At 54.9% G+C, this 52935-nt stretch carries 68 protein-coding genes, 3 tRNA genes, 1 other RNA gene and 2 pseudogenes; 55 read left to right on the top strand and 19 right to left on the bottom strand.

Annotation, left to right across the window (positions count from 1 at the left end):
• The 10 genes and pseudogenes from F7C11_RS02895 to F7C11_RS02940 form a co-directional block, all read right to left on the bottom strand.
• A pseudogene (locus F7C11_RS02895) lies at positions 1–360 on the bottom strand (metal-dependent hydrolase); the annotation flags it as partial.
• An 87-nt stretch (positions 361–447) separates the two neighbouring features.
• Entirely contained in the window at positions 448–1767 is a 1320-nt protein-coding gene (locus F7C11_RS02900) for an NAD(P)/FAD-dependent oxidoreductase (RefSeq protein ID WP_297090930.1), read from the bottom strand.
• A 111-nt stretch (positions 1768–1878) separates the two neighbouring features.
• Positions 1879–2961, bottom strand: coding sequence for a pentapeptide repeat-containing protein (locus F7C11_RS02905; protein ID WP_297090785.1), 1083 nt, complete (start codon positions 2959–2961; stop codon positions 1879–1881).
• Between the two features lie 18 nt (positions 2962–2979).
• Positions 2980–3447, bottom strand: coding sequence for a putative toxin-antitoxin system toxin component, PIN family (locus F7C11_RS02910; protein WP_297090786.1), 468 nt, complete (start codon positions 3445–3447; stop codon positions 2980–2982).
• Complete coding sequence (locus F7C11_RS02915) at positions 3423–3689, bottom strand: ribbon-helix-helix domain-containing protein (RefSeq protein WP_297090788.1); 267 nt, start codon at positions 3687–3689, stop codon at positions 3423–3425. Before F7C11_RS02915 ends, F7C11_RS02910 begins: the two co-directional genes overlap by 25 nt.
• Positions 3690–3751: 62 nt before the next feature.
• Positions 3752–4429: a UMP kinase gene (gene pyrH / locus F7C11_RS02920; protein WP_297090931.1), complete on the bottom strand. Its 678-nt coding sequence runs from the start codon at positions 4427–4429 to the stop codon at positions 3752–3754.
• A gap of 89 nt (positions 4430–4518) precedes the next feature.
• On the bottom strand, positions 4519–5685 hold the full coding sequence (locus F7C11_RS02925; RefSeq protein ID WP_297090933.1) for an FAD-binding oxidoreductase: 1167 nt from the start codon (positions 5683–5685) through the stop codon (positions 4519–4521).
• A complete protein-coding gene (locus F7C11_RS02930; protein ID WP_297090790.1) occupies positions 5678–5953 on the bottom strand; it encodes a (2Fe-2S)-binding protein in 276 nt (91 codons plus the stop codon). Before F7C11_RS02930 ends, F7C11_RS02925 begins: the two co-directional genes overlap by 8 nt.
• The gene (locus F7C11_RS02935) at positions 5950–6456 is read right to left on the bottom strand and encodes a 4Fe-4S dicluster domain-containing protein (RefSeq protein ID WP_297090792.1); all 507 of its coding nucleotides are present in this window, start codon (positions 6454–6456) and stop codon (positions 5950–5952) included. The genes F7C11_RS02930 and F7C11_RS02935 overlap by 4 nt, the downstream gene beginning before the upstream one ends.
• Positions 6453–7889 carry an FAD-dependent oxidoreductase gene (locus F7C11_RS02940; protein WP_297090795.1) on the bottom strand — a complete coding sequence of 479 codons (1437 nt, stop codon included), beginning with the start codon at positions 7887–7889 and terminating at the stop codon, positions 6453–6455. The genes F7C11_RS02935 and F7C11_RS02940 overlap by 4 nt, the downstream gene beginning before the upstream one ends.
• A 124-nt stretch (positions 7890–8013) precedes the next feature.
• On the opposite strand from F7C11_RS02940, the gene ffs reads away from it, so the two are divergent.
• The 11 genes from ffs to F7C11_RS02995 all read left to right on the top strand — a co-directional run bounded on the left by ffs (position 8014) and on the right by F7C11_RS02995 (position 18248).
• An RNA gene (ffs, locus tag F7C11_RS02945) (signal recognition particle sRNA) lies at positions 8014–8327 on the top strand.
• A 65-nt stretch (positions 8328–8392) separates the two neighbouring features.
• Entirely contained in the window at positions 8393–9292 is a 900-nt protein-coding gene (locus F7C11_RS02950) for a dihydroorotate dehydrogenase (protein ID WP_297090935.1), read from the top strand.
• A 49-nt stretch (positions 9293–9341) separates the two neighbouring features.
• Entirely contained in the window at positions 9342–9578 is a 237-nt protein-coding gene (locus F7C11_RS02955; protein ID WP_297090797.1) for an AbrB/MazE/SpoVT family DNA-binding domain-containing protein, read from the top strand.
• A complete protein-coding gene (locus F7C11_RS02960; RefSeq protein WP_297090799.1) occupies positions 9566–9976 on the top strand; it encodes a PIN domain-containing protein in 411 nt (136 codons plus the stop codon). The genes F7C11_RS02955 and F7C11_RS02960 overlap by 13 nt, the downstream gene beginning before the upstream one ends.
• Entirely contained in the window at positions 9973–10692 is a 720-nt protein-coding gene (queC, locus tag F7C11_RS02965; protein WP_297090801.1) for a 7-cyano-7-deazaguanine synthase QueC, read from the top strand. The genes F7C11_RS02960 and queC overlap by 4 nt, the downstream gene beginning before the upstream one ends.
• 89 nt (positions 10693–10781) lie before the next feature.
• Positions 10782–10858: transfer RNA gene (locus F7C11_RS02970), tRNA-Phe, on the top strand.
• A gap of 10 nt (positions 10859–10868) precedes the next feature.
• A tRNA-Gly gene (locus F7C11_RS02975) sits at positions 10869–10946 on the top strand.
• A 107-nt stretch (positions 10947–11053) separates the two neighbouring features.
• A complete protein-coding gene (locus tag F7C11_RS02980) occupies positions 11054–12181 on the top strand; it encodes a tungsten cofactor oxidoreductase radical SAM maturase (protein ID WP_297090803.1) in 1128 nt (375 codons plus the stop codon).
• Positions 12182–12371: 190 nt separating this feature from the next.
• Positions 12372–14189 (top strand): aldehyde ferredoxin oxidoreductase family protein, encoded by a 1818-nt coding sequence (locus F7C11_RS02985; protein ID WP_297090804.1) that lies wholly within the window; start codon positions 12372–12374, stop codon positions 14187–14189.
• A gap of 294 nt (positions 14190–14483) precedes the next feature.
• Positions 14484–16457, top strand: a complete 1974-nt coding sequence (locus F7C11_RS02990; RefSeq protein ID WP_297090806.1) for a S8 family serine peptidase — start codon at positions 14484–14486, stop codon at positions 16455–16457.
• A 42-nt stretch (positions 16458–16499) separates the two neighbouring features.
• A complete protein-coding gene (locus tag F7C11_RS02995) occupies positions 16500–18248 on the top strand; it encodes a prenyltransferase/squalene oxidase repeat-containing protein (RefSeq protein ID WP_297090937.1) in 1749 nt (582 codons plus the stop codon).
• Here the strand turns inward: F7C11_RS02995 and F7C11_RS03000 are convergent.
• From F7C11_RS03000 to bpsA, 3 genes are read right to left on the bottom strand one after another with little or no spacing between them, the layout of a single operon-like run.
• Positions 18237–18752 (bottom strand): nucleotidyltransferase domain-containing protein, encoded by a 516-nt coding sequence (locus F7C11_RS03000; protein ID WP_297090808.1) that lies wholly within the window; start codon positions 18750–18752, stop codon positions 18237–18239. The genes F7C11_RS02995 and F7C11_RS03000 overlap by 12 nt on opposite strands.
• Entirely contained in the window at positions 18737–18910 is a 174-nt protein-coding gene (locus F7C11_RS03005; protein ID WP_297090810.1) for a nucleotidyltransferase domain-containing protein, read from the bottom strand. The genes F7C11_RS03000 and F7C11_RS03005 overlap by 16 nt, the downstream gene beginning before the upstream one ends.
• Entirely contained in the window at positions 18907–19962 is a 1056-nt protein-coding gene (gene bpsA / locus F7C11_RS03010; RefSeq protein ID WP_297090812.1) for a N(4)-bis(aminopropyl)spermidine synthase, read from the bottom strand. The genes F7C11_RS03005 and bpsA overlap by 4 nt, the downstream gene beginning before the upstream one ends.
• A gap of 109 nt (positions 19963–20071) precedes the next feature.
• Here bpsA and F7C11_RS03015 point away from each other — a divergent pair, with 109 nt between their 5' ends.
• The 3 genes from F7C11_RS03015 (at position 20072) to F7C11_RS03025 (ending at position 21740) form a co-directional block, all read left to right on the top strand.
• Complete coding sequence (locus F7C11_RS03015) at positions 20072–20812, top strand: ATPase (protein WP_297090814.1); 741 nt, start codon at positions 20072–20074, stop codon at positions 20810–20812.
• Between the two features lie 62 nt (positions 20813–20874).
• Positions 20875–21405: a metal-sulfur cluster assembly factor gene (locus tag F7C11_RS03020; protein ID WP_297090939.1), complete on the top strand. Its 531-nt coding sequence runs from the start codon at positions 20875–20877 to the stop codon at positions 21403–21405.
• Between the two features lie 131 nt (positions 21406–21536).
• The gene (locus tag F7C11_RS03025) at positions 21537–21740 is read left to right on the top strand and encodes a ferredoxin (RefSeq protein WP_088865231.1); all 204 of its coding nucleotides are present in this window, start codon (positions 21537–21539) and stop codon (positions 21738–21740) included.
• Positions 21741–21862: 122 nt separating this feature from the next.
• On the opposite strand, the gene F7C11_RS03030 is transcribed toward F7C11_RS03025, so the two are convergent.
• Positions 21863–23035: a nicotinate phosphoribosyltransferase gene (locus F7C11_RS03030; RefSeq protein ID WP_297090818.1), complete on the bottom strand. Its 1173-nt coding sequence runs from the start codon at positions 23033–23035 to the stop codon at positions 21863–21865.
• Positions 23036–23127: 92 nt separating this feature from the next.
• Here F7C11_RS03030 and F7C11_RS03035 point away from each other — a divergent pair, with 92 nt between their 5' ends.
• Genes F7C11_RS03035 through F7C11_RS03050 form a run of 4 tightly spaced genes read left to right on the top strand, consistent with a single transcriptional unit; the run spans position 23128 to position 25714 of the window.
• Positions 23128–23613, top strand: coding sequence for a flavodoxin family protein (locus F7C11_RS03035; RefSeq protein ID WP_297090821.1), 486 nt, complete (start codon positions 23128–23130; stop codon positions 23611–23613).
• The gene (locus tag F7C11_RS03040) at positions 23610–24158 is read left to right on the top strand and encodes a TetR/AcrR family transcriptional regulator (RefSeq protein ID WP_297090823.1); all 549 of its coding nucleotides are present in this window, start codon (positions 23610–23612) and stop codon (positions 24156–24158) included. Before F7C11_RS03035 ends, F7C11_RS03040 begins: the two co-directional genes overlap by 4 nt.
• Positions 24159–24161: 3 nt before the next feature.
• Positions 24162–24953, top strand: coding sequence for an SDR family NAD(P)-dependent oxidoreductase (locus tag F7C11_RS03045; RefSeq protein ID WP_297090824.1), 792 nt, complete (start codon positions 24162–24164; stop codon positions 24951–24953).
• A gap of 56 nt (positions 24954–25009) precedes the next feature.
• The gene (locus tag F7C11_RS03050) at positions 25010–25714 is read left to right on the top strand and encodes a hypothetical protein (RefSeq protein WP_297090826.1); all 705 of its coding nucleotides are present in this window, start codon (positions 25010–25012) and stop codon (positions 25712–25714) included.
• A 1-nt stretch (position 25715) separates the two neighbouring features.
• Here F7C11_RS03050 and F7C11_RS03055 read toward each other — a convergent pair whose 3' ends face one another.
• A complete protein-coding gene (locus F7C11_RS03055; protein ID WP_297090827.1) occupies positions 25716–26612 on the bottom strand; it encodes an MBL fold metallo-hydrolase in 897 nt (298 codons plus the stop codon).
• A 125-nt stretch (positions 26613–26737) separates the two neighbouring features.
• On the opposite strand from F7C11_RS03055, the gene F7C11_RS03060 reads away from it, so the two are divergent.
• Positions 26738–27202, top strand: coding sequence for a hypothetical protein (locus F7C11_RS03060; protein ID WP_297090829.1), 465 nt, complete (start codon positions 26738–26740; stop codon positions 27200–27202).
• 10 nt (positions 27203–27212) lie between these two features.
• Here the strand turns inward: F7C11_RS03060 and gltA are convergent, their stop codons facing one another.
• The gene (gene gltA, locus F7C11_RS03065; protein WP_297090831.1) at positions 27213–28652 is read right to left on the bottom strand and encodes an NADPH-dependent glutamate synthase; all 1440 of its coding nucleotides are present in this window, start codon (positions 28650–28652) and stop codon (positions 27213–27215) included.
• Positions 28653–29495 (bottom strand): sulfide/dihydroorotate dehydrogenase-like FAD/NAD-binding protein, encoded by an 843-nt coding sequence (locus tag F7C11_RS03070; RefSeq protein ID WP_297090833.1) that lies wholly within the window; start codon positions 29493–29495, stop codon positions 28653–28655. It abuts the gene before it with no gap.
• 179 nt (positions 29496–29674) lie between these two features.
• On the opposite strand from F7C11_RS03070, the gene F7C11_RS03075 reads away from it, so the two are divergent.
• Positions 29675–30460, top strand: a complete 786-nt coding sequence (locus F7C11_RS03075) for a 4-phosphopantoate--beta-alanine ligase (protein WP_297090835.1) — start codon at positions 29675–29677, stop codon at positions 30458–30460.
• 2 nt (positions 30461–30462) lie between these two features.
• On the opposite strand, the gene F7C11_RS03080 is transcribed toward F7C11_RS03075, so the two are convergent.
• The gene (locus F7C11_RS03080; RefSeq protein ID WP_297090837.1) at positions 30463–31194 is read right to left on the bottom strand and encodes a helix-turn-helix domain-containing protein; all 732 of its coding nucleotides are present in this window, start codon (positions 31192–31194) and stop codon (positions 30463–30465) included.
• A 103-nt stretch (positions 31195–31297) separates the two neighbouring features.
• Between F7C11_RS03080 and dph5 the strand changes: the two genes are divergently transcribed.
• The 23 genes and pseudogenes from dph5 to F7C11_RS03190 all read left to right on the top strand — a co-directional run bounded on the left by dph5 (position 31298) and on the right by F7C11_RS03190 (position 47281).
• Positions 31298–32092 carry a diphthine synthase gene (gene dph5, locus F7C11_RS03085; protein ID WP_297090941.1) on the top strand — a complete coding sequence of 265 codons (795 nt, stop codon included), beginning with the start codon at positions 31298–31300 and terminating at the stop codon, positions 32090–32092.
• A 42-nt stretch (positions 32093–32134) separates the two neighbouring features.
• Positions 32135–32212, top strand: a tRNA-Val gene (locus F7C11_RS03090).
• Between the two features lie 422 nt (positions 32213–32634).
• The gene (locus F7C11_RS03095; RefSeq protein WP_297090839.1) at positions 32635–33516 is read left to right on the top strand and encodes an integrase; all 882 of its coding nucleotides are present in this window, start codon (positions 32635–32637) and stop codon (positions 33514–33516) included.
• Positions 33517–33522: 6 nt separating this feature from the next.
• Positions 33523–33690 carry a hypothetical protein gene (locus F7C11_RS03100; RefSeq protein ID WP_297090841.1) on the top strand — a complete coding sequence of 56 codons (168 nt, stop codon included), beginning with the start codon at positions 33523–33525 and terminating at the stop codon, positions 33688–33690.
• A gap of 4 nt (positions 33691–33694) precedes the next feature.
• The gene (locus F7C11_RS03105; RefSeq protein WP_297090843.1) at positions 33695–33895 is read left to right on the top strand and encodes a hypothetical protein; all 201 of its coding nucleotides are present in this window, start codon (positions 33695–33697) and stop codon (positions 33893–33895) included.
• A 370-nt stretch (positions 33896–34265) separates the two neighbouring features.
• Positions 34266–34841, top strand: a pseudogene (locus F7C11_RS11425) (LamG domain-containing protein); the annotation flags it as partial.
• 78 nt (positions 34842–34919) lie between these two features.
• Positions 34920–35867 (top strand): hypothetical protein, encoded by a 948-nt coding sequence (locus tag F7C11_RS03110; RefSeq protein WP_297090844.1) that lies wholly within the window; start codon positions 34920–34922, stop codon positions 35865–35867.
• A 48-nt stretch (positions 35868–35915) separates the two neighbouring features.
• Entirely contained in the window at positions 35916–37241 is a 1326-nt protein-coding gene (locus F7C11_RS03115) for a hypothetical protein (protein ID WP_297090847.1), read from the top strand.
• A 16-nt stretch (positions 37242–37257) separates the two neighbouring features.
• A complete protein-coding gene (locus F7C11_RS03120; protein WP_297090849.1) occupies positions 37258–38820 on the top strand; it encodes a S8 family peptidase in 1563 nt (520 codons plus the stop codon).
• Positions 38817–38963 (top strand): hypothetical protein, encoded by a 147-nt coding sequence (locus F7C11_RS03125; RefSeq protein WP_297090851.1) that lies wholly within the window; start codon positions 38817–38819, stop codon positions 38961–38963. The genes F7C11_RS03120 and F7C11_RS03125 overlap by 4 nt, the downstream gene beginning before the upstream one ends.
• A 2-nt stretch (positions 38964–38965) precedes the next feature.
• The gene (locus tag F7C11_RS03130; RefSeq protein ID WP_297090853.1) at positions 38966–39223 is read left to right on the top strand and encodes a hypothetical protein; all 258 of its coding nucleotides are present in this window, start codon (positions 38966–38968) and stop codon (positions 39221–39223) included.
• A 40-nt stretch (positions 39224–39263) separates the two neighbouring features.
• Positions 39264–39635 carry a hypothetical protein gene (locus F7C11_RS03135; RefSeq protein WP_297090855.1) on the top strand — a complete coding sequence of 124 codons (372 nt, stop codon included), beginning with the start codon at positions 39264–39266 and terminating at the stop codon, positions 39633–39635.
• Positions 39636–39640: 5 nt separating this feature from the next.
• Positions 39641–40357 carry a hypothetical protein gene (locus F7C11_RS03140; RefSeq protein WP_297090857.1) on the top strand — a complete coding sequence of 239 codons (717 nt, stop codon included), beginning with the start codon at positions 39641–39643 and terminating at the stop codon, positions 40355–40357.
• 1 nt (position 40358) lies between these two features.
• A complete protein-coding gene (locus F7C11_RS03145; RefSeq protein WP_297090859.1) occupies positions 40359–41009 on the top strand; it encodes a hypothetical protein in 651 nt (216 codons plus the stop codon).
• Positions 41010–41013: 4 nt separating this feature from the next.
• A complete protein-coding gene (locus tag F7C11_RS03150) occupies positions 41014–41139 on the top strand; it encodes a hypothetical protein (RefSeq protein ID WP_297090861.1) in 126 nt (41 codons plus the stop codon).
• Positions 41136–41453, top strand: a complete 318-nt coding sequence (locus tag F7C11_RS03155; protein ID WP_297090863.1) for a hypothetical protein — start codon at positions 41136–41138, stop codon at positions 41451–41453. The genes F7C11_RS03150 and F7C11_RS03155 overlap by 4 nt, the downstream gene beginning before the upstream one ends.
• Positions 41454–41455: 2 nt before the next feature.
• Complete coding sequence (locus F7C11_RS03160; protein WP_297090865.1) at positions 41456–41596, top strand: hypothetical protein; 141 nt, start codon at positions 41456–41458, stop codon at positions 41594–41596.
• On the top strand, positions 41580–42491 hold the full coding sequence (locus F7C11_RS03165) for a hypothetical protein (RefSeq protein WP_297090867.1): 912 nt from the start codon (positions 41580–41582) through the stop codon (positions 42489–42491). Before F7C11_RS03160 ends, F7C11_RS03165 begins: the two co-directional genes overlap by 17 nt.
• 191 nt (positions 42492–42682) lie before the next feature.
• Positions 42683–43228, top strand: coding sequence for an HTH domain-containing protein (locus F7C11_RS03170; protein WP_297090869.1), 546 nt, complete (start codon positions 42683–42685; stop codon positions 43226–43228).
• Positions 43225–44478 (top strand): hypothetical protein, encoded by a 1254-nt coding sequence (locus tag F7C11_RS03175; RefSeq protein ID WP_297090871.1) that lies wholly within the window; start codon positions 43225–43227, stop codon positions 44476–44478. The genes F7C11_RS03170 and F7C11_RS03175 overlap by 4 nt, the downstream gene beginning before the upstream one ends.
• Positions 44459–45658: a hypothetical protein gene (locus F7C11_RS03180; RefSeq protein ID WP_297090873.1), complete on the top strand. Its 1200-nt coding sequence runs from the start codon at positions 44459–44461 to the stop codon at positions 45656–45658. The genes F7C11_RS03175 and F7C11_RS03180 overlap by 20 nt, the downstream gene beginning before the upstream one ends.
• Positions 45651–45923, top strand: a complete 273-nt coding sequence (locus F7C11_RS03185) for a hypothetical protein (protein WP_297090875.1) — start codon at positions 45651–45653, stop codon at positions 45921–45923. The genes F7C11_RS03180 and F7C11_RS03185 overlap by 8 nt, the downstream gene beginning before the upstream one ends.
• Complete coding sequence (locus F7C11_RS03190; protein ID WP_297090877.1) at positions 45920–47281, top strand: hypothetical protein; 1362 nt, start codon at positions 45920–45922, stop codon at positions 47279–47281. The genes F7C11_RS03185 and F7C11_RS03190 overlap by 4 nt, the downstream gene beginning before the upstream one ends.
• A gap of 19 nt (positions 47282–47300) precedes the next feature.
• Here F7C11_RS03190 and F7C11_RS03195 read toward each other — a convergent pair whose 3' ends face one another.
• On the bottom strand, positions 47301–47654 hold the full coding sequence (locus F7C11_RS03195; RefSeq protein ID WP_297090878.1) for a hypothetical protein: 354 nt from the start codon (positions 47652–47654) through the stop codon (positions 47301–47303).
• A 318-nt stretch (positions 47655–47972) separates the two neighbouring features.
• On the opposite strand from F7C11_RS03195, the gene F7C11_RS03200 reads away from it, so the two are divergent.
• The 12 genes from F7C11_RS03200 to F7C11_RS03255 all read left to right on the top strand — a co-directional run bounded on the left by F7C11_RS03200 (position 47973) and on the right by F7C11_RS03255 (position 52860).
• Positions 47973–48422 carry an AbrB/MazE/SpoVT family DNA-binding domain-containing protein gene (locus F7C11_RS03200; protein ID WP_297090880.1) on the top strand — a complete coding sequence of 150 codons (450 nt, stop codon included), beginning with the start codon at positions 47973–47975 and terminating at the stop codon, positions 48420–48422.
• A 283-nt stretch (positions 48423–48705) separates the two neighbouring features.
• Positions 48706–48891: a hypothetical protein gene (locus F7C11_RS03205; RefSeq protein WP_297090882.1), complete on the top strand. Its 186-nt coding sequence runs from the start codon at positions 48706–48708 to the stop codon at positions 48889–48891.
• Positions 48892–49064: 173 nt separating this feature from the next.
• On the top strand, positions 49065–49883 hold the full coding sequence (locus F7C11_RS03210) for a hypothetical protein (protein WP_297090884.1): 819 nt from the start codon (positions 49065–49067) through the stop codon (positions 49881–49883).
• A complete protein-coding gene (locus tag F7C11_RS03215) occupies positions 49876–50133 on the top strand; it encodes a hypothetical protein (protein ID WP_297090885.1) in 258 nt (85 codons plus the stop codon). Before F7C11_RS03210 ends, F7C11_RS03215 begins: the two co-directional genes overlap by 8 nt.
• Positions 50130–50285, top strand: coding sequence for a hypothetical protein (locus F7C11_RS03220; RefSeq protein ID WP_297090887.1), 156 nt, complete (start codon positions 50130–50132; stop codon positions 50283–50285). Before F7C11_RS03215 ends, F7C11_RS03220 begins: the two co-directional genes overlap by 4 nt.
• A complete protein-coding gene (locus F7C11_RS03225) occupies positions 50282–50620 on the top strand; it encodes a hypothetical protein (protein WP_297090889.1) in 339 nt (112 codons plus the stop codon). The genes F7C11_RS03220 and F7C11_RS03225 overlap by 4 nt, the downstream gene beginning before the upstream one ends.
• 94 nt (positions 50621–50714) lie before the next feature.
• Positions 50715–50867, top strand: coding sequence for a hypothetical protein (locus F7C11_RS03230; RefSeq protein WP_297090891.1), 153 nt, complete (start codon positions 50715–50717; stop codon positions 50865–50867).
• Complete coding sequence (locus F7C11_RS03235) at positions 50864–51265, top strand: hypothetical protein (protein ID WP_297090893.1); 402 nt, start codon at positions 50864–50866, stop codon at positions 51263–51265. The genes F7C11_RS03230 and F7C11_RS03235 overlap by 4 nt, the downstream gene beginning before the upstream one ends.
• Positions 51265–51792, top strand: coding sequence for a hypothetical protein (locus F7C11_RS03240; RefSeq protein ID WP_297090895.1), 528 nt, complete (start codon positions 51265–51267; stop codon positions 51790–51792). Before F7C11_RS03235 ends, F7C11_RS03240 begins: the two co-directional genes overlap by 1 nt.
• Positions 51792–52049 carry a hypothetical protein gene (locus F7C11_RS03245; protein WP_297090897.1) on the top strand — a complete coding sequence of 86 codons (258 nt, stop codon included), beginning with the start codon at positions 51792–51794 and terminating at the stop codon, positions 52047–52049. The genes F7C11_RS03240 and F7C11_RS03245 overlap by 1 nt, the downstream gene beginning before the upstream one ends.
• On the top strand, positions 52030–52587 hold the full coding sequence (locus F7C11_RS03250; protein ID WP_297090899.1) for a hypothetical protein: 558 nt from the start codon (positions 52030–52032) through the stop codon (positions 52585–52587). Before F7C11_RS03245 ends, F7C11_RS03250 begins: the two co-directional genes overlap by 20 nt.
• A 6-nt stretch (positions 52588–52593) precedes the next feature.
• Positions 52594–52860 (top strand): hypothetical protein, encoded by a 267-nt coding sequence (locus tag F7C11_RS03255; RefSeq protein ID WP_297090901.1) that lies wholly within the window; start codon positions 52594–52596, stop codon positions 52858–52860.
• The last annotated feature ends 75 nt before the right edge of the window (positions 52861–52935 follow it).

A 52935-nucleotide genomic window follows, 5' to 3' on the forward strand; every position in this document is an offset into this window, starting at 1 on the left:
GCCCAGGTCGGCGACGAGTCCCATCGTGAGGTACTTTACATCGAGCTCCTTGACGAGGGAAAGCGCGACCGGCAGTGCAAAGGCCGCTAGGAGGTGTGTGTATTCGGTTGCGTCCGTGATGAGCACCGCCACAGCGTAGGCGGCCACTATGAGCGCGCCGGCCTTCCTGCTCATCCGCCCGACGAGGAAGGCCGCCAGCAGGAGCAGTAGAATTCCCAGTCCGGACGGGAAGTTCATACCGTAGAAGAACGTCTTTTCGAGGCTTGAGTACGCCCCGGCCACGAAGATTCTGAGAGAGGAAGCCAGCAGGACACCGGTTCCAAGCCCGAGCAGGATTCTATCCCTATCTTTGACCCTCATGTCATCACCTAAACCCCAAGTTGTCGGGAGGGCACTTAAACTTTGTTGATGTTTCAACGGTCTGAAGGAAGAAGAGAAGAGAAAGACTCACCGGAGCCTCCTCAGCGCCATCTCGGCGGCTATGCTTATCGGGTCGATGGTCGGGCTCACCGGCGGGGCGTAGGCGGTCTCAAGGTAGACGACGTCCTCAACCGTTGCCCCCTTCTGCGCCAGGGCCGAGAGTGTCATTATCCTGCCCCAGACGCGCTCGCCACCGACTATCTGGGCTCCTATAAGCCCCCTGTCTGACTTCCTGAAGATAACCTTGACGGTTATCGGCTTGCCGCCGGGATAGTATTCGGGCTTGGTCGAGCCCTTGAACCTGCCGACGGCTATCTCAACCCCCTCCTTCTTGGCCCTCTCCTCTGTGATTCCGAAGGTGCCTATCTCGAGGCCGAAGAGCTCCGTTATTGCCGTGTTAAAGACGGGCCTGAATGAAACCTCTTTGCCCGCTATGTGCTCCGCCGCAACTTTCGCCATCCTGACCGCACTCGTCCCGAGCTGGCTGAGAGTTCTCTGCCCGGTAACTGCATCGACCACCTCGGCGCAGTCGCCTATCGCGTAGATGTCCGGGTCGCTCGTCTGGAGGTATTCGTTGACGACTATTCCCCTGTTGACTTCAAGGCCAGCATTTTTAGCGAGATCAACGTTGGCCCTGACGCCGGTGGCGACGAGAACGAGATCTGCAGGCACTTCCTCATCTCCAATTTTGACGGCCTCAACCGGACTGCCGATTATCTCACTTACACCAACGCCGAAGCGGAAGGAAACGCCGTGTTTCTCCATCTCGGTCTGGACAATCTTTGCTAGGTCTTTGTCCAGCATCGTGGGCATGAGCCTGTCCATCAGCTCGACGACAAGAACCTCCATGCCGAGCTTGGCAAATGCTTCAGCCCCTTCGAGGCCTATTAAGCCGGCGCCGATTACGACGGCCTTTTTCGGCTTCCTCTCGGCGATGTAGGATTTAATTCTCCTCACGTCGTCGAGGCTCTTGAGGGTGAAAACTCCTTCGTTCTCGACGCCCCTTATCGGCGGGACGAAGGCCTTCGAGCCGACGGCCAAGACAAGCTTGTCGTAGGGGACTTCGCCTTTATCGGTGATTACGACCTTCCTCTCGCGGTCTATCTCCCTAACCTCCGTGCCGAGCATGAGGTTTATCTTCTGCTTCTCGTAGAACTCGTTCGGGAAGACGATGACATCCTCCGGCTTCTCGATCGTGCCGCTTATCACGTGCGGCAGGGCGCACGGAGAGTACTGCATGGTCTCCTCCTTTCCGATGACAACTATTTCGGCCTTCCTATCGAGCTTGCGCATGAAGAGGGCGAAGTTGCTTCCCGCTGTTCCAGAACCGACGACCACGATTTTCATGGACACCACCGGAGAGAGAAGGGGGAGGAGGTATAAAAAGGTGGCTTTTGTTGAGTTGAACCAACTTCCAAAACTCTGCGGAAAAACCTGGATAAAGGTCAAGTCTCAAAGTCAGCGCATCCACTTCCTCGCTATGACGGCGACGATAAGCGCCATGAAGACCGCTCCGGTCAATGCTTCAAGGGCGCTCAGGGCTTTCAGCCAGCCTGTCGGGTGCATGTCCCCGTAGCCGAGGGTTGTGAAGGTGACGAGGGAGTAGTAGAGGGCGTTGGCAAAGCGAAGGAGGTAATTCGAGCTTTGCGGAAAGCCTTCAATGTAGGCGCTCCAGAGAGTATATGGAACCGCATTGCCAATAATAACAAGCAGGGAAAACAGAAAGAGCCGAACCCAGTTCGTACCATATTCCGAGGGTAGATCCGCTAAGAGCCATTCAATAAAGTTGTGAGTGTGAGCCTTAAGTTTTTCCAACTTAGTCCGTGCGTTCTTTATGCGTGCCCTTCTTTTGGCGCGCATTTCGAGGACAAATGCATAATCCGCAGATTCCCTATCTCCCTCAGACTCGTGGTACTTTCTTAGTATTCCATAAGCAGACTTTTCCCCTCTAGGATCAGTAAATTTAGCGTTATCGAATCGTATACCTCTTATTATGTTTCCTTCAAAATGAAGAATTCCACCGAAGGAAGCATCAGTAAAATCTGCATATCGTTTAAATTCTGCATGCCAAAATGTTACATCTTTTTGAAATTCTGTCCGCACGAAGTCACAGTAATTCCAAAATACCACCTCCCAGAAATATGCCCTATCTAAAAATCTCGCTCCACTAAAATCAGCGTATTTCCTGAATACTGCTCCACCAAAATTTGCAGTTTTCTTGAAGACTGCACCTGAAAAATTCGCATATTTCTCAAAAATTGAAAATCTGAAATCTGAGTTTCCATTAAAGATGGATAATCCAAACAAAAGTTCCAGTTTCGGGAACACAAAACCTCTCGCATCCACAGGCTTTTCAAAAACCAGCCTCTTTATCTTCTGTCCCTCAACCTCAATCTCCTCAACCCTCGGCTTAAACCTCTCCAGAAACTTCCTGTAAAATTCGACGGCCTCTTCCTCGCTCTTGTTCGGTTTATGGAAAATACAGTACTCCCGATCGGCAGTCTCAGGATCGCAGTTCCCAAAGTGCGCCATCTTGCACATGAATGCTCACTAACCTAACTACGCTTCGGAGTTTTTATCCCTTTCGACGACCTCAAGGAACTCGGCTGGAGTTAAAATCAGAAACTCGTGCCCTTTAAGGGAAAACCTCCTCTTCCCGTCCCTCAGCTTCAGCACGTGCCTCTTGTCGAGGCTTATCAGGAAGTCAGCTTTAGCCGAATACACCACATCGAAGAACTTATTGTCATCGGGATCGGGTGAGACCTCAAAGCGCTCAGCCGGCTCAACGAGGACTGACGAAGCCCGAAAAATCCTGTAAACCCAAAGGGCGTAAACCCTGCTCTCAAGGTATTTGAGAACCTTCTCGCTCGTGAGCTTGAAGCGGAGCTCCTCAAGTATCGCCTCCGAAGTGTAGGACAGAACTCTTCTCCCGACAACTAAGTCCATGACCTTTCCAGAACTGCCGAAGGGATTTATGGCGGCCGCTATAACGACGTTCGCATCTAAGACGACCTTGAGTGCTTCCATTCCTCATCCACTTCCTCAAGGAGCTTTTCGATTTCCTTCTCGGATGGGATCCTCCTCTCCCTCGCGAGGAGCTTGTAGGTTTCCCAGAGCTCTTCAGGGGATTCATAATGCATCAGGAAGAACCTCACGGCTTCCTTGATAAGTTCGCTCCGGCTTGAGAACTCACCGCTCTCCACGAGCTCATCAATTTCACGGATTAGGCCCTGAGGAAAACGGACCGAAATCTTCTCCGCAGTGGACATTCCATCACCGTAGGACAATAGTCGGACAAAATATATAAGCGTTTTGAGGAGGAAAGAAAACCTCAAGGCTCCACAACAGTCCCGTTGTGCCTGCCCCTCACGACGTCAAAGAGGTGGTAGGCGTCCTTCTTGCCGACGATGTATGTCCTTATCCTTCCGCGCTGGATGAACTTGGCCGCCAAAGCGTCAACGACGCCGCTTCCGCCGGCCTTGCTCTCGGCCTGCATTGCGATCTCGACGAGCTGGTCGACGGTTATCCTGTCGAGCTTCTTCGCCTCCGGGTTCTTCCTCGGATCGCTGTCATAGACGCCGTCAACGTTCGTTACGACGACCAGAAGGTCAGCCTGCAGGTACTCCGCGAGGAGCGCCGCTACCGCGTCCGTCGTGTGGCCCGGATGAGTTCCGCCCATTATCGGTATCTTCTTGAGCTGGATGACCTCCCAGGCCTTGCGGAAGTCCTGGATTACGAAGGGATAGGCCTTCTCGCCGAGCGCCGCTATGAGGAGCATGGCGTTGGCGCGGGTAATGTGTATGCCGATGTAGTCCTTGAAGGTCTCGTTGGGTGTGAAGGTCTTCGCGGCTCTGATATACTTGCGCGCCACCTTTCCGCCGCCCACCACCACGGCAACCTCGTGATCCTCGCTTATCTTGATGAGCTCGTAAGCCATCTTCCCGATAAAATCAACGTCCGGGTCGTCAGGAACGAGAACCGAACCGCCTATATCGAAGACTATCCTCATGATGACCCTCACGATGCTAATAGGGGCTCCTTTATAACCTTTTTCTTGCCGCGGGGGTGTTAAAAGAAGGTAGGGGAGAGTGAGGAGACTCACCCTATCTGGAAGGCGCTCGTGCGGAGCTCGCCGCGCTCGAAGCGATACGGATCGTACCACTCCCAGTCGAGCGGAACCCTTGAGCGGCCCTTTGAAATCAGCTCAGCCATCGCTTGAGCCACCGCTGGGGCCATCATGAAGCCGTGACCGCTGAAGCCCGCCGCTATGTAGAAGTTGTCGAGGAGCTTTCCGATGGCGGGATTGCTGTCCGGGGTCTTCGCGTAGAAGCCGGCCCACTGGCGGACGATGTGAGCATGGCGGAGCGGGGGCGCTATCATCGTCGCGTAGCGGAGAACGCCCCTGAGGAAGTCGTAAGTAGGCTCGTAGTCGTCGAGGCTCCTGGCTCTGTGCTCTATCCCGGCGCCGCAGATTATTCCGCCGTCCTCTCCGTCCTGGATTATGTAGGCGTCGTTCCAGCTCGGCGGACATACCAGAGGTTCAGCCTGGCCAGGTTCGAGCGGTTCCGTCTTGACGAGCTGGTGCTTGTAGGCGGTTATAGGCACGAGGTCGCGCTTCAAACCGGCCATCTCGTTGATAAGGGGTGCCCAGGCGTTGGCGGCATTGAGGACGGCGTCGACCTTAACGCTCTCGACCTTCCCGTTGCTTCTGTACTTAACCGCCGTTATAACATCCCCCTTGCGCTCGAAGCCGACAACTTCAGTGTGCTCCCTCGCATCAACGCCGAGTTCTTTTGCCCGGAAGAGGTAGGCGAAGAGAGTCTTGAAGGGGTTTGCCTTGCCGTCCTTGGGGTTCCACGCTCCAGCTAAGAAGGGCTCGGTGTTGAGGATCGGCACTATCTCCCTTGCCTCGTCCATATCGATGAGCCTCGTCGGGACGCCGAACTTGTTCTGGAGCGCTATGTTCGCCTTGAACCCCTCGACCTCCTCCTCGCTCGTCGCAAGGAACAGATAGCCGGTCTGTTTGAAGTTTATATCGAAGCCGAGCTCCTCCTCAAGCTTTTCCCAGCGCTCGACCGAGTGCTTCATGAGCCTTATGTTGGCCTCGTCCGTGAACTGGGCGCGGATGCCGGTGGCGCAGCGGAAGGTGGAGCCCGAGCCGAAGTAGCTCTTCTCGAAAAGGATGACCTCCTCTCCCAGCTTCGCCAGCTCGTAGGCGGTGGCGACCCCTATTATCCCGCCGCCAATGATGGCTATTTTACTCATCGGCACCACCCACTATGACCTCTACGCGGACGGGCCGAATCGGGACCCTGGCCTTCGGGAGCGGTATCTCCTCCTGCCTTCTTCCGGTCTTTCTGGCCAGTATGCCAAGGACTATGGGGATGCACGTCCTTCCCTGACAGGGACCCATCCCTATGCGGAGGAGGCGCTTGAGCTCCTCGATGTCCGTGACGCCGGAATCGATGAGCGCCTCAACCTCCTCGACGGTGACGTCGTTACAGCGGCAGACGATTATCTTTCCGTCACTCATTCTCTCACCACCCTAACCGCCCTGACGTCCCACGCGAGCTCAAGCGGCACCTCGACGATTATTATCGGCGTGTCACCCTTCGTCTTCTCCCTCGGGACGACGGTGAGCACCTTGCCTTTTCCTACGGGCTCTCCAATACGGTTGAGGAGAACGACTTCCTCCCCCTTCTCGGGAACCGGGAGGAGCTCGTGGGGCATCGTTATCCTCGCTTTATCCCCGACGTAGTGCACCATGAAGAAGGCCAGTCCGGGGCAGATCTGGACGCAGAGGGAGCAGCCAATGCACTTATCGTAGTCGACTATCGGCAGGTCGTTCGGAGTGGGCATGCTTATCGCTCCGGTGGGGCATATCTCCCTGCAGGGCGCGCAGGGTATCTCCTGCGGACACTCCGGAACGGCAACTGGCCTCTTCCTGAGCCTCTCCTCGCTCGGCAGAGGGATGAACTGTTGGAGCTCCTCCGGGGTGATGTAACCCTTTCTAAGGTACTCCGGAATCTCACTCATTCTCTCACCACCAGCGCCTTCTTTATGCCCTCGAGCACGTGCCTGCCGAAGGGCCCGGAGCGGAACTCCAGGAGGTCTTTCTGGGCCTTCTCCATCTCCCCGAGCCAGCCCTCGTCCGCTATGCCCAGCCTCAGGGCCGCCGCGATGCCCGCTATCTTTCCTTCGAGCATCGCCGTCGTGGCTTCCTCTATTCCGGCCGAGTCACCGGCAACGAATATTCCCCGGACGGTGGTCTCCATCCACTCGTCGCGAACGGCAACGTGACCGCTGAGCTCGCGGACGTACCTTATCTGGCAGCCGGCCTGGTGGAGGAGCTCGATGCTGGGCCTCAGGCCAACCGCGAGGGCTATGACGTCGACCTCAAAGACCTTCTCCGTTCCGGGAATAGGCCTCCAGTTCTCGTCGAGCTGGGCTATTACTGCCCTCTCGACCTTCCCCCTCCCCTCGGCGCGCAGGATTGTGTGTCTCGTGAGTATCGGAACGCCCAAGCGTCTGACCTTGGCGGCGTGGACGAAGTAGCCCCCAACTTTAGGCATGGCCTCGACTATCGCCTTCACCTCGACGCCGGCCTGTATGAGCTGGTACGCCAGGATAAGCCCCACGTTCCCGGCTCCAACGATTAGAACCCTGTCCCCTGGCTTGACGCCGTAGGTGTTCATGAGGGTCTGTATCGCCCCGGCGCCGTAGATTCCGGGTAAATCGTTGTTCTCGAAGGGTATCATCTTCTCCATCGCACCGGTGGCGACTATCACCGCTCTCCCACGGAACTCTATCAGCTCGCGGTTGTTCCTGACGGCCAGGACGAGCTTCTCGTCGCCCTCCTGAAAGATGCCGACGGCTGAGGTTTCGAGGAATATCTCGACCTTCTCCCTCTTCTTGACCTCATCCTCAAGGATTTTTGCTATCTCCACGCCCCTGACTCCCGCGAACTGTTCCCGCTTGCCGAAGAACTTGTGGGTCTGTTTGACGAGCTGGCCGCCGAGCATCGGGTTTTCGTCCAGGAGAACGACGCTCGCCCCGGCATCGGCCGCGTGGATGGCCGCCATCAAACCAGCGGGCCCGCCGCCGATTATCACGATGTCAGCCCTCACGACTTTCGCGTCCCTGAACTCCGGGGGCTTTGCCTCCTTGGGGAGCTTCGCCTTCCCGCGCTGGGGCTCGATCCTCATGCCGTCCTCAACTAGGGTTATGCACGTCCTGACGTTGGGAATTCCGTTCACGACCATCAGACAGGAGGAGCACTTGCCTATTGCGCAGAAGAGACCCCTCGGACGTTTTTCGTTGGCGGAATAGTTGAGAACCCTGATTCCAGAGGCGTGTAAGGCCGTTGCAATGGTTTCCCCTTCGTACGCCTTGATTGGTTGGCCCTTAAAATATATTGTAACCTCCCTGCCGCGCTCAAAACGTAGAACAGGATGCTCAGTTAAGCGCACGGTGTATCACCCATGCACCTATTCGTGCACCCATTTATGAAAATTTTTCAACCCGATGGTGGGCAACCTTTGGTTTCAGGCACTACCAAAGCTTTATATATCGGGCGGCGGATAAGTTAGCTGGCGGCGGGCTAGGCCGGGGGGTTCGGCGTCCCCTGTAACCGGAAACCGTCGATATGCCGGGGCCGAAGCCCGGGGGGCGGTTCCTGAAGCCGTCCCCGGAAGCCGGGGCACAACGGTGATCCCTCGTCCCACGGGGCCGGCGGTGGGAGGGGCGGAGCTGGAGGGCTCCGCTAACTCCCTTTGCCCGCCGAACCCCGCCAGGCCCGGAAGGGAGCAGCGGTAGGCGGGACGTGCGGCGCTCGTGGGGTAGCGGGGGTGAGCGAGCCCCGGTGGAAGGGGACGGTGGAGGGTTCCCACCCCCGGGCGCGCCCGCCGCCACTAAAATTCCGGCAAAAACCTTAATAGGAAACCGCTTCTTTTGCCTTTGAGGTGTCAAAATGGTGAGCCTTGAGGTCGAGCTTTTCGGGATAAGGTTCGAAAACCCCCTCATTCTCGCATCCGGAATCAACGACAAGACTCCGGAGCAGTGGATAAGGGCGCACGAGGAAGGGGCGGGCGGAGTGGTCACCAAATCGATCGGAATCGAGCCGAGGGATGGTTACAACAATCCGACCATCGTAGAGCTCCCCTACGGGCTGATAAATGCAATGGGGTTGCCAAACCCGGGCTGGAAGGGCTTCCTTGAGATGGTTGAAGGTTACACCTTTGATTTTCCGCTGATAGTCTCGATATTCGGTGGAACGCCGGAGGAATTTGCATTTCTCGCTGAAAAGCTGAGTGATGTGGCGGATGCCTTCGAGCTCAATCTCAGCTGTCCGCACGCCAAGGGCTACGGCATGGAGATCGGCCAGAGGCCCGAGAACGTGTATGAAGTCGTCAAGGCCGTCAAAGACGCCACCGATAAGCCCGTGATAGCGAAGCTCACACCCAACACGGATGATATAACAAAGCTCGGCCTTGCGGCTGAGAAGGCTGGAGCGGATGCCGTCTCGGCCATAAACACGCTGAAGGCGATAGCGATAGACGTCTACGCGAGGAGGCCGATACTGAGCAATAGAGTCGGCGGCTACTCCGGGCCGGGGGTTAAGCCCGTGGCATTAAGAGCAGTCTACGACCTCGCGAAGACCCTTGACATCCCTGTCATCGGGATTGGTGGTATAACGACGTGGCAAGATGCGGTCGAGTTCCTCCTCGCCGGAGCTTCAGCTTTGCAGATAGGAACAGCAGTTTCGCTCCGCGGCTGGAAGGTCTTCAGGGAGATAAACGAGGGGATTGAGCGCTATCTTAAGGAGGAGGGCTTTTCGAGCGTGAAAGACATCGTTGGCCTCGCCCTCGAGTGAGCGAAAGGGTTATCTAGTAGGAAGTCCTACTATACTGCGGTGATATACTATGCCACTCACAAAGGTCACGCGCAACTACCAGATAACCATTCCCGCAGAGATAAGGAAGGCCCTTGGCATAAGGGAGGGCGAATATCTGAGCGTGGAGCTGAGGGGGGACGAGATAGTCATTAAAAAAGCCGAAATGGAGTGGCCGAGCCTTGACCTTGGAAGGGACTTTACGCCAGAAGAAATCGAGGAGAACACCAGAAAGGCACTTACGGAGGCTTCTAAATGGGAAGAGTAGCGGTCGTTGATACAAACGTGCTCCTTTACTCTATCAACCGCAGCTCAGGGAGATATGGGGAAGCAAGGAAACTGATAGACTCCCTTGATAAGGTAGTGCTGCCGGCAATCGTTGTTTATGAGCTCGTCTGGAACTTGGCAGCGGCTGGGGTTGCACCCAAGGAAGCAGAGAAAACCCTGACAAAGATTCTTCTAAACGAAAGGGTTAGCCTCATCGATGACAGAAGGTACTTAATTCCAGCCTTTGGCCTCTTCGGAAACCTCGGCTTGAAACACTACAACGACTCCGTGATCCTCGCGATAGCCAAAGATGTCGGTGCCCTCGCGACCTACGACAAAAAGCTTAGAAACCGGGCTGGGAAACTTAACGTCAAACTGCTTCCGGAGGTGGTTGAATGAAGCGCGCGGTCGTTCTCTTCAGCGGCGGGTTGGACTCAACGGCCTGCCTCTACTGGGCCAAGGAGAACTACGACGAGGTGATAATGCTCACCGTCAACTACGGGAGCAACGAGGAAAGGGTTACCAACAGGGTGGCAGAGTTCTTCTCGAAAGAGCTCGACATCCCGCTGAGGATCGTGAGGCTGGACTTCCTCGAAGAGTTCTCAAAGCTCCGCGGGACAACTCTCGTCGGCGGTGAAACGCCAAAGGTCAGCGCGGAGGAGCTGGAGGACATGAACGTTGCTCAGGAGACCGCGAAGAGCGTCTGGGTTCCCGCTCGTAACGTCGTCCTCATAAGCGTCGCCGCCTCGCTCCTCGATGCGCTCGGCGGCGGGGACATAATAGTGGGCTTCAACGCGGAAGAGGGAGCAACCTTCCCGGATAACACGCCGGAGTTCGTCGAGAAAATGAACGAAATGCTGAAGTACGGGACAATGGCCGAAGTAAAAGTCGTTGCCCCCCTCATCGACCTCGACAAGAAGGGCATAGCGAGGCTTCTGAAAGAACTGGACGCCAAGTACGAGTACTCCAGCTCCTGCTATATGCCGAAGGGCTTCACGGAAGATGGAAAGCCGATACACTGCGGCGAGTGCGAGAGCTGCGTCAGGAGACACCGCGGCCTTATGGAGGTACTCGGGGAGGACAGGACGGTCTACGCTGTTGAGCCGAGGATCTGACTCTTCCCCCCGAATTTCCTCCTCCCAGGGTTGCCTTTCAGCCCACCGCAAGATTTATAAATTCGCCCTCTACCCTATCCATTGGGCGTGGGGCGGTAGCTCAGCCTGGGAGAGCGCCGGACTGAAGATCCGGGTGTCGGGGGTTCAAATCCCCCTCGCCCCACCATTTCTCGCGTGCGGTGGTAGTCTAGCCTGGTCTAGGACACCGGCCTTCCAAGCCGGTGACCCGGGTTCAAATCCCGGCCACCGCACCACAACCTGTTCTTGAAGTGCCGTCAAAAGTCACCGCCTCACAGTGCCCATATCTGTCCACTAAACGTTATAAAGGCTGCTGTTTTACTTCGCCTTTAGGTGGTTTACGTTGGAGAACAACGCTCATAAGTTCGAGCTTAACGGCACTTTCGTTCTAATTCCCAAAAAGCCTGATCTGAAGTACCTCTACATCGAAATAACCAATAGGTGTAACCTCCGCTGTGAAATGTGTTTCAAACAGTACTGGGAAGACCCGGAGGGCGACATGGACTGGGAGCTCTTCTTGAAAATACTCGATGACGCGGAGGAGCTTCCCGATCTGGAGATGATATACTTTGGAGGAATCGGGGAACCTACGGTTCACCCGAGGTTCATGGACATGGTGAGGGAAGTCAAAAGGCGCGGTTTCGCCCTTGGAATAAGTACCAACGGATTCCTTCTGACGGACAAGAGGATAAGGGAGCTCGTGGAGCTCGGCGTTGACCTCATGTACTTCTCGGTCGACTCCGTTCCAACCCAGCCGGTCGACATCGGGCACATAAAGCCTGACTACACTGGGTCAAGGATACGGAAGATACAGGAGGTAAAGAAGGAGCTCGGGAAGGACGTGCCCCACATAGGGGTTGAGGTCGTTGTCACAAAGGAGAACTACAACGAGCTGGTTGATGTTGCACACTACGTCGGCTCGCTCGGTGCCGATACACTACTGATATCAAACCTCCTGCCAATAACCAAGGAGCACGCCGAAATGATAGTCTACGACGGTTCTATTGACATGACGCCAATCGTGAACAAGCTCCAGTCAATATACCACGGCTACCTCCACAGGATAGCGGAGTTCTCCCTGAGAACTGAGAGGCACTGCGAGTTCATAGAGAAGAAAGTTGCGGTGATCCGGTGGGACGGGGAAGTAGCACCCTGCTACCGCTTCCTCCACACGTACCCCGAGATAGTCTTCGGCAGGGAAAAGAAGGTTTACGCTTACTCATTCGGCAACGTTCGAGAGAAAAGCCTGGCAGAGATATGGACGAGCAGGGACTACAGCTGGTTCAGGTTTACGGTTCAGAACGCCCTGTACCCAAGCTGCACCGACTGTCCGCTGAACGAATCATGTTCCTTTGTGCAGGATACAGAATCGGACTGCTGGGGCAACAGGCCAAGCTGTGCGGACTGCCTCTGGGCGAGGCGCATAGTGCTCTGCCCGATACCGGAGAAGGGTATGAAAGGATTTTGGTGAATCTAAATTCATATTTTTTAATAATGTTTTTTACATCGACCGCGAACTTTTAAGTTCGAAAATGACCGCATCTACGTTTGTTAAACTAATGTGCTTATCATAACATCAATGTTTCATTTTTTTGCTTTCGTCAAATTTATTAGCATCAATGTACAAAAATGCTTCCGAGAACTGCTGGAGGCATCGAAACATGTTCGCGTATTGGGGAAGGATTTTAAGAGTTAACCTTAGTACGGGCAAGATAAGCGAAGAGAAGTTCGATGAGAACTTCGCCAAGAAGTGGCTGGGAACCAGGGGATTCGGTATCTATTATCTTCTGAAGGAGATGGACGCAACCGTGGACCCATTCAGCCCGGAGAACAAGCTGATATTCGCCACCGGCCCACTGACCGGAACAACCGCCCCTACCGGCGGCAGATACATGGTGATCACCAAGAGCCCGCTGACGGGCTATATAGCGATGGCCAACTCGGGCGGTTTCTTCGGTGCAGAGCTGAAGTTTGCGGGCTGGGACGCCATAGTGGTCGAGGGCAAAGCGGACCACCCGGTTTATCTCTACATCAACGACGACCAGGTCGAGATAAGGGACGCGAGCCACATATGGGGCAAGGTTGTCAGTGAGACGGAGAAGACCCTCAAGGAGGAGGTTGGAGACAGCAAGGTCCACATAGCCTCCATCGGCCCCGCTGGAGAGAACCTTTCAAGGATAGCCGCGGTCATGAACGACGAGCACCGTGCCGCTGGAAGGGGCGGCGTTGGTGCGGTAATGGGAAGCAAGAAGCTCAAGGCCATCGTCGTCCGCGGCCACAAGCGCGTTGAAGTCGCCGACAGGGCAAAGTTTACCAGCGTCGTGAAGGAGAAGATTGAAAAGCTCAAGAACGACCCCGTCGCGGGAGGTGGACTTCCCAAGTTCGGTACCGCCGTTCTCGTCAACATCATCAACCAGAACGGTCTGTACCCAACCAGGAACTTCCAGGACAGCCAGTTTGAGTACGCGGAGGAGCAGAGCGGCGAGGCAATGGCGTCCAAGTACCTGATAAGAAACAAGCCGTGCTACGCCTGTCCGATCGGCTGTGGAAGGGTCAACAAGCTTCCGACCCTCGGAGTTACGGAGGGACCGGAGTACGAGAGCACCTGGGCGCTCGGAGCGCACCTCGGCATAAACGACCTGGCCAGCATCATAGAGGCCAACCACCTCGCGGACGAGTACGGATTCGACACCATAAGCCTGGGCGGAACTCTAGCAACCGCCATGGAACTCTACGAGAAGGGCCTGCTGAAGCAGGAAGACCTCGGGGATGACGCTCCGCCGTTCAGGTGGGGCAACACTGAGGTTCTCCACTACTACATTGAGAAGATGGCTTACAGGAAGGGCTTTGGAGACGTTCTCGCCGAAGGCGGCTACCGGTTGGCCGAGAAGTACAACGGCGTCGAGTACTTCATGGGAGTCAAAAAGCAGGAGCTTCCGGCGTATGACCCGCGTGGAGCTGAGGGACACGGTCTCGGTTACGCCACCAACAACCGCGGTGGCTGTCACATCAAGCAGTACATGATCAGCCCAGAGATACTCGGCTATCCCTACAAGATGGACCCGCACGACATAAGCGACGAGAAGGTCAAGATGGTCATACTCTTCCAGGACCTAACTGCACTCATCGATGCCGCCGGACTCTGTGTCTTCACGACATTCGGTCTCGGTGCCGACGACTACCGCGACATGCTCAACGCGGCCCTAGGCTGGGACCTCTCGACCGAGGAGTACCTCAGGATAGGCGAGCGCATCTGGAACGCCGAGAGGCTCTTCAGCCTCCGTGCCGGACTCGACCCGCTCAAGGAGGACACTCTGCCCAAGAGACTCCTGGAGGAGCCCGTCAGGCAGGGCCCCAACAAGGGTCACGTCGTCAGGCTTGCCGAGATGCTCCCGCGCTACTACCGCTTCCGCGGCTGGACCGAGGACGGAAGGATTCCGGAGGAGAAGCTCAAGGAGCTTGGAATGGAGGAGTTCTGAATCCTCTCTCGTTTTCCTTTATTGTACCGTTTAGTTCTGAAATCCGGCGTGCATCCCGTGTCGTAACGTCCCAAAATATGCTCTTTTGTTTTAGTTTTTCCCGTTCTCAACTTACGATTTGTTGTGTTTAACCTTTACGAATAAATCAAAAAAAATTTCTTCATCAATAGCATATGCAATAATACGTTTTAAAATCGAAAGGTTTATATTGCCAATGCCCAAGATGGTGCTTCGATGACGGGCATAGTGCCCTGATGTGATAATAAATCAGACCGTGAATCGAGGTGTTCAGGAATGAAGGGATGGAAGGCTGTTGTGTTGGCCCTTTTCCTGATAGGCATTATAGCCGGAATGGCAGCCGCAGCACCAACGAAGCCCGTCGTTCGGAATAACGGCATCCAGCAGAAGAACTACGGACTGATGACTCCAGGGCTGTTCAAGAAGGTTCAGGGGATGGACTGGAACCAGCAGGTCAGTACCGTCATAATGTTTGACAGCCCGCGGAGCAGGGACTCCGCCCTCAGGATACTGAAGCTTATGGGCGCTGAAATCAAGTACAGTTACAAGATAATCCCCGCCGTTGCGGTCAAGATGAAGGTCAGGGACCTTCTGCTTATCGCCGGCATGATCGACACCGGCTTCTTCGGCAACACCAAGGTCTCGGGAATAAAGTTCATCCAGGAGGATTATAAGGTCCAGGTTTCAGATGCTACTTCCGTTGCCCAGATAGGGGCTGACACCGTCTGGAACTCCCTCGGTTACGATGGCAGCGGTATCGTTGTTGCGGTTATCGACACCGGTATAGACGCGAGCCACCCCGACCTCCAGGGCAAGGTCGTGGCATGGTACGATGTAGTCAACGGCAAGACCACCCCCTACGATGACAACGGCCATGGAACCCACGTCGCAGGAATCATCGCCGGAACCGGCGCTGTCAACTCACAGTACATCGGCGTCGCCCCCGGAGCGAAGCTCGTTGGCGTCAAGGTTCTCGCCGCAGACGGTTCGGGAAGCATATCCGACATCATAGCCGGCGTCGACTGGGTCGTCCAGAACAGGGACAAGTACGGGATCAAGGTCATCAACCTCTCCCTCGGCTCAAGCCAGAGCTCCGACGGTACCGACTCCCTGAGCCAGGCCGTCAACAACGCCTGGGCGGCTGGCCTCGTCGTCTGTGTCGCCGCCGGAAACAGCGGGCCCAACACCTACACCGTCGGCTCTCCGGCCGCCGCCGACAAGGTCATAACGGTCGGTGCCGTTGACAGCACGGACACCATAGCCAGCTTCTCCAGCCGGGGACCGACCGCCGACGGCAGGCTCAAGCCCGAGGTCGTCGCCCCGGGTGTTGACATCATCGCCCCGAGGGCCAGCGGAACCAGCATGGGCACCCCGATCGACGATTACTACACCAAGGCCTCCGGCACGAGCATGGCCACCCCGCACGTTGCCGGCGCCGCGGCCCTCATACTCCAGGCCCACCCGACATGGACTCCGGACAAGATAAAGACCGCCTTCATCGAGACCGCCGATATAGTGGCCCCGACCGAGATAGCGGACATCGCCTACGGTGCCGGTAGGATAAACGTCTACAAGGCCATAAACTACGACAACTACGCCAAGCTCGTCTTCACCGGTTCGGTCGCCGACAAGGGAAGCGCCACCCACTCCTTCGACGTCAGCGGCGCCACCTTTGTCACGGCCACGCTCTACTGGGACAACAGCGCCAGTGACATCGACCTCTACCTCTACGACCCCAACGGCAACCAGGTGGACTACTCATACACCCAGTACTACGGCTTCGAGAAGGTCGGCTACTACAACCCGACTGCCGGAACCTGGACGGTCAAGGTCGTCAGCTACAGCGGTGCGGCAAACTACCAGGTCGACGTCGTCAGTGACGGCACCCTCAGCCAGTCGAGCGGAACCACCCCCGCCCCGAGCCCAAGCCCGACTCCGACCACCGACAGCCAGACCTTCACCGGCTATGTCCATGACTGGTACGACACCAGCGACAGCTTCACCATGACCGTCAACAGCGGCGCCACCAAGATAACCGGAGACCTGACCTTCGACACCAGCCTCCACGACCTCGACCTCTACCTCTACGACCCCAACGGTAACATCGTGGACCGCTCCACAACGAGCAACAGCTACGAGCACGTCGAATACCTCAACCCGGCACCGGGAACCTGGAAGTTCCTCGTCTACGCCTACAGCACATACGGCTGGGCCAGCTACCAGCTCGATGTCGTTGTCTACTACGGCTGAAGGTTTTTAACATCCTTTTCTTTTCTCTTTGAGGTGGTTGAAATGAGGAGAATTCTCGGGGCAGCGCTCATACTGATGATCATCGGATTATCCCTCCCGGTAGGGAGCGCTAAAATCGAGCCTTACGTTTACAGGCCCACCGTTCCCGAAACTGCCTTTGCTGTTCTCGCCCTCTACCAGACCGGAGACTATGATAAGGTTCTTGAGGGGTGCGAATGGCTCGTGGCGTTGAAGACGCCCTTCGATTCATGGGGGATGGTCTACGGGGAAGAGCACATGGCGAAGTACACCGCGATGGCCATGCTGGCCCTCATGCGCGGTGAAGACATCGCCAGGGGCCGTTACCGCGATGTTCTCAACGGCGCCGCATACTGGCTGATATACAAGCAGAACCCCGACGGCTCGTGGGAGGACTACACCGGGACGGCGCTTGCAGTCATTGCTCTCAGGGAATTCCTGAACGGCTACATCAACGAAAACCTCACGGGATTCGAAAAGCAGGTGAGGGAGGCCATAAATCGTGGAGAGGGCTGGCTGATGGGGACCGAGCCAAAGACAGATGCAGAGAGGATATTCGGCTACCTGGCCCTTGGAAAAAAGGATGAACTTGAAAAGATGGGCGTCGAGGGTGAACTGGAAGCCTACCGCGCCTTTGCCCTTGCATATCTGGGGGAGAAGGTTGAGCTCAGCGGCGATTTTGAATCCACCGTGGCCACGGCCATGGCACTCTACGCGACGGGAGAGGAGAAGTACCGCAAGGAACTGATTGAAAAGGAGCACTTCGGGTTCTGGGGCGTTCTCCGCTACCGCGTTCTCGACCTGCTGAGCGTCTCCAAGGTCGGGAGCTTCGAAGGCCTGAGGGACGTCGCGTGCCCGTACCTCGGGAAGATAACCCCTGGGGACGACTGGGAACGGGTAATACTGGCCGATTACTACCTGCTCTGCAACATGACCCCAGAGCTCCCCTCCAGCTATTCCGGGCTGTTTCCGTGGCAGGTCGCCGAAATCGCCCGAGTGAAAGCCCTCCTCGGGGAAGACTACTCGGACGAGGTGGACTATCTACTAAGCACCGCCAGGAACGGCGTCTGGAAGGACTTCTACAACACCGAGTACGTGGTGTGGGTGCTCAGGGAACTGAACGTCAGCCATGACTACGGCGCCTCTCTCAGCTACCTCTCAAACAACCTCACCTGGATGCTCAAAACGAAGGACCCAAAAACTGGAAACCCCGTTTACTACACCATCCCAACGTACTACTTCGCCTATGCCATCATAGTCTTCAGCGAGTTTGGAATGGAAAAGGAGCTCAACGAAACCCTGAACCTGCTCGCGGAAAGGCAGTATCCCAACGGCGCGTTTCCATACACCCAGGGCTCGGTGGCGGGCATAACATCGACGGCGAAGGCAGTGTGGGCACTCCAGGAGGCCGGACTTACTGACACAGAGCTTTACGAGAAAGGCGTTTCCTTCCTCAGGAACCTCCTCTACGCCAATATACCGGAGCTTGAAGTGAAAGACGGAACCGTCAGGCTGACCAACGCCACCTTCCTGCTCGTGAGGGATTCCAGATACATAGGCAACAGCACGGGGAGCGTTGAAACCAGCGGCCTCGACGGCTACGTGGTTGTCTATCCCTCAAAGAACCCTCTGTCGATAGGGGCCTACGAAGTCCGGGGATTCACAGCGGTAAAATCCGGGGAAAATGAGGAGGGGACAGCATACGTCTACATCGGAATCGGAGCCCTGCTGGTAGCCCTCACGGTCGTCATCGTGTGGAGATCACGGAAGTGAGCTTCGTTTTTTCATCTTTTCAACCCTTGATGCTACGAACTCCCTCAAAAACTCCCCCCGGAACCCCATTTTTCTCCCCGCTAAGTACGAACGGTAGATTTTAACCGCTTCCTCGTCCCCAAGCTCTTCGAGCTTCCTCAAAACGTCCTCCTTTCTGAGGCTTGAGCCGTTGAGAAAGGCCATCAGCCTGGCGGTTTCACCGGCCAGGATGTGGAGCATCTTCGGATTTTCGGAGAAGCGCTCAAGGTTCTTCAGAATTCCCTCCAGCCTTCCGGGGAGTACTTCCTCGACCCGGTATTTGGGCAGGAGTCCAGTTATCCCCTCGCCAGTGACCACGATGTGGTTCTCCCTGAAGTCTCGCTGATAGATTGTCAGGAACTTGTAGGGGTAGCCGAGGTTGAGAGGGTCGCGGAGGTTGGAGAGCCACTCCCACGCTATGTCGACCTCAACGGGTTTGAGGTGTTCGGTGCACTCATCTAGAACAGGCCTTATTTTTGAAAGCACATCCTCCGGTTGACACCGTCTTCAATGATAGCAAAGAAATCGACATCGCTCGTTCCGGGCAGGTAATCTCCCCTGGCGAGAGAGCCGTAGAGAATTAGAGAATAAAGGCCGGGAACCCGGCCGAGGTTTCGCCTGATGCAGTCGATGACCTCAATCATGTGGTCGATGCCTCTTCGTCGTTGTAGAGCTCGTCGCCTATCTCTATCTTCTCCTCGAAGCCCTTCGAGCCTTCGAGCGTCTGAATCCTGAACATGTAGCTCTTGTACCAGTTGTACGACGGCTTGACCTTGACCGGGAGGAGCTTCCAGGCCCTCGTCTCCTCCTCGTAGCCCCAGTTCACGTACTCGTTGAAGTTCCTGATGATGTCGGTTATAACAACGCCGAACTCGTTGAGGAGCAACCTCTGAATCTCGCGCCACTTGTCGAGCGAGCTCTCGCGCCTCGTTATGCCGAAGTAGCCGGCGCAGCCGGGACCCTTGAGCGTTGCTATGCCCCTGCCGACGAAGGCCCTTATGGCATCAACAGTCTCGGGCGGGTCGGTGATGAAGGTGTCGAACTTGTGGAGCGCGTAGTCGGGAAGCGGCTCGCGGAGATCGAAGGTGAACATCTCGATGTCCTCGTATCCGAGCTCGTCGGCGGTCTTCTCGATGAACTTAACGAGCCTCTCGTCGATGTCGAGGACAGCTATCCTCTTCGGCAGGCCGCTGAGCATCAGCGCTATACTGGTCAGGTCGTCGTCGCCAAGAACGAAGACCTCCTTGTTCTCAAGGTCTCCGCGGGTGTGCATCAGGGCGATCCTGGCGACGGTCGTCTCGGGGGTAACGTAGGCCTGGTCGAAGTCGTGCTTCGGCTGAGGGCGGTTCTTGACGATTTCCTTGAACTGCTCAAGGAGGTCGCTGAAAGCCGAAAGCTCAACGGTCTTGCCCTCGCAGTGGGCGCAGGTGTAGTCCTTCCTGGCGCCTATTCCATACTTCTCCACCAGCTTCCTGCCGCTCTGGGTGAGAACGACGCTCGGGCCGTCAAAAGTCACGTATCCGAGCTCGTGGAGGGCGGCAATAACGGCAACCACAAGCGGAAGCGGTTCCTCACTGAGGTCAACTATTCTCCAGACGTCTCCACTCGCCTGTATCGCGCTCAGAACGTTCTCAACGGTTCTCTCGTAAACGGGGATGCTCGTCTTCTCCCTGACCTTTTCCACTATCTCCCTCATCGCAAGCACCTCCAGAAGCATTTTTTGTTCGCGGACGGGGTTAAGGTGGGCCTCTTTTAAGGTTTTCCCAGCGGCAAGTTTAATAAACCATTCCCCGATTGGGTGTTCGATGATAGGCTCCGTGGGAGATGACTTCGTCAAAAGGTACCGGCTCGAATACAACCTGGACGCCCTTGAAAGGGTTAGGGAAGAAATCGGCGAAGAAGCCTACTCCCGCCTGAAAGCCTTGATAGAGTACCGCCTTTACGGGAAGGAGTTTGACCGCTCACCCATCGACGTGAGGGTAGCCCTCGCCTTTTCTGCAGGTTCCGACAGCACGGCGTCCCTCAGAATCCTGCGCTGGGCAGGCTTCCACGTCGTCCCCGTGATGGCAAAGCTCCCACAGATGAGGGAACCGGTTCTCCTCAACGCCATGACGCAGGGTGCGGTTTTCGTCGAGATACCGGAGTACATGGACGAGATGAAGGAGCAGATAAGGAAGGGAGCACCCGTCTGCGGCCGCTGTCATACGATGGTAATGCATGCCATCGAGGACTATGCCAGAGAGAACGGGATAAAGATTGTAGCGAGCGGTGACCTGCTGAGCTCTGGCCTCATATCGATATACAAAAAGGACGACCTCGTGATGCTCAACTTTCCGGCGTTTCTCGCCCTCGACAAGGGCGAGGCGATAGCGACCCTCGGGAGAAAGTACGCCCTGGGCTTCGGCTGCACCCTGTGGAAGTCCGCGGCGAAGAGCTCACCGGTTCTGAAGAGATACGGCATCCAGAGGGTTCTGAGGGAGCTGAGGGCAAGGGCACTCACTCCAGAGATGGCGGAGAGGCTGATATTCGACATCCTATCCCAGTAATTACTCATTTCTGACCCAAAAGGTTTAAATGTGTCTCTCTGAACTTCACCCAGGTGGTGAATATGGTAACAAAAGAGGAAGTTGAGAGTATCATCAGGGGAATAGTCGATGAGAAGTTCGTAAAATCCATCGAGGTTGATGAAAAGGGCAATGTGACGGTCACCCTGTCAAAGGACACGCCGGACATTGACGGGGTGCTCATAAAGCTTAACACGGAGCTCGGAAAGATCGAAGGAGTCGGAACCATAACGATAAACCGTGAGAGGGAAAAGAAGGCCGAAGAAAACGTCGAGCTGAGCAAGGACATGATACTGGAAAAGCTCAAGGAGGTCATAGACCCCGAGATAGGAGTTGACGTCGTCAACCTCGGTCTTATCTACGAGCTTGAGATAAGACCCGACAACACCGTCTACGTCAAGATGACAATGACCACCCCCGGCTGTCCGCTCACCATGTGGATTCTCCGCGCCGTTGAAGACAAGATACTTGAAGTCCCGGGCGTCAAGGACGCCGAAATCGAGCTTACCTTCGACCCGCCCTGGAATCCCGAGATGATAAGCGAGGAGTACAAAAAGAGGCTGGGGCTTTTCTGACCCATCTTGTCGACTTTTGTTCATCAAAGAGCCTGTTTCCTCTTTTTTCCACGAATCTTCGCCATCCGACGTCCATTTTTCCGACGAAAAGTTTATATTCCTCGGAGTTCATCTAACTCCGGTGATGTTCCATGGCGTGGAAGGTTAGGGTTGACCAGGACGTTTGTATCGGAGATGCCATCTGTGCCAGCCTCTGCCCGGACGTCTTCGAGATGAACGACGAGGGCAAGAGCGTTCCTATCGTCGAGGTTATCGAGGACGAGAACCTCTACAACTGCGCCGTTGAGGCCGCCGAGGCCTGTCCGGTCAGCTGTATCTACATCGAGGAGGCTTGAAGCCTCTTCTTTTTCCTTCTCATTGAAGGTGTGCGTTTCTAAAGTGTTCGTGTTATCCCTGCAGGCTGCGCTGACTTCGCCTTTTGCCGCCTTGAGGAGAAAAGGAGAACCCAAGAGGGAGATCAATCGAGCGTCAGGTTAAACTTCTTCGCCTGCTCCAGCACGTACTCCCGTATCTCCCGCGCCTTGGGAAGTTCAGCGACGATTTCGCCGTTCTCGATAAGCGGCCTGAGGAGGGGTTCGACCTTCGCCCCGCAGACCGGACAGCGTTCGAGCTTTTTGTCGGCCGGAACGCGGTGGTAGTGGCCGTTCTCACAGCGGTATATCTGCTTCCTCCCGCTGAGCTTTCCGCGCTTTGTAACTGGCTTCCCCTCGATCTCCACTATGTCGAGCGAGAAGTCAACCGGCTTGGCGCTCGCTATTGAGCCACCAACGCCGAAGGCATCGGCAACGTCCGCGAGCTCCCCGAGGCTTTCCTCGTCCAGACCTCCGCTGACGAAGATTTTAACGTTCTCGTGGCCCCTCAGGTCGAGCTCCCAGCGAACCTCCTCGATTATCCTCCTGAAGTTGCCCCTCCTGGAGCTCGGGGTATCGAGCCTAACCGCCGTCAGCCTCTCGCCGAGGGCCTCGGCCGCCATCAACGCCTCGAACTTTTCATCGCAGAGTGTATCGACCAGAGCGGTTCTGGGAACCTCCGGTTCAACGACCTCGTCGAAGTACTTCCAGGCCTTCACCTGGTCGCCAACGACGAGGATGAGAGCGTGGGGCATCGTACCGACGGGCTTCTCCCCCATCATCTCCGCCCCGAGGACGCCGCTGACACCGTCGCAGCCGCCTATGAACGCCGAGCGGTCTATCATCGGGGCTATCGCCGGGTGCATGTGCCTTATCCCGAAGGAATAGACGGGCTTGAACTTGGCCGCTATCTTTGTCCTGAGTGCGGCAGTGGCTATGCCACTCGCCTGGCTGAGCATTCCGAGCAGAGCCGTCTCGTAGATCCCGAACTCCTCATAAAACCCCTCTATCTGGAGGACAGGCTCGTAGGGGTGGAAGATTGTGCCTTCAGGCATGGCGTAGACGTTCACCGGAAGGCCTTCGAGGAGCTTGGCCACCTCTTCTATCCCAGCCAAGACTCCCCACTTCCAGCCCTTTGGAAGGCTGGTGGTGGTGACGTCGACGAAAACCCTCCTGTGAATGCCCTTCTCCACGAGTATCTTCTTCGTCCTGATGAAGTAAACGTCAGTCGTCCTTCCGGCTTTGATATCGTCCTCGTGGGCTATGTAGAAGTCCTTCATTTCTCCTCACCTGATGGGAAGTTCTCGCCATCCGATTTAAGGCTTTCCTGGAAAGGGTTATAAGGTTGAAAACCGACCAGTCGGTAGGTGAAATGATGAAAGTCTGCATCGTCTATGAGTCCCGGAGGGGTTCCACGGAGAAGGTAGCAAGGGAGATGGCCAAAGCCGTCAGTGAGAGGGCAGAGGTCAGAGTCCTCAGAGCCTCTGACAATCCCGATGTTGAGGAGTGCGACCTTGTAATCGTCGGGACACCCATCTACTACGAGCGTCCCCTTCCGGAAGTCAAAGAATTCCTGCTCTCAAAGAAGGGTCTGGAGGGAAAGCCTGTAGCCGTTTTCATCCTCTGCATAGCGGACAGATTTGGGAAGCTCGGGAAAAGGTACACCGAAAGGCGGTACCTGAGGATGATTACGGAGAACATCAAGGGCAGGATAATAGCTATCAAGGTTCTCGACGGCTGGATACTCGATGAAAATCCGAAGACAGTGGCGGAGGCACGGAATTGGATAAAGCGGGTTCTAGATGCCTTTGAAGCGGGAAGGGAGCTTGGAATAGAGCATCCGGAGGGTGAACGATGAGAAAACTTGGGACCAAAAAACGAATAATAGAGGCCGCCCTTGAACTGTTCAGTGAGAAGTCCTATCACGACGTTTCTATGGAGGAGATAGCAAGGAAAGCTGGGATCTCAAAGGGAGGCCTTTTCCACCACTTTCCGAGCAAATATGATCTCGCGAGGGCGGTTCTGTTTACGCTCCTTGACGAATGGCTGGAGAACCTCAACGGCCGGCTGGAAGGACTTTCGGGCGAAGAGAAGATTAGAACCCTGATCGATGCGGCTTTCGAACTGATAACGGCTAGCCCAAAGCTTTCACGCTTCTTCCTTGAGCTGTACGAGGAGAGCCTCAAACTCAACAGAACCGGCGACTGGGATGAGTTCTACGAGAGGTACACAGGCTCGGTTTCTGATGTGCTCAGAGAAGCCGGGGTGGATGAGCCGGAAAAGAAAGCACTTCTCCTTGGAGCGTTGGTTGACGGTTTGGCCCTGCATCACCTTCTATCGGGCGGCAAACTGTTCAACGTCGATGAGATGAAGAGGGAGGTTCTGAGGATTATGGGGGTATGAGCTATGGAGAAATCGCTGGGTGAGCTCCTCTCCCTGAGGGGAAGGCGTGCCTTGATTACCGGCGCGGCTTCGGGAATAGGCCGCGCGGCGGCGTTGAGGTTTGCCGAGGCGGGGGCAGACCTGGAGCTCGTGGACATAGACGAGTTTGGCCTGAGAGAGACAGAGACGCTCGTCGAAGAGTTCGGGATAGAGGCCAACCTTCACCGGGTCGATCTCTCGCGGAAGGTCGAGATAGATGCCCTCTGGGAGGCCCTGAAGGGCAGAGAGCCCGATATACTCGTGAACAACGCCGGCGTCTACTGGTTCAAGGACTTCACTGAGGTCGACGGGAGATTCTACGAAAAAGTCATGGCCATCAACCTCCACTCCGTCTTCTGGATGTGTCAGAATTTCGTGAGGGCAAGGAAGGACAAAGGAGGCGTTATAATCAACGTGAGCTCGATAGAGGCGTTCCTCCCCTTTGCCAGAGGGCTCGCCCACTACGACGCTGCCAAGATGGGCGTGGTTGCCCTGACCAGGGCGATAGCACGGGATTACGGAAAGAAAATCAGGGCAAACGTCGTAGTGCCCGGAGGCATCGAGACGGAAGGGGTGAAGAAGCTCAAGAAGGAGGCTATAATGAAGCTCGACATGGAGAAGATAAGCATCTCATTCAACTTCAACGCGCGCCTTCCGATGGGCCGCTTTGGGGAGCCTGACGAGGTCGCGAGGGTGATGCTTTTCCTTGCCAGCGACATGGCCAGCTACGTTAATGGGGCGGTAATCCCCGTGGACGGAGGTTTTCTCTCCACATGACCCAGTTAGAGCATTGTACCAGTACATTATTAACGCACGTTTCCAAATTTTCTCCGGTGGGGCGAATGCGCAGAGATGTTGATATCGGTGAGATAATCCCCGGTGGGGTTCTTCTGGTCTCCTACGGCCAGTACAGCATGGGATGGAAAATCGGTGTGGAGTACCTCAAGCAAGAGATAGAAAAGGGGGCTTTTGGCATCGTTCTAAATGCCACGGTTCCTGTGAGGAAGCTCTTTGAGAGGGCGAAGTCCGTTGGATTCGATATACTCAATGCCGGAAAAAACGGACGGCTGGCCGTCATCGATATGTTCAACGAGCAGACTGGACTTGACTTCGTGTACTCAATCGAGACCGTGGACAGAACCCTTATAATACCCCGAATCGAGAAGGTAATGGATGAGATATGCGAGAAATACAGCCTGCAGGACAGAACCGTCATCGGGGCAATAGCAACACTCGACGGCCTTTATGAGCTGTTCGGGGGAAAGTTTCTGAAGAGCATGATGCTCCAGTACCTGATCCGGTCAGAAAGGCTCCTGAAGGAGGGCTACGACCACTGGGCAATTCTCATAGTCAACAGGGACACCATACCTAAAGAGCTTCACTCATGGATAATCAGTGTCAGCGACTACGTGATTCTGACCGAGGGCATAATGGACAGAACGAGCTTGATAGAAAACACGGTTCTTCTGAAGAGCCTAGCCCCGGGGTTTTCTCAGAGAATGTTCCAGACGACAGTACCGGCCGAAAGGCTGAGGTAACTCATGGTTTAAAGGGAATCTCCACCTCCTCACCCCTTTCTTTTTTATGGAGCTCCCTCCGGTAGGCCTCAAGAGGTTTATCTTCAACTTTCAAGTAGCCCGCAAAGGTTTTAGGCCTCGTCTCCAGCTCATCGAAGAACTCGGGGTAGCGCTTGTCCCTGACTATGTGATGGTCGAGTATTACTTCTGCCCCAGTCTCCCGGATTATCTTGTTGAGGTTTTTAACGCCCGTCTCCCAGCTCCCCTCGGCGCGCTTTCCGAGGTACGTCGGCGGCCCCCCGGTTATGAGCAAATCTGGAACCTTCTCGATTATCCACTCAACGGCTTTTCTGTTGAGGAGCTGGATGTCGCTGGCGTGGATTAAGCGGAAGCCATCGTCGATGAGCGTCATCACCACAAAGCCGAGCTTCGAGCCCTCGCTGCCGTGTGGAACCGGCGGGGAGAACTCCAGAGTAACTCCACCGAGGTCAAAGGCTCTTCCATCGGCAAACTCTATCTTCTTTGCAATCGGCTCGGCGTTCTTCATGAATGCCCAGGCGCGCTTCCTCTGGCTGAAGTTAATGTTCTCCCGGGGGTGTTTGATGAAGAGGAGCTTACCTTCGTAGATTTCCCTCGCGTATTCCTCACTGGAGCTTTCATAGAGGCCCTCAAAGAAAGGGGTGTGGTGGTCGTAGTGGTAGTGGGAGATGGTGATCACGTCCGCTCTCCGGGCGTAGCCCTGGAGCTTCCTCCTCATCCGGTGGAGCGTCTCTATCTCAACCTTTGAGGGCGGAAGGCCGTAGCGCTTCGGCCCAAGGGCTACGCCCGGGTCTATGAGGATCTTTACTCCCCCCGATTCCACGAAGGTCGCTAAACTCCTTACGCCGAGGCTCTCGGAGGCAAGGGGGATGACGCGCATTTTATCACCGGAATATGTTCGGCCTAAACCTTAATAAGTCCTGCCCGTTAGTGAAGTTGACCGATGAGGAGTGTCATCCCTCCTGATGCCAAGATGATGACATTATCCCCACCTGAGGTGGTCTCATGCTTGGGTTCTTCAGAAAAAAGAAGAAGGAAACCTACGGGCCGCTCGTCTACCTGAGCGAGCCCACGATACTCTACCACACCCATACCGAGAAGGTCATCCTTGAACTACTTGAGGAAAAGCTCGGCTCCAACAACTTTGTAATCCCCTCCGACTACGGCCTCAGAACCACCGACCATCTGATTCCTGACGCGGAGATATTCGTGGCGATAGCCATAGTCGGCAAGTTCACCTCCCTCGTCGTCAGGGAGATCGAGATAGCCAGGAAGCACGGGAAGAAAATTTACACCCTCGACGTGGCCAGAAAGGGCGACGAGATACTCTACCTCTTCGAGGAGGGAATTCCAGAGAGGATCGAGTGGCTGACACCCGAGGAAACCCAGAGCCTCTATGCGGCCTTCCGCGGCGAGGACTTCTCGGGCTTCATGAAGTTCTTCATGGGGGACAGAAAAAGACAGTGGTGAAAAAGAAAACTCATGCGTTGGCCTTTTTGCCCCTTATGTATTCGTCTATCGCTTTAGCCGCCTTCTTTCCGTCTCCCATGGCGAGGATGACGGTTGCCTCCCCCCTTATTGCGTCGCCACCCGCGAAAACTCCCGGGATGCTGGTCATGAGGTTCCCATCGACGATCAGCGTTCCGTCCGGGTTGGCCTTAAAGCCGCTCTCCTCAAGGAGTATCCTGTTCGGCTCAAGGCCTATGGCTATGATGACGGTGTCGGCTTCGAGGGTCACGTATTCCCCGGTTCCTACGATTTTCCTCTTTCCGCGCTTGTCCCTCTCCTCAAGCGGGCGCATCTTCTCGAACTTAACGGCCCTGACCTTGCCGTTCTCGTCGCCTATGAATTCGACCGGTGTGAGGAAGAACTCGAACTTCACACCCTCCTCCTCTGCGTGGTGGATTTCCTCGATACGGGCCGTCATGTCCTCCCTTCCGCGGCGGTAGGCGATTGTAACCTCCGCGCCGAGCCTGAGCGCGGAGCGCGCCGCGTCCATTGCCGTGTTTCCGGCACCTATGACAATGACCCTATTTCCAACGGCTATTGGCGTATCATACTCGGGGAACTTGTAGGCCTTCATGAGGTTGACCCTCGTCAGGAACTCGTTGGCGCTGTAAATCCTGTCGAGGAGGATTCCGGGTATATTGAGTAGCTTGGGAGTCCCGGCGCCCGTCCCTATGAAGACCGCATCGTACTCCTCCAGGAGTTCCTCGACGGTGACGGTCTTGCCCACGATGTAGTTGGTCTTGACCTCGACCCCGAGCTTTTCCAGCTTGTCAAGCTCGGTCTTGAGGATGTCCTTCGGCAGCCTGAACTCGGGGATTCCGTACATGAGCACTCCGCCCGCCTCGTGGAGAGCCTCGAAGATGGTGACCCTGTAGCCCATCTTTGCAAGCTCAAGGGCGCAGGTGAGTCCGGCAGGACCGGCGCCAACGACCGCAACCTTACCTTTTCCGTTTGTTTCGGTTATGAATTCACCGAGGAGCTCCTCGTCTATGCCCCTCTCGCGCGCGTAGTCTGCCACGAAGCGCTCAAGCTTTCCGATGTTTATCGGGTCTCCGACCTTCCCCATAACGCACGGCGCCTCACACTGCTCCTCCTGAGGACAGACGCGCCCTGTGACTGCGGGGAGAGTGTTGTCGTTCCATATGACACGCAGGGCGTTCTTGACAGCTTCGTCCGGATTGTCCGCATCCTCGCGGAGGGCCTTAAGGAAGCCGGGGATGTTGATGTGGACGGGACAGCCCTTTATGCACGGTGCATACTCCGGTGGGCACTGTATGCAACGCTCGGCCTCCTTCACGGCGGAGGCAAAGTCGTAGCCGAGGTTCACTTCAACGAAGCTCTTAACGCGCTCTTCAACCGGCCTCTCCGGCGTCGGAACGCGCTCCTTGATGAGCTTAGGTTTGACCGCCACTCAGACCACCCCCCTGGACTGAAGGTAGTGCTTTTTGGCCATCTCCTGCTCGCGGACGAAGCGGGAGTCGCGCCTTATGACGTCGTCCCAGTCCACCTTGTGGGCGTCGAACATCGGGCCGTCGCGGCAGGCGAACTTTATCTCGCCGTTGTAGAGTATCCTGCAGGAGCCGCACATTCCCGTTCCGTCCACCATTATCTGCCTGACGGTAACGATGGTCGGGATCCCGTACTCCCTGGTCAGTTCCGCCAGCTTTTTGAGGTTGCCGAGCTTCCCACCGCCGAAAACCATGTCCACCTTGTCCTTCTCTATGAGCTCCCTGAGAACGTCGAGGTAGTGTCCCTTGATTCCGCGAGAGCCGTCCTCGGTGGTGAGGTAGTGCTCGTCGGCGACAGGCTTTGCCAGGAACTTCTCGGGGTAGGAGTGGGCTTTGTCTTCAAAGGTCTGAATCGATATCGTGTAGTTGCCGGCCTCCTTCATAGCCTTAAGGGTGGCATAGTTCTCGGCCTGACCGCAGACGGCGTCGGAGACAAAGGCAACACTTCCGTAGTACTTGACCTCTATAGGCTTCCCCAGGGGGCCAGCGACGGCGTAGAGGTAATCTCCAACGTCGAAGTTGTCCCAGAGGTCGAAGGTGGTCTTCCCGTGCCTCCTGATGAACATCCCTATCCTCCCGGTCTCCCTGTCGGCGTAATAGATGGACATGGGGATCCTCTCGCCCTTCTCGTGTATGAGCAAAACAACGAACTGGCCGGGTTTCCAAGCCTTGGCCACGTGAGGAGCTTCAACCTCAATAAAAAAGTCCCTCACATCGAGCTCTTCTTTAGCAGTTATCCGATACATGGATGCACCACCTTGAGCATTTGTTCAAGTTTGTTCACTTTTGGTTTAGGACAAATGGCTTTTATATAGATTTTTTAAACCAAAGGTTGAGAACTGCCATACCTAGAGAACGGTGTAGACGCCCCGTAGGAGGAGAAAGGCTTTTTACGCCCCGACCCAAAGTAACCGGGGGGATAAAAATGGTCGAAATACCCAAGAGCCACCCGCGCTACTGGAGCCTGTACTACAGGGAGAAGATCATCGAGGGGATGGAAAAGGGGATGACCGCCAAGGCCGGACTGATAGCCCACGGCCGCGGTGAGGCCTTTGACTACCTCATCGGAGAGAAAACGATAGAACCCGCAGAGAGGGCAATGAAAGCCGCCGTCGCCAAGCTGATCCTGGCCGAGCATCCGGTTATCTCGGTCAACGGCAACGTCGCGGCACTTGTTCCAAAGGAAACTATAGAGCTGGCAAAAGCACTGGGCGCCAGGCTCGAGATAAACCTATTCTACCGCACGGAGGAGCGCGTTAGGGCAATAGCCGAGGAGCTGAGAAAGTACGACCCCGAGATAGAGCTCCTCGGAATAAATCCCACAAAGCGCATTCCTGGTCTGGAGCACGAGAGGGGAAAGGTTGATGAGAAGGGGATCTGGAAGGCGGACGTTGTCGTTGTTCCGCTGGAGGACGGTGACAGGACGGAGGCCCTCGTCAGGATGGGCAAGTTCGTGATCACCGTTGACCTCAACCCGCTCTCACGCTCCGCCAGGATGGCCGACATAACCATCGTCGACAACATAGTCCGGGCATACCCCAGAATGACCGAACTGGCGAGGGAAATGAAGGACTACAGCCGGAAGGAGCTCCTCCAGATAATAGAGGAGTACGACAACGGAAAAGTGCTGAATGACGTGCTCCTCCACATACGGGACAGGTTAACTAAGCTATCTCGCGGAGGAGTATGGAGGAAGGAAAAGCTGGAGTGATCTCAGAGCTCCTTCTCAGTTTTTTCGACGAGCCTTCTAAGGCCCGTTATAAGCTCGGCCTCGCTGGAGGCATGGGAGACTACCAGGGGCACCCTCTCGTGTTCGGCCAGCTTGACCGCGAGCTCATCGAGCTTTTTAACGCCGTGAAGGACAACAACGGCAGGCTTGAGCCCCTGAACGCGAACCGCTATCATCGGGCTTCTGCCGGTTGTCACCTTGGTGAATATGAGGGCCCTCTCGGTCGTCCAGCCGTAGAGCTTGAGAAACTCCTCGCTGCTCATCTCAAGGATCGCCTTTATGCTGTCGACGACCGTGTAGCCGTAGATGCGCCTGTCGAGGAGGTGCATGTTGGCTACCACGTCCCCCTTTACGGCGCTCACCAGGTCCTTAATAGTGAGGGGAAGGGCAAACTCCCTGATGTCAAGTATGGCACTCGTGGGAAGCTCGCTTCCGATGGTCTTGCTGAAGGCCTTTATGACGTTTCCACCACGACGCTCATCTATCTCAAGCAGTGCCTCCACGAACTTCCTTATAGTCGACGCTCCAGGACTCTTCCTCCTGCCGCCCTCGTAGTCGCTTATGACCGAAGAAGAGACGCCGAGGTATTCGGCGAGTTCCGTCTGGCTGATTCCGAATATCTCACGCCATTTACGCATGGTCTTACCAGGGTCGGAGGAGAGGGTTATTTCCCCCGCTATTCTCTTGGCTAGGGCTTCTTTCTCCTTTTCAAGCATGTTGGTAAAGTGTTCGTCAATCGTTATAAGCTTTTCGGCAATTGCCTAACATCACCTCCCTCAAGCTTAAAAACTCCCCGCCCTACGCTCCCCGGTGAGGCTCATGGCGATATATTTCATAGGGCTTGGCCTTTACGACGAGAAGGACATCACGCTCAAAGGCCTTGAGGCTGCCAGAAGGTGCGATGTGGTCTTTGCCGAGTTCTACACGTCCCTTCTGGCCGGAACAACGCTGGACAGAGTTGAGGAGCTCATCGGAAAGCCCATCAGAAGGCTCAGCAGGGAGGAGGTCGAACTCCACTTCGAGCGTATTGTGCTGAGCGAAGCCAAAGAGAGAGACGTGGCCTTTCTGACCGCCGGTGACCCGATGGTGGCGACGACTCACTCCGATCTCAGGATAAGGGCTAAGGAACTCGGAATCGAGAGCTATGTCATCCACGCCCCGAGCATCTACTCGGCGATAGCGATAACAGGGCTGCAGATATACAAGTTCGGAAAGAGCGCAACCGTTGCCTACCCAGAGAAGAACTGGTTTCCGACGAGCCACTACGACGTGATAAAGGAAAACATGGAGAGAAACCTCCACACGATGCTCTTCCTCGACATAAAGGCAGAACAGAACCGCTACATGACGGCAAACGAGGCGATGGAGATACTGCTCCAGGTGGAAGAGATGAAGAAGGAAAACGTTTTCACCCCCGACACGCTGGTCGTGGTTCTGGCGAGGGCAGGCTCACTGAACCCCACCCTCAGGGCGGGCTACGTTCGGGACATGATCAGGGAGGACTTTGGAAGGCAGCCCCACGTGATGGTCGTTCCGGGCAGGCTCCACATAGTCGAGGCGGAGTACCTGGTGGCCTTCGCCGGGGCTCCAAAAGAGATACTCGACGGAGTCTAGCGAAACCTTTATATTTTCCCCTCCGCCCACTATTTCCGGGAAGGGCCCGTGGTCTAGCCTGGTTATGACGCCGCCCTCACACGGCGGAGGTCCGGGGTTCGAACCCCCGCGGGCCCACCATAAGAAACTTCTGCTGGGCATAGTTTCATCAAAATTCGAATGTCTCTCTTGAGATCCTTGGTTTTGAGGTGGGTTTGCTCCTCCCTCGTCGGTTCTGCACTGTTTCACTTAGAGAACAACGCTTGAAGGACTTTTGTTTTAAAGTTAAACCCCCTCACAAGGTATCCAAAGAGGCTCTCCCCAAAATTACTTTTTCAAGCAGAGAACCTGTGCTTTGTGATGGGGGAGGCTTTTAGTGGCTTTCCTGGGTAGGGGGGCTGATATCTGCTGGGTTTCTCTCCCTGCGCCCTCCGGGCGCTGTTAAAAGTAAAACCCTCGCAAAAAATTGTTTGGGGTGAAAGCCTTTGGAGTTAAAGCGCTTGAAAAGCACGTACAAACTTTGATGAAACTTTGCCCCGCAAAGTTTTCCGCGGGGGGACCCCTTGTCTTTCGTTGTGGCGGGCCGGGCGGGATTTGAACCCGCGACCTTCGGCTCGAAGAGAAGTCTCAACGAAATGTGGGACCTCCACAAAGACCAGTTCAGGGAATGGCTCTCAAGCAAAGTAAAGGGCAAACGCACAGTGAAGGACTACATGAACTCGCTCGACAGATTTTTGGAGCGCCACAAAATCAGCACGATAGGTGAGCTGGTCTCAGCCCTCCAGAAGATCGACTACAACCACCACACTGTTTCTGCCCTCAGGAACTTCATAACCTTCCTGGAACTCTATGGCATCATAGACGGCGATGACGCGGACAGGATACGAAAGTACGCTAAAATGAAAAAGGCCAACGTGGACAGGACATACATCTCAAACGAGGAAATCCAGGAAGCCTGGAGGCAGGTCAAAGCATACCGTGAGAAACGCCGCGAGCTGGCGTTCAAGCTTCTCGTCTTCTCAGGGCTCCGGCTGGCCCACGTTCACTACCTCCTCACAACCTTCGACCCTGAAAAGCTGATTCTCCAGGGCAACATAGCAAAGTACCCGCTCCACGAAGCAGGCAAGGGCTCAAAGCGCGTGTTCTATGCATACATGCCGGCAGACTTTGCCCTTGAGCTCGAAAGGATTCCCGACAGTTACGATGCCATGAGGGAGTGGGTCAGGCGCTTCAGACCACCAGCACACCGCGTTAAGGGGAAGCTCATCAGGAAGTGGCACTTCAACTTTCTCATCCGGCATGGGGTTCCTTTTGAGGTCGCCGACTTTATCCAGGGCCGCTCCGCGAAGAGCGTTGGGGAAAGACACTACGCGAACCTTGAACTCCTCGCTGATGAAGCCTACTCCCGCGTTGTTGGGGATTTGAAGAAGGTTCTGGAGGGGTGATGCCGAATGAATTTGGTTGTTATCCTGCTGGTTGGGGCCCTACTTGGATTTGGATTTGGCTTCGTGGTTGGAGATGCCCACGGGTACCTCGCTGGCCAAAAGGAGGCAATCGAGCTGCTTTCCTTTGAGCAGAGAAAGAAGTCTCCATTTATCAGAACAAGGACGAGGTGGTGAAGAAGTGAGTGGGAAGCCAGTGCGCCTGGTCTCGATCAGAGGCATCGCGAGGAAGTACAACCTCAACCACATGCGCGTGTGGCGCCTGTTCAACCTCTACCATTCTATCTATGGCGACGATCCTCGCTATGTTATCATAGACGCCGATGGCAGGCGAAAACCGACGCAGAAGTTCGAAGATTTCGTGAAAAAGCTCCTCTTGTGACTTCTTTTGTTACAATGTATTTTAGCTTTCTTTTTCATGAGTAATACGTTGAGAAGCCCCTTTCGCTCTAATCAGTTCTCTAAAGTCAAGTTCACCGCGAGGCCGAGCCCGAACTCCGAGGGCACCGATGAGACGGGGAGGGCGATGAGGCCGCCTGATAACCCTCCGGAGGGATGTGGATGTGATCCGGAAAAAAGCACTCGGGGTAGTAGTGGTAGCCCTTTTCCTCGCGGCCCTCGCGGGCACAGCGACCGCCGCCTCGCTCGACCTGCCGAAGTGGGTCATCGTTCCAGAGGACTCAAGCTTCAGCGACGTGACGCTGTTCTGCGGGCTCGATGACCTTGTCAGCAATGGCGATGGAACTTATAATGTGACTGGATTCAGGGACGGGGTAAGTATCATTGCACTAGTTAATGATACAAATACAACAAATACAAACAATCCTGCGCTTGTAGCTGGAAGAATCGGGAATGCAATTCATTTCGGAGGCGAACATTACATACAGACAACAACTTTCTATAATTACACAAAGTCGTACACTGTTGCACTCTGGTTTAGAACAACTGCAACTGGTTATTTGTTCTGGCTTAGTTATAGTGCAACATCATCTGCTCCAGCGATAGCTGTCAGAATTTACTCATCGACAACATTAGAAGTCGTAAATCTTGTTCCAAACTCTGTGTGGTTGCGTTGGTATGTTAACGCAGGGAAAACAATTACTGACGGCGAATGGCACTTTTTAGCGATACGTTACGATGTTGGCAGTAACAGTGGGCAAGTAATACTCGATGGACAAATATTAGGGACAAACACACAAACACCAGTAGCAACGAATTGGGCGAGGCTCGTAATCGGAGCAGCATACAATGATTATACTGATACTCTATATGGCTTTTTCACTGGTGATATTGACGAATTTAGGGCGGTACAAAGATACCTCACTCTCGACGAAATCAAGCTCCTCTACCTCGCTGGAAGAAAGAAGCTCTCCGAGCCCGCGCAGTTCGGGCAGATTTTCAGCCCTATGATTGATTTGACAAGGGACAGGGCGACGTTCTACGCTGGTCTTGAGGTCAGCACGAGCGACCCCTCGGGCTACGTGCCCGTGCCCGAGTCAGCGGTCAACATGAGCATCACCAGCGCCCCGAAGCTCACGAGCGACTACACAAACGCCCCGTTCTACTACCAGGGCCACTACTGGTACCGCGCCGACAAGATACAATTCAATTTGCCCATACAGTTCGAGACCGTCCGCGAGAGCGGCGGCTTCTCAAAGGAAATCCTCCTCGACGAGGACAGCAAGACCTTCGTCTACGAGAAGGAGTTCAAGGTCACCAACCCCACCGCGGCGAAGCTGAACGTCGTCTACACCGTTGACCCCACCGCGCTCGGCTTCTCCGTGCTCCAGTACCCGCAGTTTGAACTTGACGGCGTCAGCATGGCGGAGTGGAGCCCGAGCAACTCCTCGACGCTCTACCTCATCCGCACCGACTCGCTTGACCCCGGCGAAATCAGCACACACTGGATAAAGAGCACCTGGACGATTAGCAAGGAGGAGCTGGAGTTCCCTGCGAAGCTCGACGACTTCAGGAGCATCACCGATTGGACCGCAGCGCAGAGGATGGCCGAGAATACCCTCGAGGGCAAGACCGACACCTACGTCAAGGTCATCAAAATCGACAGCAACGCGGACGTTTCCAATGTGACTATTCTCGTCCCGCTCAAGGACGTCAAGGATGAGAACGACGTTATCGAGGCTACAGCCCTCACCGGCGCCAGGGACACGCTCCAGGTCGAGAAGCTCGAAGATGGAAAAGTCGTCGTGAAAGTGCCCGGCCAGGACTTTGTGAGCGGCCACGCCGAGATAAAGGTTCTCTACAACAAGAGCGGCGGCTCTTGGTTCAGCCAGCTCCTCGACAAGATACGCTCGCTCATCGCGAAGATAAAGTCTCTGATTTTCGGGGGTGGCTGACTTGGTTGTTTGCGCCACCGTAATAGCTCGCATCGAGGTGATATGAAGATGGTTGGGTGGAAAAAGCCCCTCGGCCTCCTGGCCGTTTTCCTGGTTGTGTTTTCCGTCTTTGCCGTAGTGAGGGCAGCGACCATCACCAACGTGGAGTGGGAGAATGCCATCACCGACCCCGGCATCGAGCTGATTCCAGGCTATCCGGCCACCGTGAACGTCACCATACTGACTTCCAGCGGTGAGCCCTTTGCCCTCGCGAACCTCCAGGGCGCCGACACGATATCAGTGACTGGAAAGTTCGTGGATGAATATGGAAACGCTCTCGACATGAACGGCGACGGCACCGCCGACATCTACACCTTCTCAAATACCTCCACGCCGGGCCTTTGGACGGCGACGATCAACGTCTCGAACGTCCAGCCGGGCATGTACACTCTCAAGATCGAGGCCATAGCGCAGAACAGCACCACCAGCACCATCATCGACAACGCGACCCTTGAGCTCCAGGTTTGGGTCGCAGGGGGTCCGTATTGGGTCGCGATTGCCAACATTAAGGACGGTGACACGGTCGAGATTGGGAGCACAAGCTTCACCATCCGCGGTCTCTCCGACCTCGGCGCTATCCTCGACCTCGGGAACCTGAGCACGCAGACCCTGACTGACGACGATAGGGACGGAATTTTCAGCTGGCAGCACGACGTGACCGGCGACGGCACGAATGATTGGGTCGTCTTTGTCAAGAGCGACGACAGCGAGGACGTGTACAACCTCTTCGTCTACTCTGCTGACGCGACCCTCCTCGACAACATCAACATGAGCGACACATTCTACCGCGTTAAGGGTGACAGGATCAAGTTCCCGAACAGGGTCTTCAAAGACCTGAACAGGTACAACGCTTATGTCGTGTGGGACGAGAGCTGGCTTGCGAAGCTCGGCCTGAAGGCAGTGGATTACTACATAATACCACTCCAGGGCCGCGAGCACTGGAGGGAAGGCATTGGCAACGTCGAGAGGACTGACATAAAGGTCATCAAGAGGACGACCTACCTCTTCGGCCTGTTCGGGAACGAGGAGGAAGTCTACAGCGGCAACATCTTTGGAAAGAACGTCAACATAGACAACATCCTGAGCATCTTCGGAAAGTTTGTTGGCAACGCGGCCTATCTAGGCCAGGGAATTTGGGAGATCAAGAGGGGCATAGGCGACATAACAATCCCGAACGACTACACTCTCAAGAGCCGCGAGGCAAGAGATCTTGCAATAGACGATGAGCTCTGGCGCGGCTTCAACCCGCTCAAGACCGACAAGAGAGGCTTCTTCAGCAAGAGCATTGATTGGGAAGACCTCCTCGGCATCATGACCGAGGACAGCGAGAGCTGAGGGGGCCTGATACTCTATGAGGGCCCTTCCAGCGACTTTCATCATTTTCATTATGCTCTTTTCGACGCTCAGCGTTGCAGTAGCTGACAGCAGCTTCAACGAGACAGTCACTCAGCCTCAGCTCCCACACCTCACAATCTCTGACTACGTGAACAAGGCTCTCATCGCCATCAAGGCCTGGCGCTTCGACAGCACCGGGCTAATCAGGACGAACACGGGCATCTACGTGGATGAGCAGTTTTGGGATTGGGTGACTGGCTCGATCCAGGCAAGCGCAAACCTCACCGACATGGCGCTGGACTGGCTGAACACCTTCAAGCAGAAGGTCCAGAACGACGAGGAAGTCGACTGGATCATCATCACCTGGCTGAAGCCGAACGATCGCATCAAAGAGGCCCTTGAGGCAGTTGGGGCGAAAGTCATCTACGTTGACGAGGGCATCCATGCAATCACCATCCGCGCCCGCCCGAGCCTCATCAAGAACCTCGTCTATTCCAAGGCCTTCGACTTCGGCTACCGCTTCTACATCAGAGAAGTTTGGCCAGACCTCTACGTCGCCAACAGCCCGGCAACAGTTGAGAACGTCAACGCGGCCCTCCTCCAGGGCAACATCACTCCCGAACAGGTGGCCAACGCCAACTGGAACATCAAGCTGATAAAAGCGGATTTGGCCTGGAGCAAGAAGGGTATCACGGGCAAGGGTGTCACGATAGCGATCGTCGATACGGGCGTGGACTGCGACCACGTCATGCTCCAGGGCGCGTGCATAGCCAAAGCCAACTTCGTGAGCGACGAGCCTTCCGATGACCTCAACGGCCACGGAACCCACGTGGCCAGCATCGCCGCAGGGCGGCCAGTTAAGGTGAACGTGGACGGAAAAATTGTCTACGTGAGCGGTGTTGCGCCAGAAGCGAATGTTTTGGCCGTGAAAGTGCTCGGCAAGGACGGCGGGGGCACAATGACACAGATCATCCAGGGGCTGGACTATGTTGTGGAATGGAAGAAGAAGCACCCTGACGAGCCGATAGTCGTGAGCATGAGCCTCGGAAGCCCGTTCGGAAGCCCAAGAGACCCGATGGTCCAGAAGGTTGAACAGCTCATCAGGGAGGAGCACATCCCGGTCGTCATCGCGGCCGGAAACGAGTTCGTGGTCATAGACAGCCCCGGCATCGCCACCGGCGCCATCACCGTGGCCGCGGTTGACAGGGACATGAAGGTGGCCGAGTTCTCGGGCAAGGGGCCAGGCCTGAACATCTACGACATCAAGCCGGACATAGCAGCTCCTGGCGTCAAGATAGTCGCCGCGAGGGCCGGAACGAAGAACGAGTTCATAGCCATGAGCGGAACCAGCATGGCCACACCGCACGTTTCCGGAGTTGTCGCCCTCATTCTCCAGGAGCACGGCACGCTGACGCCAGAGACTGTCAAGATGATCCTCCAGAAGACCGCTTATCCCTTGGACGGCATCAACGCACTCCCGACCTGGAGTGGTGCGGGACTAGTGGATGCTTACGCCGCCGTGAACGCAGAGCCACCGAAAGAGAGCTTTTGGGGTTGGCTCGGGAGGCTGCTGCCATGAAGAAGTTCATCCTTTTCCTCCTCATTATTCTCCTCTTCACACTGTTCCTCGTCGGCGTGCAGAAGTTCCTGGAGAACGTCAGCCTCGCCATTGCGATCGCCCTCGTGCTCCGCATTGTGGATGAGTATGTGGATGGTGATTAGCCGTGTGGGGTTTGGAAGATAAACCGCTTCCTCTGAGGTTGGGAATAGCGATCCTCGCTGACGTCATTGATGCCCTGAACATGATTCCAGGGCTCAGCGACATCATCGAGGCTCCGCTTAACGCCTTCATAGCCTATGCCCTAACTGACAATGTAAAAGCCTTGGCAGTGGGTGCTGCAGACGGTATCCTTCCAGCGCCGATTGACTGGTTCCCTTCAGCGACCATTATGGTGCTCGCAGATGAGTTCGGCTGGATTTGAGCTTTCGTTTTCTTCCTTCATCAAAGCGAGGTGAGAGAAAATGAGTGCTGTTGGGCTGATCCTCGTCACTCTCATTGGGGCATTCATACTCGCCACGGCCCTGTATTCATCAGGCGAGATGGCATTGGTTGTTGCTATCGGTTCGTTTGTAGCTCTTACCTTCCTCAAGCCCGAGCTGCTCTTCGAGGACGTTTTTGCAATACAGGGGGTCATGTACTTCAAAGTGATTACGATACTTTTCGGCTATGTCTGGTACCTTGCAGGCTATGTCTTCGGGAACGTGGCCAAGTGGATTCTTGGAATAGCTCTCCTCGGCGTCTTCCTGTGGAGCCAGGGAATACACAGCATCAGCGACATCAAAAACGCGATCCAGCTTTCAAGCGGACTGGTCTTCTGGCTGGTGAGGGGGTGAGATGAGTGTACAACCCCGAGCTCGCCGCTACGACCTCGCAGGCCGTCATGCTCAGCATCCTCATCGTTGCTACTGCCTTCTTCGCCTACTTTGTGGTCTCCAAAAGGGCCGACATCTTTGGGGCGATCCTGCTCATGCTTCTCACAGCCTTCATGGCGAGGAATTACTATTACGTTGTCTACAGTGCGGGAGCGATGCTCGTCCTCGCCACTGTCGCTTACCTCACCAGCTATGACGAGGGGACAGTATCAGGGGCACTCTTTTGGGCCGGAATCGGGCTCTTTGCCTCGCTCATGATATTCTACGTCATGCCCGAGACAGTCAAGATGGGACAGGATCAAGCCTTTATCTACATCGTGCTCGTCCCGAGCTTCCTCATTGTCCTCATTTCGGACTGGAAAGGGAAGTTTAACTTCGAGTGGGAGAACGCGCTGGCGATATTGATCCCGATCGCCTTTGCATTGGCTTTCGTCAGCATGGTTGGGACATCCCACATCATTTGGGGGGCCGCGATCATGCTCTTCGGGATCATACTTGAATACTTCAATGCAGGCTTCGCCTCGACGGTGGCATTTGTCTCTGGATTCATTATCTGGCTTGATGACGTCATTGGGTACTCTTTGTATCCGAACTATGGCAATACTGCGGCCCTCCACATCCTCGGCCCTGTGGGAGCCGGGCTTGCGCTGATATATCTCTACCTGCTCGTGTGGGGTGATTGAGATGAAGAAGAAAGCCCTTGCAGTTTTCGTTTTGTTTCTGATTGTAGCGGCCCCCACGGTGGGCGCATGGAGCCTGAAAGACCTGCTCAAAGGCACGGCAAGCCACGCCCTCGACCTTTTCACGAGAGAAGTGATGCCAGTCGATGGATACAAAGGCCTCAAGGTCGGCGAAGGCTTCTGGATCGAGGGCGAGCACTTCTGGAACCCTGACTACTACGTCCAGCTCAACGACAGTAGAGTCTACTGGAGCTACCTCGTGCCGACAGACGTGGACGTGAAAGTGCAGGTCTGGAAGGTCTATCTTGGCATCTTTGCGTTCCCCTACGCGACCTACGACGACATCTGGTGGAAGAAAGAGAAGGTTGGGGACGGCTGGATTGGAGCGTTCTTCGTGTGGGACTTCAGCTGGAGGCCCGGCCACGGTTGGAGACCTGCAGGAAAGGCATACATCGCTTACAACCTGCCGAGCGCCCAAGACCTCAACGTCAAGAACGTCACGATACTCCAGAACGGCTCGGTTCAGGTTCTCTTCAACGACAACACGACGAAGCTCCTGAGCTTTGAGGAGTTTGAAGGCTTCGGGAACATGACTGTTGAGAACGTGACGTTCCGTCACCTGGTTGGGAACCTCTACTTGGTGAAAAGGGGGTGAAAGGATGTTTGGACTGGAGGTTCTGAACCTGAGTCCCGAGACGGCCTTCGCGGTAGGGGTGCTCTTCGGCCTGCTCCTGGCGTGGGGAATATACGAAGACCTGTACGCAGACAGGAGGGCACGGGCATGAGCCTGAGAACAGGCCTGATCCTCGCCCTGGCCTACATCGTGCCCTTCGCCATACTCATGCCACCGCAGAGCACAAACGATCCCACCAGCGTCTTCCTCTGGTTCCTCTATCCTGTCATTTCAGGGATCATCATGGTCGGCGTCGTCATCGTCGCCTGGAAGTTCTTCGACATCGACTTCATCCCGTGGGGCCTGCTACTCCTCGTAGGCGCTCCACTGCTCACGCTGCTACTTAGTCCAATCTTCAGCCTCATGTGGGGCTTCTACATCGTGCCGACGGCCCTCGTCTTCCTCGTCGGCCTCCTGGAGGGGTGAGAATGGTCAGCAAGAAGGTGTACCTCAAAAGGAAGCGCGAAATCCTGCACCGCGTCATCACGAACCTTCAGAAGGAGCTCGCGCGGGTGAACCGCGAGCTGAAACAGCTTGAGAGGGGTGAGAGCCATGGAGCCCGCTCATGAACCCGAAGTCAGGGAGGACATCCGCGGCGAGCTCGCAAAGAAGGTTAAGAACAAAAACGAGAACAGACAGAGGTTCTGGAGGCTGGCTATCACCTTCATCGGTAGCCTGCTTGGCTTCGGCCTCATAGCCTACGCCGCGCCAGGGTTCTACGAGACAACCCTGAGCATCCATGAGAGCCTCGCCGCGCCCCGCTACAGCTTCTACGTCCTGGTGGGCTCGATAGCATTCGTCGAGTTCATGCGCATGACGTGGGTCGAGAGCGCCAAAGCCCGCTCAAAGAGACTCATCCCGCTCACCAGCCCGGAGACGGAGATTTGGGTCAAGGAGAAGCCGCTCATCGGGCTCAAGCTTCCGTTCACGAACCGCGAGATCAAGAACAAGAGGATAAAGCCCCACATCGTTGAGACCGAGCTCGGCTGGCGCGTGTATCCGAATAAGTCTCTCCTCTCGCCGCAGTGGAACGGCGAGATATACTTCATCCCCTACGACAGCATCCACGGCTACGGCAACACGAGGATCATCAGCGCCAGGAAGCCAAGCCAGCCGACCTACTATGAGACCGATCCAGTCACGGGCGAGGCTATCCCTGTCTACGTGTGGGAGCCGATTGACCTCGGCGAAGAGAAGTACATGAAAGCGCAGAAGGAGATCGCTTACCTCCAGGCCGAGAACAGGATTCTGAAAGAGTACGCCGAGCGCGGTTACCTGCTCGCTAAAGAAATCAGCCAGATCCCGCAAGAGTTCTTCGAGGAGCTCTCCAACAGAGGCTTCGAGAAGGCGAAGCAGATCCTCGACATCATGGGCAAGGGCTTCTTCAGCGAGGTCGGGAAGATCAAGAAGGAGGAAATCTCCGCCATTCTGGAAGCAATCAAGAAAGACCGCGAAGCCTGGTGACTCTTTCGTTTTCAATTTCCGCCGTGAAAGGGGCCGGACGTGAGTAGGGGTCCCGAAAGCGTCCGCCCCCACGGCAACGCCGGCCCGTGTGGGCCGAAAACTGCCGCGAGGTGATCAAGTCAAGACGTGACTTGATGGCTTGAAGGCCACATATCAGGAAAATCACACATTCCAAAACGGGAGGTGAAAAGGTGGCGAACGGGTTAGTCCTGAGTAGGTTTGAGTATATTTCGCGTTTGAAGGCCGAAGCGGCCGAGGATGGGGAAGCCAAGTACCTTGACCTCGCCCTTTCTCTCATGGAGAAAGCAGCGCAGCTCGAGGAGGAGATGGAGAAGGTCCCTGGAATCTACCGTGAGAAAAAGCTCGAGATAGCAAAGTCGATCATAGAACAATACCGCCAAGCGAATGAGCTCCTCGTCAAGGCGATTCTTGTTGGAGAGAGCGCCGAGATGGCACTAAGGAAGCTCGAAAGGATGCTGAGCTCACGAGCAACGCTGAGGACGAAGATTATCGCGGCCCTCTATGGGGAGACAGAACCAATCGGCCCCTCCGAGCTCGCCGAACGCTTTGGCATCTCGGCGCAGGCAGTGCATCAGGCGCTCCAGGAGCTCGACAAGCTCAAGGTCGTGGAGAAGGACGAGAAAGGCCGCTACAAGCTCCGTGACGGCGTGATGGACGAAGTCTTCAGGCTTCTCTGGCAGAGCGTCGCAGAGCTCAAGGCGAGGGGAGCGATATGATGAGCGCATATCTCGACCGCTTCGTCGTCCAGCCGCAGGAAATCAAAATCGACCAGCCGAGAACCCACGCCGTAGGCATCACGCGCGGGAAAAACTTCGTCTATGTCTCGGCAGACATGGTGCACAGATACATCTCCGGCCAGACCAACGCGGGAAAAACAACCCTCGCACAGACGCTCATGGAGGTAGACTTCCTTCGCGGCAGAAAAATCGTCGAGATTGAGCCCGCTCTGGAAGCAAAAAACGAGCGGGCATTCATGAACCTGCCAAATGACGATGACGGCATGCTTGAGGTTCTCACCAAGTACTTCCGCCTTGAGCCGAGGCCCTTCAAGGCCATCGTGTACTCTCCAGCGACACGGAAGTACCGCGCTTTCATGAAGAACGACGAGGGGATCCGCTCGAAGTTCTACAAGTCGCTCAAGATCACCGAGCCCGACGTTGTTGACCTAATCCCGGCCATTTTCCCGGGTGGATCCATTGAAAGGCTCATCATCAACAAGGCATATAAGAAATACACTGAAGAGATTAGGCCAAAGAGGAAAGAGCGCTCTATATCAGAATTCCTGGAAGTCTTCGAGGAGATTGGGAAAGGGGCAAACTTTAGCAGCTTCACCTTGCTGAAAATCGAATACATAGCAAGCGTCCTCCACAGCAATGGAGAGTACAAAATAGATGAAATACTCAAGAAAAAAGACGAGATCAGCGTCTTCACGTTCACTTTCATAAGAGACCCACTCGAAAGGTATCTGTGGGCCATGGCCATTCTCAACATTATCTATGACAGGTGGGAGTACCTCAAGCGGAAAGATGATATTCTGAGCTTCTATGTAGCCGATGCCCATCTGCTCGCACCAAAGAAGAAGAAAGACATGATCGACACCCTCGCCAGGTACCAGGAGCGCATGAAGCAGAACTTACAAGTCTACTCGAGAATCTCGCGAGGAAAAGGCCTATTGTGGACATTTGACAGCCAGGAGTTTGATGATCTGGACGATGTCGTGGTCGCACAGTGTCAGGAGCGCTTCATCAAGCGCATGAGAAACCAAGAAGTGGCAGACAAGCTAAAGATAAACGATGCAGAGTTGAGGCGCCTGGACAAGAAGTTCGCCTACTTCGACGACGGCTACATGGTGAAGAAAATCCTTGTCAGGCCGCCCATGAGCCGGAAGGCCCGTTCTGGAGAATTTCTCCCGATCCACTTCGTGAAAGAATACGAGAGGTGGGAGAATGAGGAGGCGAATTATTAGCGTCTTACTCATAATAATATATATGAATATAGCACTTCATACCTATGCACTCGCATTTACATGGCAGCGGGAGGTCAGGCTCGGCGAACCCATTCTCATATATCATAATGATACCCTGCTCTATAACATCAGCATCGAGATCAACAAGCAGGACAACCATACCTACGCCCTCATCCAGGACCTCCAGGCCGGAAGGCTCCTGGTTGAGAATATCGACTGGAACACTGTCGAGCTCGACGATACCAATATCAGCATCGTGAGCACGAGGAAGAGCATTCAGAACAAAACCGCCCTCATCATCATCACTGGTCCTGATGCCTACGCCGTGCTCCTCCAGGGCGAGCTGGCCAATGAGACCGAGCCGGAGAACCTGACGAACATCACTGTCGCGAACCAGACGAACCAGACCAACACCACCCCGACGAACCTGACTCCCGTCAATCTCACGCCCATCAACCTCACTCCCGTGATAATTCCAGAAAACGTTACCTGTGAGAGCGTCGAGGAGTGCCAGCAAATAATCGACAACCTGACCGCACAGCTCGAACAGCTGAAGCAAGAGCGCGACGAACTGGCCAAACAGCTCCAGTACCTCCAGCAGCAACTCAACATGACTCAAACCGAAAACGAGCAGCTGAGAAAGCAGATCGAGATACTCCAGAAAGCCCTTGAGGAGAGGAACCAGCGCATCCGCGAGCTCGAAGAGGAGATCGAGCGCCTCAAGGCCGAACAGTGGTCGTGGGAGACTGCAAAGGAGAAGGCCGAAGAGCAGTACATGCTGTGGACGCCCTGGATATTCCCGCTTGTCTTGGGCGGGCTCGTCGTGAGCTACAGGAAATACAAGAAGATGAAGAAGTACGCCGAAGTCATGATCGACCAGAAGGCCCGGGAGCTCAAGGAGGAGCTTCTCTCTGAATACCTCAAGAAGGATCTGCTGAGGGCGAAGATCGAGACCATAGTCGATGATCCAAACCTCCTGGTTATTCTGAGAACCATCATCCCGCAGCTAACTGGAAGCCAGGAGATTACAAAGGGCGACATCCTCGAGCTCGACGTTGACCAGGTCGCAGAGCTCGCGAGGAAGAAGTTCCTCCTCAAGGAGAACCGCGTCGAGTACCTCAAGAAGAAGCTCATCGAGCTGAAAGAAAAAATAAAGGAGGAGGCGGGCGGAGATGTTTGAATGGTTTCTCTACATCTCCCTGGCCCTCGGGGCCTGGCTGATCTATGAGGTCGTGGCCGACAAAGTTCATGGCCCCGGCCGATACTGGATAACCCTCAACGTCGAGGGCGATGCCGACCGCGTCGAGTACCTCATCAGGCAACTCGCAAAGGAGCAGAAAATCAAGATCAGGAGCTACAAAGTCACGACCGAAAAACCCTCCAAACGCAAGAGGAAAAAGCTTTTTGGAGGTTTGCCGAAAAAAGAAAAGGAGGGTGCCACATGAAGAGGCTCGCCGCCTTTCTCATCTTTCTCCTCGCCGGTGCCATAGTGCCGGCCGCGGTGATGGCTGAAGGAGCGGTCGCGACGATCCACGTTGAGGCAGGGATGCCCGAGACCATAACAATCCCCGGAGCGATAGTGAACTGGACCGGGGAGTTCCAGTATACGGCTGGCAAAGGATGGGAAGCCTACTTCAAAGTTCACTTTACCGAGACAGGCAACCCCCACGACGTGACAGCCACAGAACGCGGCTTTGTTGACTCTGACGGAAAATACATCTGGATTCTGACAGACGTCCAAGTAACCGACAATCCGGAGGAGAAAGAACTCACACTCTACGGAGAGTGGAACCAATTCTTGGTCAAGGAGATCAATCCGCTGACCGGAGAGGCTAAGATATACAACGCCAGAGATGATAAGATCTACACGCTCCACAAGGGTGAAGAAGTGGAAATCGGGCAATTTGATATCACTGAACGAACCACCCTCGAGCTCAAAGACCTGACATGGAGCAGTGTTAGACTCATGCTCCACCACTACACGGTAGCCAGCGGGACTGTCGAAGTGTATCCAAATCCCGGCTATCCTCCGGGGACAGAGCTCGAAGAAGGAATGACGCCTACTCTTACAACAAACTCAACACCACAGCCCTTCATAGATCCGACAAAAGTTCCGGCGGTGATGATCGTTGTCGGTGAGCACGCAGCAGGGGCTGATGTGGCAGCAGGAGCAAAAGTTGGAATAGCAGTGCAGAAATGGATAGACGAATCCGACAGCCTCATCGAGTGGCTTCCCCTGCCCTCAACCGTCGTCAAGGCATACAAAGAACTCAAGAAAAGCTTCATACGCGCCGACGCGATGCTTGATACTGAGGTAACCGACCCCAACAAGATGGCGCCAATCGTCTACAGTGTTGGGGGGCCGGCAGCGAACGAGTATTCAGCCATGCTCAACAACAGAACCGACCTGCCAGTGCGCTTTGTCAAGGAGAACGGCAAGTGGTACCTCGTGAGCAAATACGGCGACAAGTGGAGCGGGAGCTACGGTGTCATTGAGGTAATACCCTCTGCAAGGACTCCAGAGGAAATGAAAGAGCACCTACTCAACGGCGACTTCAAACTCTACGACGTGCTCGTTGCAGGGCTTGACAGGAAAGGTACTTATGCAGCGTGCAAGCTGCTAAACGCCAACTTCATGGACATGCTCAACGGCCAGAAGCCGGATCCGAGGCTCATGAACCTCATCACCCTCCAGGCCCAACTCAACATGCTCTTCAGCGGCTACTTCTACCTCGACCAGGCCAATGCCGTGGCGATTGTTGTGGACGAAAATGGAAAAATAGTGGAAGTTGTAGCGGGGTGAATATCCCTTCCTTTTCTTTTTACTCATAATTCAGGCGAAGTACAAAAGCACCTAACAATATAAGTAAGTTTATGAGTGCTGAGGTCATTGGGAGGTTTCCTTGGAGCAATATCCAAATGGCAAAGAGATACCCTCCAATCCGCGCGAGAACGTAACATGCTGGCGCAGTAAATCCCTCACCTGCCGTTGCGAGTATACTCGCTATATCGGCCAATGCAAATATACTCACAAATAATAGTCTTATCCATCCTGGAGTGCTTGAGGGAAACAATGTTATAAGTACAGCATATATTGCTGAAACAGCAATACCCAAAACTGTTCCAACCAATACTTCTCCTACAGTATCTCCCACAACAGAAAATGGATTGTCCATTCACAAGCCCCCCTGCTGCTCTTTTTGATAATGCAATACCCTTATTACTCACACTTATAAGAACATTTCGCCGCCGCGCGCTGGAAAAAAGCCAAGAATTGAGATATCACCCAAAAACTCGAAAATCCCCGAAAGCATGACCATGAGAAATTCACCATCCCGGGAATTTTTCGCAATCTTTATTTATTAAATAACGAACACCATAACAATTATGACAATAGGGGCGGGCAACATGGCGGGCGAACCTAGTGCTAAAATCATCGAGCCCCTGGCAAAGTATCCTACAAAGGTAATATACTATGAGCGGGGGATAGAGCAATGACCGAGCAAGAAGCTAAAATCATCGAACCACTAGCCAAATTTCATGCGAGGTTGGACAAAGAGGGAAGAATAGCAGTTCCCAAGGCTATCAGAGACGCTCTTAATCTTGCGAAGAATGATTACATAGAAGTGGTTATCAGGAAGGTTGAGATTGATCATACGAAACGGGAAATTCGGATACTTCGACAAGCTTACCTCATTACAAGGCTTGGAGCCAAGGGGTTAATATTCCTGCCCTCAGAGCTAAAAAAACAATTTGATCTAAAAGAGAAAGACATCGTCGAAGTCGTTCTTTATGGATTTCACAAATTCGATGAACTTGTAAGCGAGAAGGGTAAGCTGTTGATGACCAAGATGCAAAGTGTGGGTAGATGGTCCGAACTAACGCCAGATGAACAGATTCCTGAAAGCCTGGATATGGAACACTACACTTATGTGTTTGTTTAAGTTTAATAATTAGTACTAATTATTAATTAGGAATTATAGAAGCCTTTTATTTCTTTCTTCTGTCTTTTGCAGCCATATAACGGCTCCTTTTTTGGGTACTTAATTAATATGCAGGCAAAATATTTCTAATTACTGTAAGGCTTGGTAATTTCCGGGATTTTTCCCACTCAAAAAACCAATGTAGTTCATTCTACCCCAATTTTGGCCACAAAAATCTTTTATACTAAAAGTGCTTACTATCTTACGAGAAATATTCTCGTACGAGAAAAAATCTCGGAAGGTGATGAATGTGGAAAGACGTGGACGTCCTCGCAAGTATGATGGCCCCGTGAAGAGGTTCGAGGCATGGATTCCCTACGGTGTTTACCAAGAGATGGAGAAGGAGAAACTACGTCGAGGTATCTCCTGGCCCGAGCTTGTTCTGGACATGTGGGATGCATACAAGGCAAGAGTTGCAGTTGATGGGTGATCTTCATGAGAATTCCCGTGAGAGGCCCTGGACGTCCCCGGAAATGGAACAGTAGGCTGGTTCAATGGAGGGCGGATATTCCCGAAGAAGATTTCGAGCTCGCAGAGGACGAACGTTTGAAGTTGGGCCTCTCACGGGCGGAATGGTTCCACTGGCTTTTAAGACACACAAAAATGGACGTAATGGAACTCATCGCAAAGGTGCAGCACCAAGAAGACTACATCAAGCAGCTTGAAAAGGAGAAGCAAGCCCTTCTTGAGGAGCGCGAGAAGCTCCTTGAGAGGATCGAGAAGCTTGAGCTTCAGCTTGAAGCCCTCAAGCAGGGCCGCTCTGTCAGATCCTATCAGGACGCCAGGATGCTCAAGGCCCTCGCTGAAAAGGCTCGGGAGGGCGTCAGCTGGAAGGCCCTCTGTGCTGAGGTCCTTGGCCTCAGGGACGAGAACAAGATCAAACGCCTGCTCAAGCTGGCTTTTGTCGTGAAGAAGGATCAGCACAACAGGTTCCCGGACAAGTTCTACCCGAAGGACATTGCGGAGGAGTTCCACGGGTGGGTTCTCAAGAGGCCCGGCGCAAAGGCGGACATCATTGACTACGTCCTCTACAGGGAAGACACTCTCAAGGCTGCGAAGGGTCTGGCAGTCGGCGAGGCAGTGAAGGAGAAGGTCCCTGAGGTCAAGCCGCTCAGGACTGGAAAGGCCGCGGAGCGCTGGATTGAGGTGTTCTTTGAGCTTGTGCACCGCGAGTACATGAGCCTCATCGCTCAGAAGCGCGGCAAGGACGCGAAGAAGTACCTGGAAGAGAAGGTGCCACCAAAGCTGGAGAAGGTCCTGGCGGACATTGACCCGGAGGACTGGCGGCGTGCAATTCTGGCAGTGCTGGAGGAGCATGAGGAGGATTGGGGTGATGTTTTCGTTTCTAACCTTCGGCGCGTTGTTCTTCGCGCCCTTAACGCGTACCACTCAAAACCGCTGGAGGTGAAGGCCGATGTCTGAGGTGGAAACTGGATTTTGGGAATGGGTTGCTTCGGAGAAGGCTAGGTGGGATGAGGCGATTGAGTTGGTTGAGCGGGCCGAGGAAGTGCCGGACATCATCACGTGGCTCGAGCGGGAGATTCAGGTGGCCAGGGAAAACGCGTTCTCGCTCTCGCTCAGGGGCGAGAACGGGGCCGAGTACTGGACTGGCTATGCGGACGCGCTGGAGGACGTCCTCAACGCGATACGGAGAAGGGAGGTGAGGGCATGAAGGTGGACAGGAACAGGTTCTTTGAGCTGAAGAGGGAGGTTGAGCTCCTGGCTCTCGAAGTCGAGAGCAACCACGCGAGGTACCTGCTTCGCCTGGCCTCGACGCTGATAGGTGATGCACTCGAAGAAGAGGAGCTGGAGGTGAGGGCATGAGTGAGTTTGGAGTCTTGGGCAGATTGAAGATTGTATATGGTGATGGCGAGACAATTGAAATCGCAGAAGGACCCCTAAATGAATTCTTTGATGACGATAAGATCAGGGAACTGTTGAGGCTTCAAAAAGAAGCTTTGGAGGAATGGCTTGAGAACGAGGAGTCATTTCTCAGGGAAGTGGTCGAAGAAGAAAGGAGGTACGGCTTTGACATCGACAAGTATCCACCTGAGCTCATTGAGAAGCTGAAGTACGTTGAGGGCCTTGATGAGGACATAGCTTCTGCTAAGAAGAGGCTCGCGATAATAAAACAACTTCTTGGGGAGGCTTCGCCATGAGGCTGAAGCCCGTTGACCTCATCTTTGCGGTCCTAAAGGGCCTGGTGCTCGGCGAGCTCATTGCAGCTGTCCTCGCAGTTGTGGGGGTGATCCCGTGATCTCGAGGATTGAGGTTGATGCGAGGCTCCTGGAGGCAAGGTACAGCGTCAGGGAGGGGGACTTTGAGCGGGCAATCGAGAGTCTGGTGGAGCTCATCAGGGACCTGGTCGATGAGGTGGAGGAACTTCGCAGGGGGGCGGCCTCATGACCCACTTTATATCATTCTCAGAGGAGGTTGCGGTAAAGCAGGAAGCGGCTAGGGAGGCCTGGCGCGCAAGGAAGGTTCAGGTTCTCGTCGAGGACGATGAGATCCCACCAGGGCACGAGCTGGCCCTCCCTCTCGAGAACCTCGTGAACTACCTTGAGACTATTGAAGTCCCCACGCAGGTGATCATTGACCTGGACGTGTACAGGGTGAAGCTCAGAAAGCGCGTTAGTAGGGAGGAGTACCGGGAGATACTCGAGGGGCTCAGGAGGCTCAGTTGGGCGCGGTGGGATAGGAGGAGCAGGGCGATTCTCGTTGACAGGACTCACACGTCGGCTCCGGAGGAGGAAGAGATTGAGGTTGAGGAAATTGTCGTCACACCCAAGGGGGTGAAGACCTAATGGCCTCGCGGACGGCTTTCGTCTATCAGGACTCGCTCAGCATTGAGGACGCGTTCACGTACTTCAAGCGCCTCATGCGGGACGCTGAGAACCGCGTGGCTTTCAGCCGGGCGCTCCAGAGGGCCCGCAAGGGCCTGGACGTGCACATGTACGTGACGGACGTGGACAGCCTCATTGTGCAGTACCTGAACAGGAACGGTGTGAAGGGCTTCCGCTTCACGGGCTTCGAGCTGAAGAACATGAACCCGCACTCGGCGCTCGTGAACGGGAAGGTCAAGGTGAACGGCAAGCAGTACGAGGGGCATAGAATGTTTGCCATGAAGGCTGGCATTGACTTTTTCTACCTGGTCAATTTGGGCAGGGAGTTCCTGGTCTGGAACGTGGCGAACACGCCGGTGAATTTTGACTGGTACGGGCACGGCCCGGCCCACGATTACTACGCTTTCGTGGATTTGGAGGACGTGATTAGAGTCCCGGCTTCGGAGTTGCCGGGCACTCTCAGAATGCTGCTGTGGGGGCGCGGGTGATGGCTCGGGTGAATTGGGATAAGTGGGACTTGACGTTTTGGCCTCGTTCGGGAAGAGTGTTTATTGCGCACGTGAAGAGGAGGAGCGCTGACGGCACGATGATAGAAGCCGACGACGTGAAAGAAGTGACTGACAAGTTCTACGGTATCTTGGTTGAGATTCTCGAAAATCATGGTGGGGCGATAGAGTTCGAAACAAGAGGAGGGCGCAAATACAGGATTTGGCTCGAAGAGGAGCGTGGTGGCGGTGAATCTTGAGGAGTACAGGGAGTGGCTGAAAGAGAACGGCAACCTTGAGGAGGCCAAAGCCCCTGAAGTCATTGAGAAGGTTGTGAAGAGGCACCTGAGCAAGCTCAACTGGAAGTCCTACAAAATCGACATAAGCCCTCGTAAGGTCTTCAAGGTCGATGGGAAACACTATGAGTGCGATGCAACGGTTAAGCTCACCTGGCAGGCGTGGGACAATAAGACCCGCTCTATGATGATTGGCATTGAGTTCAAGGAGTGGGACTTCTCAAAGGTCGTGAGCCAGGCCGTCCACAGGAAGAGGTTCTTTGACTACATGTATATCGCTACCAGGCCCGTTACCCTCAGCCTGTCCTGGAACCCCTATGATTTCGCCCTGCTGATTAAGCACGGCATCGGTTGGGTTCTGTGGAGTGAGGACTTCGTTTACATCCTGCTCCCTGCCAAAAAGAAAGGGTGGGAGCGGGCAGAGGAAATGGCTGAGAGGATTGAGCGCCTAATGAACACTCCGCTCCAGGAACCTAAGACGATAATGGATTACGTGAGGTGATGATGAATGAGTGAGGGTTTCGATCTCACCATCAGGTTGGACGTGAACGATGACGGCCAGCCTGGAAGCCTCATCTGCTTTGAGCACGGTGGAAAGAAGTGGTGCGCGTACTACATTGAGCCTTGGGAAGTCATGGAAGCAGAATTGAAAGAGGCTGGCTTCCCGGACAACATTATCGAGTTCATCTACCGCTTCCTCGTGAAGTACGACCGGATTGACTTGCCAGACGACGGGGAGGATGAGGAGGACCTCGAGGAGGACTGGATACTATGACCGTTAACTTTCATACGAAAGTTAACAGGGATAATAACGCCTCCTGTATAGTATCATTCTTTCCGAAAAGAAGTC

The sequence above is a fragment of the Thermococcus sp. genome, from assembly GCF_015521605.1.
Classification (GTDB): domain Archaea; phylum Methanobacteriota_B; class Thermococci; order Thermococcales; family Thermococcaceae; genus Thermococcus.

Excerpts from the sequence above, each read along its gene's own strand:
- F7C11_RS02900 (WP_297090930.1), bottom strand. The coding sequence starts at position 1,767 with ATGAAAATCGTGGTCGTCGGTTCTGGAACAGCGGGAAGCAACTTCGCC.
- F7C11_RS02905 (WP_297090785.1), bottom strand. The coding sequence starts at position 2,961 with ATGTGCAAGATGGCGCACTTTGGGAACTGCGATCCTGAGACTGCCGAT.
- F7C11_RS02910 (WP_297090786.1), bottom strand. The coding sequence starts at position 3,447 with ATGGAAGCACTCAAGGTCGTCTTAGATGCGAACGTCGTTATAGCGGCC.
- F7C11_RS02915 (WP_297090788.1), bottom strand. The coding sequence starts at position 3,689 with ATGTCCACTGCGGAGAAGATTTCGGTCCGTTTTCCTCAGGGCCTAATC.
- pyrH (WP_297090931.1), bottom strand. The coding sequence starts at position 4,429 with ATGAGGATAGTCTTCGATATAGGCGGTTCGGTTCTCGTTCCTGACGAC.
- F7C11_RS02925 (WP_297090933.1), bottom strand. The coding sequence starts at position 5,685 with ATGAGTAAAATAGCCATCATTGGCGGCGGGATAATAGGGGTCGCCACC.
- F7C11_RS02930 (WP_297090790.1), bottom strand. The coding sequence starts at position 5,953 with ATGAGTGACGGAAAGATAATCGTCTGCCGCTGTAACGACGTCACCGTC.
- F7C11_RS02935 (WP_297090792.1), bottom strand. The coding sequence starts at position 6,456 with ATGAGTGAGATTCCGGAGTACCTTAGAAAGGGTTACATCACCCCGGAG.
- F7C11_RS02955 (WP_297090797.1), top strand. The coding sequence starts at position 9,342 with ATGCCACTCACAAAGGTCACGCGCAACTACCAGATAACCATTCCCGCA.
- F7C11_RS02960 (WP_297090799.1), top strand. The coding sequence starts at position 9,566 with ATGGGAAGAGTAGCGGTCGTTGATACAAACGTGCTCCTTTACTCTATC.
- queC (WP_297090801.1), top strand. The coding sequence starts at position 9,973 with ATGAAGCGCGCGGTCGTTCTCTTCAGCGGCGGGTTGGACTCAACGGCC.
- F7C11_RS02985 (WP_297090804.1), top strand. The coding sequence starts at position 12,372 with ATGTTCGCGTATTGGGGAAGGATTTTAAGAGTTAACCTTAGTACGGGC.
- F7C11_RS02990 (WP_297090806.1), top strand. The coding sequence starts at position 14,484 with ATGAAGGGATGGAAGGCTGTTGTGTTGGCCCTTTTCCTGATAGGCATT.
- F7C11_RS02995 (WP_297090937.1), top strand. The coding sequence starts at position 16,500 with ATGAGGAGAATTCTCGGGGCAGCGCTCATACTGATGATCATCGGATTA.
- F7C11_RS03005 (WP_297090810.1), bottom strand. The coding sequence starts at position 18,910 with ATGATTGAGGTCATCGACTGCATCAGGCGAAACCTCGGCCGGGTTCCC.
- bpsA (WP_297090812.1), bottom strand. The coding sequence starts at position 19,962 with ATGAGGGAGATAGTGGAAAAGGTCAGGGAGAAGACGAGCATCCCCGTT.
- F7C11_RS03015 (WP_297090814.1), top strand. The coding sequence starts at position 20,072 with ATGATAGGCTCCGTGGGAGATGACTTCGTCAAAAGGTACCGGCTCGAA.
- F7C11_RS03020 (WP_297090939.1), top strand. The coding sequence starts at position 20,875 with ATGGTAACAAAAGAGGAAGTTGAGAGTATCATCAGGGGAATAGTCGAT.
- F7C11_RS03025 (WP_088865231.1), top strand. The coding sequence starts at position 21,537 with ATGGCGTGGAAGGTTAGGGTTGACCAGGACGTTTGTATCGGAGATGCC.
- F7C11_RS03030 (WP_297090818.1), bottom strand. The coding sequence starts at position 23,035 with ATGAAGGACTTCTACATAGCCCACGAGGACGATATCAAAGCCGGAAGG.
- F7C11_RS03035 (WP_297090821.1), top strand. The coding sequence starts at position 23,128 with ATGATGAAAGTCTGCATCGTCTATGAGTCCCGGAGGGGTTCCACGGAG.
- F7C11_RS03040 (WP_297090823.1), top strand. The coding sequence starts at position 23,610 with ATGAGAAAACTTGGGACCAAAAAACGAATAATAGAGGCCGCCCTTGAA.
- F7C11_RS03045 (WP_297090824.1), top strand. The coding sequence starts at position 24,162 with ATGGAGAAATCGCTGGGTGAGCTCCTCTCCCTGAGGGGAAGGCGTGCC.
- F7C11_RS03055 (WP_297090827.1), bottom strand. The coding sequence starts at position 26,612 with ATGCGCGTCATCCCCCTTGCCTCCGAGAGCCTCGGCGTAAGGAGTTTA.
- F7C11_RS03060 (WP_297090829.1), top strand. The coding sequence starts at position 26,738 with ATGCTTGGGTTCTTCAGAAAAAAGAAGAAGGAAACCTACGGGCCGCTC.
- F7C11_RS03070 (WP_297090833.1), bottom strand. The coding sequence starts at position 29,495 with ATGTATCGGATAACTGCTAAAGAAGAGCTCGATGTGAGGGACTTTTTT.
- F7C11_RS03075 (WP_297090835.1), top strand. The coding sequence starts at position 29,675 with ATGGTCGAAATACCCAAGAGCCACCCGCGCTACTGGAGCCTGTACTAC.
- F7C11_RS03080 (WP_297090837.1), bottom strand. The coding sequence starts at position 31,194 with ATGCTTGAAAAGGAGAAAGAAGCCCTAGCCAAGAGAATAGCGGGGGAA.
- dph5 (WP_297090941.1), top strand. The coding sequence starts at position 31,298 with ATGGCGATATATTTCATAGGGCTTGGCCTTTACGACGAGAAGGACATC.
- F7C11_RS03100 (WP_297090841.1), top strand. The coding sequence starts at position 33,523 with ATGAATTTGGTTGTTATCCTGCTGGTTGGGGCCCTACTTGGATTTGGA.
- F7C11_RS03110 (WP_297090844.1), top strand. The coding sequence starts at position 34,920 with ATGATTGATTTGACAAGGGACAGGGCGACGTTCTACGCTGGTCTTGAG.
- F7C11_RS03115 (WP_297090847.1), top strand. The coding sequence starts at position 35,916 with ATGGTTGGGTGGAAAAAGCCCCTCGGCCTCCTGGCCGTTTTCCTGGTT.
- F7C11_RS03120 (WP_297090849.1), top strand. The coding sequence starts at position 37,258 with ATGAGGGCCCTTCCAGCGACTTTCATCATTTTCATTATGCTCTTTTCG.
- F7C11_RS03125 (WP_297090851.1), top strand. The coding sequence starts at position 38,817 with ATGAAGAAGTTCATCCTTTTCCTCCTCATTATTCTCCTCTTCACACTG.
- F7C11_RS03135 (WP_297090855.1), top strand. The coding sequence starts at position 39,264 with ATGAGTGCTGTTGGGCTGATCCTCGTCACTCTCATTGGGGCATTCATA.
- F7C11_RS03145 (WP_297090859.1), top strand. The coding sequence starts at position 40,359 with ATGAAGAAGAAAGCCCTTGCAGTTTTCGTTTTGTTTCTGATTGTAGCG.
- F7C11_RS03150 (WP_297090861.1), top strand. The coding sequence starts at position 41,014 with ATGTTTGGACTGGAGGTTCTGAACCTGAGTCCCGAGACGGCCTTCGCG.
- F7C11_RS03155 (WP_297090863.1), top strand. The coding sequence starts at position 41,136 with ATGAGCCTGAGAACAGGCCTGATCCTCGCCCTGGCCTACATCGTGCCC.
- F7C11_RS03160 (WP_297090865.1), top strand. The coding sequence starts at position 41,456 with ATGGTCAGCAAGAAGGTGTACCTCAAAAGGAAGCGCGAAATCCTGCAC.
- F7C11_RS03165 (WP_297090867.1), top strand. The coding sequence starts at position 41,580 with ATGGAGCCCGCTCATGAACCCGAAGTCAGGGAGGACATCCGCGGCGAG.
- F7C11_RS03175 (WP_297090871.1), top strand. The coding sequence starts at position 43,225 with ATGATGAGCGCATATCTCGACCGCTTCGTCGTCCAGCCGCAGGAAATC.
- F7C11_RS03180 (WP_297090873.1), top strand. The coding sequence starts at position 44,459 with ATGAGGAGGCGAATTATTAGCGTCTTACTCATAATAATATATATGAAT.
- F7C11_RS03185 (WP_297090875.1), top strand. The coding sequence starts at position 45,651 with ATGTTTGAATGGTTTCTCTACATCTCCCTGGCCCTCGGGGCCTGGCTG.
- F7C11_RS03190 (WP_297090877.1), top strand. The coding sequence starts at position 45,920 with ATGAAGAGGCTCGCCGCCTTTCTCATCTTTCTCCTCGCCGGTGCCATA.
- F7C11_RS03195 (WP_297090878.1), bottom strand. The coding sequence starts at position 47,654 with ATGGACAATCCATTTTCTGTTGTGGGAGATACTGTAGGAGAAGTATTG.
- F7C11_RS03200 (WP_297090880.1), top strand. The coding sequence starts at position 47,973 with ATGACCGAGCAAGAAGCTAAAATCATCGAACCACTAGCCAAATTTCAT.
- F7C11_RS03205 (WP_297090882.1), top strand. The coding sequence starts at position 48,706 with ATGAATGTGGAAAGACGTGGACGTCCTCGCAAGTATGATGGCCCCGTG.
- F7C11_RS03210 (WP_297090884.1), top strand. The coding sequence starts at position 49,065 with ATGGACGTAATGGAACTCATCGCAAAGGTGCAGCACCAAGAAGACTAC.
- F7C11_RS03215 (WP_297090885.1), top strand. The coding sequence starts at position 49,876 with ATGTCTGAGGTGGAAACTGGATTTTGGGAATGGGTTGCTTCGGAGAAG.
- F7C11_RS03220 (WP_297090887.1), top strand. The coding sequence starts at position 50,130 with ATGAAGGTGGACAGGAACAGGTTCTTTGAGCTGAAGAGGGAGGTTGAG.
- F7C11_RS03225 (WP_297090889.1), top strand. The coding sequence starts at position 50,282 with ATGAGTGAGTTTGGAGTCTTGGGCAGATTGAAGATTGTATATGGTGAT.
- F7C11_RS03235 (WP_297090893.1), top strand. The coding sequence starts at position 50,864 with ATGACCCACTTTATATCATTCTCAGAGGAGGTTGCGGTAAAGCAGGAA.
- F7C11_RS03240 (WP_297090895.1), top strand. The coding sequence starts at position 51,265 with ATGGCCTCGCGGACGGCTTTCGTCTATCAGGACTCGCTCAGCATTGAG.
- F7C11_RS03245 (WP_297090897.1), top strand. The coding sequence starts at position 51,792 with ATGGCTCGGGTGAATTGGGATAAGTGGGACTTGACGTTTTGGCCTCGT.
- F7C11_RS03255 (WP_297090901.1), top strand. The coding sequence starts at position 52,594 with ATGAGTGAGGGTTTCGATCTCACCATCAGGTTGGACGTGAACGATGAC.